The organism is Erwinia sp. (assembly GCF_049696395.1).
GTDB lineage: Bacteria > Pseudomonadota > Gammaproteobacteria > Enterobacterales > Enterobacteriaceae > Erwinia.
The window spans coordinates 1-44,017 of the sequence record NZ_JBAVTT010000110.1 but is presented as its reverse complement, the minus strand read 5'-3'; the positions used below and the strand labels follow the sequence as shown (position 1 = coordinate 44,017).

General features: G+C 54.4%; 42 protein-coding genes, 1 other RNA gene and 1 pseudogene. 13 read left to right on the top strand and 31 right to left on the bottom strand.

Annotated features, from left to right (window positions below; all coding sequences use genetic code 11):
• The 4 genes and pseudogenes from WCC56_RS14430 to WCC56_RS14415 all read right to left on the bottom strand — a co-directional run.
• A pseudogene (locus WCC56_RS14430) lies at positions 1 to 107 on the bottom strand (transcriptional regulator); the annotation flags it as partial.
• Between the two features lie 87 nt (positions 108 to 194).
• Positions 195 to 512, bottom strand: coding sequence for a PTS sugar transporter subunit IIB (locus tag WCC56_RS14425; RefSeq protein ID WP_424693044.1), 318 nt, complete (start codon positions 510 to 512; stop codon positions 195 to 197).
• A gap of 9 nt (positions 513 to 521) precedes the next feature.
• Positions 522 to 1,949, bottom strand: a complete 1,428-nt coding sequence (locus WCC56_RS14420; protein WP_424693043.1) for a glycoside hydrolase family 1 protein — start codon at positions 1,947 to 1,949, stop codon at positions 522 to 524.
• A gap of 9 nt (positions 1,950 to 1,958) precedes the next feature.
• Positions 1,959 to 3,293 (bottom strand): PTS sugar transporter subunit IIC, encoded by a 1,335-nt coding sequence (locus WCC56_RS14415; protein WP_424693042.1) that lies wholly within the window; start codon positions 3,291 to 3,293, stop codon positions 1,959 to 1,961.
• A 186-nt stretch (positions 3,294 to 3,479) separates the two neighbouring features.
• On the opposite strand from WCC56_RS14415, the gene WCC56_RS14410 reads away from it, so the two are divergent.
• Positions 3,480 to 3,809: a PTS lactose/cellobiose transporter subunit IIA gene (locus WCC56_RS14410; RefSeq protein WP_424693041.1), complete on the top strand. Its 330-nt coding sequence runs from the start codon at positions 3,480 to 3,482 to the stop codon at positions 3,807 to 3,809.
• A 63-nt stretch (positions 3,810 to 3,872) separates the two neighbouring features.
• Here WCC56_RS14410 and lysA read toward each other — a convergent pair whose 3' ends face one another.
• A complete protein-coding gene (gene lysA / locus WCC56_RS14405) occupies positions 3,873 to 5,126 on the bottom strand; it encodes a diaminopimelate decarboxylase (RefSeq protein WP_424693040.1) in 1,254 nt (417 codons plus the stop codon).
• A gap of 120 nt (positions 5,127 to 5,246) precedes the next feature.
• On the opposite strand from lysA, the gene WCC56_RS14400 reads away from it, so the two are divergent.
• A complete protein-coding gene (locus WCC56_RS14400; RefSeq protein ID WP_424693039.1) occupies positions 5,247 to 6,167 on the top strand; it encodes a LysR family transcriptional regulator in 921 nt (306 codons plus the stop codon).
• On the opposite strand, the gene WCC56_RS14395 is transcribed toward WCC56_RS14400, so the two are convergent.
• Positions 6,164 to 7,327 carry an MFS transporter gene (locus WCC56_RS14395; protein WP_424693038.1) on the bottom strand — a complete coding sequence of 388 codons (1,164 nt, stop codon included), beginning with the start codon at positions 7,325 to 7,327 and terminating at the stop codon, positions 6,164 to 6,166. The genes WCC56_RS14400 and WCC56_RS14395 overlap by 4 nt on opposite strands.
• A 479-nt stretch (positions 7,328 to 7,806) precedes the next feature.
• Between WCC56_RS14395 and WCC56_RS14390 the strand changes: the two genes are divergently transcribed.
• Positions 7,807 to 8,430, top strand: coding sequence for a serine protease (locus WCC56_RS14390; RefSeq protein ID WP_424693037.1), 624 nt, complete (start codon positions 7,807 to 7,809; stop codon positions 8,428 to 8,430).
• Between the two features lie 34 nt (positions 8,431 to 8,464).
• Here the strand turns inward: WCC56_RS14390 and WCC56_RS14385 are convergent, their stop codons facing one another.
• The 7 genes from WCC56_RS14385 to xerD form a co-directional block, all read right to left on the bottom strand.
• Positions 8,465 to 9,163 (bottom strand): amino acid racemase, encoded by a 699-nt coding sequence (locus tag WCC56_RS14385; RefSeq protein ID WP_424693046.1) that lies wholly within the window; start codon positions 9,161 to 9,163, stop codon positions 8,465 to 8,467.
• A 44-nt stretch (positions 9,164 to 9,207) separates the two neighbouring features.
• Positions 9,208 to 9,720, bottom strand: coding sequence for a cupin domain-containing protein (locus WCC56_RS14380; protein ID WP_424693036.1), 513 nt, complete (start codon positions 9,718 to 9,720; stop codon positions 9,208 to 9,210).
• Positions 9,721 to 9,869: 149 nt separating this feature from the next.
• Positions 9,870 to 11,390, bottom strand: a complete 1,521-nt coding sequence (lysS, locus tag WCC56_RS14375) for a lysine--tRNA ligase (protein WP_424693035.1) — start codon at positions 11,388 to 11,390, stop codon at positions 9,870 to 9,872.
• 9 nt (positions 11,391 to 11,399) lie between these two features.
• Positions 11,400 to 12,498, bottom strand: a protein-coding gene (gene prfB / locus WCC56_RS14370; RefSeq protein WP_424693034.1) for a peptide chain release factor 2 whose coding sequence is annotated in 2 segments (ribosomal slippage) — positions 11,400 to 12,422 and positions 12,424 to 12,498 — 1,098 coding nt in all. Because the reading frame shifts where the segments join, the coding sequence is not laid out codon by codon here.
• Between the two features lie 130 nt (positions 12,499 to 12,628).
• The gene (recJ, locus tag WCC56_RS14365) at positions 12,629 to 14,347 is read right to left on the bottom strand and encodes a single-stranded-DNA-specific exonuclease RecJ (protein ID WP_424693033.1); all 1,719 of its coding nucleotides are present in this window, start codon (positions 14,345 to 14,347) and stop codon (positions 12,629 to 12,631) included.
• A 5-nt stretch (positions 14,348 to 14,352) separates the two neighbouring features.
• Positions 14,353 to 15,057, bottom strand: a complete 705-nt coding sequence (gene dsbC / locus WCC56_RS14360) for a bifunctional protein-disulfide isomerase/oxidoreductase DsbC (RefSeq protein ID WP_424693032.1) — start codon at positions 15,055 to 15,057, stop codon at positions 14,353 to 14,355.
• Positions 15,058 to 15,109: 52 nt separating this feature from the next.
• Positions 15,110 to 16,003, bottom strand: coding sequence for a site-specific tyrosine recombinase XerD (gene xerD / locus WCC56_RS14355; protein WP_424693031.1), 894 nt, complete (start codon positions 16,001 to 16,003; stop codon positions 15,110 to 15,112).
• 111 nt (positions 16,004 to 16,114) lie between these two features.
• On the opposite strand from xerD, the gene fldB reads away from it, so the two are divergent.
• Positions 16,115 to 16,633 carry a flavodoxin FldB gene (gene fldB, locus WCC56_RS14350; protein WP_424693030.1) on the top strand — a complete coding sequence of 173 codons (519 nt, stop codon included), beginning with the start codon at positions 16,115 to 16,117 and terminating at the stop codon, positions 16,631 to 16,633.
• A gap of 182 nt (positions 16,634 to 16,815) precedes the next feature.
• Here the strand turns inward: fldB and WCC56_RS14345 are convergent, their stop codons facing one another.
• Positions 16,816 to 17,214, bottom strand: a complete 399-nt coding sequence (locus WCC56_RS14345) for a protein YgfX (RefSeq protein WP_424693029.1) — start codon at positions 17,212 to 17,214, stop codon at positions 16,816 to 16,818.
• The gene (gene sdhE, locus WCC56_RS14340; protein ID WP_424693028.1) at positions 17,195 to 17,461 is read right to left on the bottom strand and encodes an FAD assembly factor SdhE; all 267 of its coding nucleotides are present in this window, start codon (positions 17,459 to 17,461) and stop codon (positions 17,195 to 17,197) included. Before sdhE ends, WCC56_RS14345 begins: the two co-directional genes overlap by 20 nt.
• A gap of 217 nt (positions 17,462 to 17,678) precedes the next feature.
• Here sdhE and ygfZ point away from each other — a divergent pair, with 217 nt between their 5' ends.
• Complete coding sequence (gene ygfZ, locus WCC56_RS14335; protein WP_424693027.1) at positions 17,679 to 18,662, top strand: tRNA-modifying protein YgfZ; 984 nt, start codon at positions 17,679 to 17,681, stop codon at positions 18,660 to 18,662.
• A 42-nt stretch (positions 18,663 to 18,704) separates the two neighbouring features.
• Here the strand turns inward: ygfZ and trhA are convergent, their stop codons facing one another.
• Positions 18,705 to 19,358, bottom strand: a complete 654-nt coding sequence (gene trhA, locus WCC56_RS14330) for a PAQR family membrane homeostasis protein TrhA (protein WP_424693045.1) — start codon at positions 19,356 to 19,358, stop codon at positions 18,705 to 18,707.
• A gap of 258 nt (positions 19,359 to 19,616) precedes the next feature.
• On the opposite strand from trhA, the gene WCC56_RS14325 reads away from it, so the two are divergent.
• The 4 genes from WCC56_RS14325 (at position 19,617) to WCC56_RS14310 (ending at position 24,109) form a co-directional block, all read left to right on the top strand.
• Positions 19,617 to 20,225, top strand: a complete 609-nt coding sequence (locus tag WCC56_RS14325) for an HD domain-containing protein (RefSeq protein WP_424693026.1) — start codon at positions 19,617 to 19,619, stop codon at positions 20,223 to 20,225.
• Complete coding sequence (locus tag WCC56_RS14320) at positions 20,225 to 20,953, top strand: MurR/RpiR family transcriptional regulator (RefSeq protein ID WP_424693025.1); 729 nt, start codon at positions 20,225 to 20,227, stop codon at positions 20,951 to 20,953. The genes WCC56_RS14325 and WCC56_RS14320 overlap by 1 nt, the downstream gene beginning before the upstream one ends.
• Positions 20,954 to 21,101: 148 nt before the next feature.
• Positions 21,102 to 22,610, top strand: coding sequence for a PTS transporter subunit EIIC (locus WCC56_RS14315; RefSeq protein ID WP_424693024.1), 1,509 nt, complete (start codon positions 21,102 to 21,104; stop codon positions 22,608 to 22,610).
• A gap of 56 nt (positions 22,611 to 22,666) precedes the next feature.
• Positions 22,667 to 24,109 (top strand): 6-phospho-beta-glucosidase, encoded by a 1,443-nt coding sequence (locus WCC56_RS14310; RefSeq protein WP_424693023.1) that lies wholly within the window; start codon positions 22,667 to 22,669, stop codon positions 24,107 to 24,109.
• Positions 24,110 to 24,161: 52 nt separating this feature from the next.
• Here the strand turns inward: WCC56_RS14310 and WCC56_RS14305 are convergent, their stop codons facing one another.
• The 8 genes from WCC56_RS14305 to WCC56_RS14270 form a co-directional block, all read right to left on the bottom strand.
• Positions 24,162 to 24,905, bottom strand: coding sequence for an SDR family oxidoreductase (locus tag WCC56_RS14305; protein ID WP_424693022.1), 744 nt, complete (start codon positions 24,903 to 24,905; stop codon positions 24,162 to 24,164).
• A 68-nt stretch (positions 24,906 to 24,973) separates the two neighbouring features.
• Complete coding sequence (gcvP, locus tag WCC56_RS14300; RefSeq protein ID WP_424693021.1) at positions 24,974 to 27,847, bottom strand: aminomethyl-transferring glycine dehydrogenase; 2,874 nt, start codon at positions 27,845 to 27,847, stop codon at positions 24,974 to 24,976.
• A gap of 71 nt (positions 27,848 to 27,918) precedes the next feature.
• Complete coding sequence (gene gcvH / locus WCC56_RS14295) at positions 27,919 to 28,305, bottom strand: glycine cleavage system protein GcvH (RefSeq protein WP_424693020.1); 387 nt, start codon at positions 28,303 to 28,305, stop codon at positions 27,919 to 27,921.
• Between the two features lie 26 nt (positions 28,306 to 28,331).
• A complete protein-coding gene (gene gcvT, locus WCC56_RS14290; protein WP_424693019.1) occupies positions 28,332 to 29,426 on the bottom strand; it encodes a glycine cleavage system aminomethyltransferase GcvT in 1,095 nt (364 codons plus the stop codon).
• A 502-nt stretch (positions 29,427 to 29,928) separates the two neighbouring features.
• Positions 29,929 to 31,131 (bottom strand): FAD-dependent 2-octaprenylphenol hydroxylase, encoded by a 1,203-nt coding sequence (gene ubiI / locus WCC56_RS14285; RefSeq protein WP_424693018.1) that lies wholly within the window; start codon positions 31,129 to 31,131, stop codon positions 29,929 to 29,931.
• 13 nt (positions 31,132 to 31,144) lie between these two features.
• A complete protein-coding gene (gene ubiH, locus WCC56_RS14280) occupies positions 31,145 to 32,323 on the bottom strand; it encodes a 2-octaprenyl-6-methoxyphenyl hydroxylase (RefSeq protein WP_424693017.1) in 1,179 nt (392 codons plus the stop codon).
• Entirely contained in the window at positions 32,323 to 33,636 is a 1,314-nt protein-coding gene (gene pepP, locus WCC56_RS14275) for a Xaa-Pro aminopeptidase (protein WP_424693016.1), read from the bottom strand. Before pepP ends, ubiH begins: the two co-directional genes overlap by 1 nt.
• 25 nt (positions 33,637 to 33,661) lie before the next feature.
• Positions 33,662 to 34,240 (bottom strand): YecA family protein, encoded by a 579-nt coding sequence (locus WCC56_RS14270; protein WP_424693015.1) that lies wholly within the window; start codon positions 34,238 to 34,240, stop codon positions 33,662 to 33,664.
• A gap of 171 nt (positions 34,241 to 34,411) precedes the next feature.
• On the opposite strand from WCC56_RS14270, the gene zapA reads away from it, so the two are divergent.
• From zapA to WCC56_RS14255, 3 genes are all read left to right on the top strand, one after another.
• The gene (gene zapA / locus WCC56_RS14265) at positions 34,412 to 34,741 is read left to right on the top strand and encodes a cell division protein ZapA (RefSeq protein ID WP_424693014.1); all 330 of its coding nucleotides are present in this window, start codon (positions 34,412 to 34,414) and stop codon (positions 34,739 to 34,741) included.
• A gap of 42 nt (positions 34,742 to 34,783) precedes the next feature.
• A non-coding RNA gene (gene ssrS, locus WCC56_RS14260) (6S RNA) lies at positions 34,784 to 34,967 on the top strand.
• Between the two features lie 98 nt (positions 34,968 to 35,065).
• Complete coding sequence (locus tag WCC56_RS14255) at positions 35,066 to 35,653, top strand: 5-formyltetrahydrofolate cyclo-ligase (protein ID WP_424693013.1); 588 nt, start codon at positions 35,066 to 35,068, stop codon at positions 35,651 to 35,653.
• 98 nt (positions 35,654 to 35,751) lie between these two features.
• Here WCC56_RS14255 and serA read toward each other — a convergent pair whose 3' ends face one another.
• Together serA and rpiA are read right to left on the bottom strand one after the other, a co-directional pair.
• On the bottom strand, positions 35,752 to 36,987 hold the full coding sequence (serA, locus tag WCC56_RS14250) for a phosphoglycerate dehydrogenase (RefSeq protein WP_424693012.1): 1,236 nt from the start codon (positions 36,985 to 36,987) through the stop codon (positions 35,752 to 35,754).
• Between the two features lie 303 nt (positions 36,988 to 37,290).
• The gene (gene rpiA, locus WCC56_RS14245) at positions 37,291 to 37,950 is read right to left on the bottom strand and encodes a ribose-5-phosphate isomerase RpiA (protein ID WP_424693011.1); all 660 of its coding nucleotides are present in this window, start codon (positions 37,948 to 37,950) and stop codon (positions 37,291 to 37,293) included.
• Positions 37,951 to 38,154: 204 nt separating this feature from the next.
• Between rpiA and WCC56_RS14240 the strand changes: the two genes are divergently transcribed.
• A complete protein-coding gene (locus WCC56_RS14240; protein ID WP_424693010.1) occupies positions 38,155 to 39,057 on the top strand; it encodes a LysR family transcriptional regulator ArgP in 903 nt (300 codons plus the stop codon).
• A 72-nt stretch (positions 39,058 to 39,129) separates the two neighbouring features.
• Here the strand turns inward: WCC56_RS14240 and WCC56_RS14235 are convergent, their stop codons facing one another.
• The 5 genes from WCC56_RS14235 to WCC56_RS14215 all read right to left on the bottom strand — a co-directional run.
• Positions 39,130 to 39,855 (bottom strand): oxidative stress defense protein, encoded by a 726-nt coding sequence (locus WCC56_RS14235; RefSeq protein WP_424693009.1) that lies wholly within the window; start codon positions 39,853 to 39,855, stop codon positions 39,130 to 39,132.
• 187 nt (positions 39,856 to 40,042) lie between these two features.
• A complete protein-coding gene (gene argO, locus WCC56_RS14230; RefSeq protein ID WP_424693008.1) occupies positions 40,043 to 40,663 on the bottom strand; it encodes an arginine exporter ArgO in 621 nt (206 codons plus the stop codon).
• A gap of 144 nt (positions 40,664 to 40,807) precedes the next feature.
• Positions 40,808 to 41,722 carry a small-conductance mechanosensitive channel MscS gene (gene mscS / locus WCC56_RS14225; protein WP_424693007.1) on the bottom strand — a complete coding sequence of 305 codons (915 nt, stop codon included), beginning with the start codon at positions 41,720 to 41,722 and terminating at the stop codon, positions 40,808 to 40,810.
• Positions 41,723 to 41,924: 202 nt separating this feature from the next.
• Positions 41,925 to 43,004 carry a class II fructose-bisphosphate aldolase gene (gene fbaA / locus WCC56_RS14220; RefSeq protein ID WP_424693006.1) on the bottom strand — a complete coding sequence of 360 codons (1,080 nt, stop codon included), beginning with the start codon at positions 43,002 to 43,004 and terminating at the stop codon, positions 41,925 to 41,927.
• A 95-nt stretch (positions 43,005 to 43,099) separates the two neighbouring features.
• On the bottom strand, positions 43,100 to 44,017 hold a 918-nt coding region (locus WCC56_RS14215), incomplete at its 5' end, for a phosphoglycerate kinase (RefSeq protein WP_424693005.1).

The following is a 44,017-nucleotide window of genomic DNA, read 5'->3' as shown; positions in this document are numbered from 1 at the left end:
GGAAGTCGTGAACCAACGGGATAATGACCGTCGAGAATTTGCTGGCGCAGATGCTGTCCGATTTCCTGATACTGCTTCTTCTCTTGCCCAGCCGCGCCCTTTTCCACGTATTCACCCTTAGCTTATTAAACATCTTGCCGACCGTTATTTCCCTTTCGGAGCCGTATTCTGCTCAGGTCGGCAAGGTAATCTGCCTAGTTTACCAAAGCCAACGCCTGATCGAGTACTTTTGCTCCATTTAGCGTGCCATAAGCCAGCGTATCAATCACCGCGATAGGAATTTGATAGTTATCCGTTAGCTTGCGGTTCTCATCCAGCTTAAAGCGAACCTGCGGCCCCAACAGCACGACCGCCACATCAGAGCCATAACTTTCCAGCTCATCCCGTAGATTCTGCTCAGGAATGGCATAAATTTTATATTCCAGCCCGCGAGCTACCGCCTCTTTTTCCATACGGGTCACGACCATCGAGGTCGACATTCCTGCTGCGCAGGCTAATACGATACGTTTCATAGAGGATCCTTATTTCATTTCATCATCAAGGCAAAGGGTGAGCTGTCTTGTCTCACGGCGCTGGCGATACCACAGCGCCGATTTTTTAAGGCGTCGCTGACGGTTGTTCTCCAGCTCGATCTCCACCAGTCCGTAGCGGTTCTTGAAGGCGTTCATTGGCGAGACATTGTCGGTAAAGGCCCACAGCATGTAGCCCTGACAGTTGGCGCCGTCTTCACGCGCCCTTAGCGTCTGGTAGAGATGTTCCGCAATAAACTCAATGCGGTAGTCATCCTGGATCTGCCCTTCCGCGTTTTTGAACTGCGCTTCGTTTTCAATGCCCATCCCGCTTTCCGCGACAAACCACGAAATATTGCCGTAGTCGTTTTTGATACGCATCGCCATGTCGTAGATGATGGCTGGCTGAATTTCCCACCCACGGGATTTGTTCATCCGTCGGCCCGGCAAGTCAAACTGCTCATAGTAGTAAGCTGGATGGAAAGGCGTCTCAGGATGCCAGGCGCGGGAAGGTGCTTTCACCCGATGCGGGTAATAAAGATTAATGCCTACCTCATCCACCCGGTGCTGCGCAATCAGCTGCAGCTCTTCAGCGGTGTAATCCCAACTGACCTGATGCTTCGCCAGCAACGCCACCAGTTCAGCCGGGTACTCGCCTTTTATCGCCGGATCGAGGAAAACGCGGTTGTAGAAGAGATCGTACATCTCCGCGGCCTTCACATCATGGGGCGCTGAAGAACGGGGATAGGTGACTTCAGGGTTAAGGATTGTTCCCACAGTCCCCGGATAGCCTTTGTCGCGAAAGAGTTTGACCACTTTGGCTGTCGCCAGATTTTTGTGGTGATTCCACTGCATCCACTTCGAGGTATTTTGTTCATACGGCCAGCGCAGAGCGTCCAGATAGACGCGCGTTTGCACCACAATCGGTTCATTAAAGGTAAACCAACGGGTGACTTTAGCGGCATAACGCTCGAAGACTTTTTCTGCATAAAGCAGATAAAGTTCAACGACTTTCTTCGACCCCCAGCCACCGTATTGCTCAAGTAATACCGCCGGGAGTTCGTAATGCTCCAGGCAGAGCATCAGCTCAATCCCCTGCGCCTGCATCTCCTCAATCAGCGAGTCGTAATAGCGGGCATACTCCTCATCCACTACCCCGTTTTCATAATCGGTCAGAAAGCGTGACCAATTGATGGAAGTGCGGTAATGCGTTAATCCCGCCGCCTTCATCAGCGCCACGTCTTCCTTGTAGCGGTTGATAAAGTCAGTGGCAACCGCCGGACCATACCCGTTATGCCAGACGTGCCGGTCATTCTTGTACCAGGCATCCAGCCAGGAGTCCTGCCCTGCCTTTTTCCCGCTCCAGCCTTCGGTCTGCCAGGCAGATGCAGCAGCCCCCAGCATAAAATCGTCAGGGATGTTAATGGTGACCTTACTCATTCCTTCTCCTTAGTTTTGCGCTAATTCAGGTTGCAAAGCTTTGGCTTCGGCCGCTTCGGCACGGCGCGCGGCAATTTTCACAAAAGGCACATAGATCACTATCGACACCAGGATGCAGATGATTTGCGTGACCACTGCGCCCATCGATCCAGCGGTGGAAAGCCAGGCATTGATGATCGGTGGCGTGGTCCAGGGCACCATCACTACCGCTTTGCCCGCAAAGCCCATTACCGTAGCGAAGTACCCAATCGATCCGGTGATCAATGGCGTGATAATGAACGGGATCGCCAGGATCGGATTAAGCATGATCGGCATGCCGAAGATCACCGGCTCATTGATATTGAACAGACCAGGACCGAAAGAGAGTTTGGCAATTTCGCGCATTTCTTTGCGTTTGGTCGCCAGCATTACGGCGCTGAGCAGGCCAATCGTCAGCCCGGACCCGCCGATGCTCATATACACATCCCAGAACGGCATAGTGATGATGTTTGGCGCTTCTTTACCTTGCTCAAAGGCATTCATATTGACCAGGATTGCCCCCAGCAGAAGCGGCTCACGGATGGGTTTCACCATCTGGTTGCCGTGAATGCCAATCACCCAGAAAAGCTGCGCGACAAACATCAGCAGCAGAATGCCCCACAGACTCTGTACGACAGATTCCAGCGGTTCCTGCACCACTTTGTAGACCGCATCGTAAAGATACATGCCGGTAAAACGGTGGAAGATAAAGCCGAAAGTAGCGATGGCAGAGACGGTAATGATCGCTGGGATAAGTGCCGAGAAAGAAGCGGCCACGTTGGGCGGAACGGTATCCGGCATTTTGATTTTTAGCCGCTCAACGTTCTCCAGGCGGCAGTAAATTTCTACCGAGAGGATGGCAATGAACATGCCCAGGAACAGGCTTTTAGTGTCGGAGAACTGTTTCGCCAGTACGTCGGTGACCAGGTGCATCTGCCCGTCGACCAGCATGGTGAGCGTTGTAGGCGTGACCGCGATAAAACAGATGATCGCCAGCAGACCTGGAAACAGCGTTTTAATGCCGTTAATTTTGCCCAGCTCAATGCCTATCAGGAACACGGCCCCGATATTCAGAAAGCTTAACGTGGCGTAGTTGATGCTGGTGGTGATCGGTTTCAGCTCCGCGAGGAACCCCAGCGCGTGAATACTGGCGAGACCATTTTTCCCGTCCAGCACCATGTTCGAGATCAGCACTGAAAAAGCCCCAACGATGATCACCGGCATCAGCGTGATGAACGAAGACTTGATCGCCATGATGTAACGGTAGCTGTTGAATTTGGTAGCGAAGCTGCCTAAAGAGTCGATAAGCCGATCCTGTAGAGACATGCGTAATACCCTCAGAAGTAAGTGGTGAAGCATCCAGTATTTTTTGCCCTGCGGAATTCCATTCTTGTGGCATACCAAAAGTAGCGAAACCGAACTTATTTTCTGTGATAAGCCTCGCAGAAGTGCATATTGGCATTCCGATAGGATGTATTTTCATTATTTGGCATACCAATACCGGAGGCAGTAATGGATTTTGAGCAAACTATGATGGAGCTGTTGATTAATGCAGGCGAGGCGCGCTCCCACGCGATGAGCGCCATTCAGTTCGCCAGAAAGAAACAGTGGCAGCAGGCTGATGAGGCGTTAGCCGCCTCGCTTGAGGCATCAAAAGGCGCGCATCATATTCAGACGCAGCTGATTGGTGCTGACGAAGGGTGCGGGAAAGTCCCGGTAACACTGATTCTGGTCCATGCGCAGGACCATCTGATGAATGCGATGTTATGCCGCGATCTGGCCGAAGAGATTGTCTTGTTGCGGAAGGAATTACTGGGAGGAGAGAGCCTGAAAGAGGCCTGATTCAGGCCTCAGATCAGCGACCGTGCCACCGTAATGAACAGGCGGCAGGTCAGTATTTAAGGCTTACAGCTCCAGCGCCAGCAGTTCCTGAATGGTCTGCGGGCGACGGATTTCGCGCGGCTGGCCATCTTCAAACAGCACTTCTGGCAGCAGCGGGCGGCTGTTGTAGTTGGAAGACATTGATGCGCCATAAGCCCCCGTGTCGTGGAACACCAGATAATCTCCTGGCTTCACCTGCGGCAGCGCGCGGGTTTCCACTTTGCCGCCTTCCAGCTGGGTAAAGACATCGCCTGATTCGCACAGCGGTCCGGCCACGACGCTCTCAACGGTGTTCTGCTCATCCAGCTCGCGGTCATCACCGGCAATAGCTGAAATATGGTGATAGCTGCCGTACATCGCAGGACGCATCAGATCGTTGAATCCGGCATCGACCAGCACAAAGTGACGGCTGCCCATCTGCTTCACCGCTCGTACCTTGCTGACCAGCACGCCGGACTCGGCAACCAGGAAACGGCCCGGCTCAATTTCCAGCTTCACTGGATGGCCCAGATGGTTGGCAACACGCTGACGAGCGGCATCCCACAGGCCGAAATAGTGTTCGGTGTTAATCGCTTCTTCACCGAAGTGGTAAGGGATTGATAAACCGCCACCGGCCGAGATCGCTTCCAGATCCTGACCGAAGCCAATGACCTGATTCACCATCGCATCACAAACCTGCTCAAGGTGACCATAATCCACGCCAGAACCAATATGCATATGAATGCCCACCAGCTTCAGCTTGTAGCGTTGGATGGCTTCCAGCGCCAGCGGTAAATCGGTATACCAGATGCCATGCTTGCTGTTCTCACCGCCGGTATTGGTTTTCTGGCTGTGGCCGTGACCAAAACCCGGGTTAACACGCAGCCAGACCGGATGCCCTTCAGACACTTCACCCAGTTGATGCAGCATATCTACGGAGCCTGCATTCACCGGGATTTTCAGCTCGGCCAGACGCGCCAGCGTTGGCTCGTCCAGCACATCGGCAGTAAAGACAATCTCATCGCCGCCCGGTTTGAAACCGGCCACCAGCGCACGCTCAATTTCACCCAGCGAAACCGAATCTACCTTCACGCCCGCTGCCCGCATCAGGCGCAGGATATGAATGTTGGAGCAGGCTTTTTGTGCAAAGCGCACCACATCAAACTGCTGCAACTGCGAGATACGCTCGGCAATGATGCTGGCGTCATACGCCCAGACCGGCCCACCATACTGGCGCACCAGAGGCAGAAGGTTAGTGCGGGTTAAAGCCGTTTCGGTGTTGTTAAGTAAGCGTGGCATCGGGACTCTCCTGAAGATAATGAGGCTATTACGCCACAGCCTGAACAGGATGAAAAATATCTGTTTTAACAGAGTCTATTCATCCATGATATGGCCTCCACTCCGCCCAGGATAAAAAGTATGGCTGGCATTACGCTGCGACATATCGAAATTTTTCACGCTGTGGTCACCGCAGGCAACTTAACGGAAGCCGCTGCGCTGCTGCATACCTCCCAGCCTACGGTGAGTCGTGAGCTGGCTCGCTTTGAAAAACTGGTCGGATTGAAGCTGTTCGATCGTGTGCGGGGCCGCCTTCAGCCAACGGTGCAGGGGCTGCGGCTTTTTGAAGAGGTTCAGCGCTCCTGGTATGGGCTGGACAGAATTATCAGTGCCGCTGAAGGCCTGCGCCAGTTTCGTCAGGGCGAACTGTCGATTGCCTGTCTGCCGGTCTTTTCACAGTCACTGCTGCCCCTCTTTTGTCAGCCTTTTCTGCAACGCTATCCGGATGTCAGCCTGAACATCATTCCTCAGGAATCGCCCTTGCTGGAAGAGTGGCTCTCCGCTCAGCGCTACGATTTGGGCCTGACAGAAACACGCCAGACGCCAGCGGGAACGGAACGTACTGAGCTGTTTACCGGCAATGAAGTGTGCGTGCTGCCAGCCGGTCATGTGCTGGCGGCTAAGGATTGCCTGAGTCCGGAAGATTTTGCCGGGCAGGATTACATCAGCCTGTCGCGGACCGACAGCTATCGCCAGCTGCTGGATAACCTGTTTCATGAGCAAGGGGTGCAGAGAAGGATGGTGCTGGAGACGCACAGCGCGGCCTCAGTTTGTTCGATGGTACGGGCGGGAGTGGGCGTGTCGATAGTCAACCCGCTGACCGCTCTGGATTATGCTGGCAGCGGTGTCATTATCAGGCGTTTTAGCGTTGAAGTGCCGTTTACCGTCAGCCTGGTCAGGCCGCGTCACCGCCCTTCTTCGGCGCTGGTTGAGGCTTTCTGTGCCCACTTGCTGGAGCACATCAGCCTGGTTAACCAGCGCCTTGCCGCGCTATTGCATTAAGCGTTAACGGTCTGTGCCTGCCCACGTGAAGGACGGAAGGTAATCAGACAGATGATCAGCCCACCCACCGCCAGCACGGCGGCAGCCACTGGCACCGCTGTCAGACCATACCCGCTGCCAATGACCGCGCCACCGGCCCAGGCACCGAAGGCATTACCGACGTTGAAAGCAGAAATATTCAACGTAGAGACCAGGTTCGGGGCATCCTTACCGTGACGTACCACGTTGATCTGCAAGCCTGGCACGGTAGCGAAGGTGGCCATCGCCCACAGGAACAGCGTCAGCTCTGCCAGCCACAGCGCGTGGCTGGTCCAGCTGAAGATCAGCGAGAACACCGCTATCAGCGAGAAACTCAGGATCAGGCTAAGAGACAGTTTTCTGTCCGCCAGCTTACCGCCAAGAATATTGCCTACCGTCAGCCCACCGCCAATCAGGAACAGCGTCCAGCTGACGCCTTTGTCGCTGATCCCGGTAACCTGCAGCAGGAGCGGCGCAATATAGCTGAACAGAGCAAACATTGCGGCGGAAAAGAACACCGTCATCAGCAGGGACAGCCACAGCTTGCCGTTAGCCAGCGCGCCAATCTCGCTGGCAAGATGTACCGGCTTTTCATCACGTTGCGTTGGCAGGCTGACAATCAACCCGATAAACGCCAGGATGCCGATCACGGAAACACCCCAGAAAGTGGCACGCCAGCCATACATCTGACCGAACCAGGTGCCCAGTGGGACACCGAGCACGTTAGCCAGCGTCAGGCCAGTAAACATCAGCGCAACCGCAGAGGCTTGCTTGCCAGGCGCCACCAGACTGGCGGCAACCACGGCACCAATACCAAAGAATGCACCGTGGCAAAGTGCGGTAATGACGCGCGCCGCCATCAGCAGGTTGTAGTTATAAGCCAGCGCACACAGTCCGTTGCCAATAATGAAAATCACCATCAGCAGCATCAACGTCTGCTTGCGAGGCAGTTTTGCCGTCAACAGCGCCATGATCGGCGCACCAATCGCTACGCCCAGCGCATAACCGCTGATCAGCCAGCCTGCAGAAGGAATGGAAACCCCGAGGTCTCCCGCCACTTCCGGCAGCAAGCCCATGATGACAAATTCCGTGGTGCCGATAGCAAACGCACTCAGCGCCAGCGCCAGTAAGGAAATGGGCATGTCACACTCTCCAAAAAAATACTATTCGGGCCAGAGGCCGGATGGGCTCTCGCCATGACAGGGATAAAAAGTTTGATTCAGATCACAGAAGTCATTAAAGCATAGCTTACCGGCGGCTTATACCTCGGGACTGTCAAAGGTCTGTTGCTGATAACGCAATAATCAGAAACACCGGGTAAAAACTGCGCTATCTTGTTGATTGATTCGCTTATAAAAACGCCATACTTGCCATCTTTACGAAATCTTTATCGTCTATAATTTGCTTCATCAGGCGATGACATAATACTTTCTGAACAGTAACGCCTAAAATTGATCTTAGTTTCTTAGCATCAGACCACGGCAGATTGCCCTCTGAGCCAAAAATCCCAGGCTTTGAGCTAAGGACAAATGATTAAAGTTATGCGATGTAGAGCCGATACCTCGACTGGATTCACGGGCTCCCGAGCTGTGCTTGATCGATTCATTACCGAGGATAAGAGATGCGACGAGCTATTTGCCTGCTGGCCCTGTTAGTTAACGGCTGCTCAGTAGGAAAATATGAGTACAGCAAAGAAGCTGAAAAACGGGTAGATATGACCGTTACCGGCATTCCTACCGTGCTGGGCGTCGGGACGCTGGGAACCACCATCCCACTGACGTCTGACTACAGCCTCACCGCTGCCCATGTGGCTAAATTCTCCCTGTATCGCGTCAAATCCTACCATCCAGAATGTGACCTTGCGGTGGTTTACCACAAGAACAGCAACGTCACGCCGCCGCATTTCCGTAATGGTCACATCGGTGACAAGATCAATCTCTACGGCTACAGCTTTATCTCCGCGATGCCGGTGGCCTCCAGCGGCACCAACCTGGTCAATACCGGGCTGAAGAACGACTGGAACAAAGTCAGCTGCGTGGTGGTGGCGTCAGATGCTGGCGTGGTGAAAGGCATGTCCGGAGGCGCGGTGTATAACGCTTCAGATGATTCTATCGGCGGGGTGATTGTCGGTTACTCACGCCATATCAATGACCTGAAGTCAGGCAAAGAGCTGTACAAAGACGTCTCTTTATATGTGCCCTACGCCCGTTTCAAAGACTGGCTGAATGACGCGATAAAATCATAGCGACAGGCTGGCTGTCGCTGGAAATCGGCCTGCATCAGGCATCCTTCAACATGAACTCTACCGCTGCCGCAGCATGAATAGCGGTGGTATCAAACACCGGGATTGGGCAATCTTCTGCCTTCAGCAGTAATCCAATTTCGGTGCAGCCAAAGATAACTCCTTCCGCGCCCTGAGCCACTAAACCGGCAATTACCTGTTGGTAGTAGTCTTTCGCTGCCGGGCTAAACTCACCCATGCACAACTCTTCGAAAATGATGCGGTTCACTTCCTGACGCTCTGCGGCTTCCGGCACCAGCGTTTCGATGCCGAACTCACTGGCGAGCGGTCCACGATAGAATTCCTGCTCCATGGTGTAACGCGTCCCCAGCAACGCCACGCGGGACATTTTTTGCTGTTGAATGGCCTTCGCCGTCCCCTCTGCAATGTGCAGGAAAGGCAACCCGCTTTGCTCGACGATCGGCGCCGCGACTTTGTGCATCGTGTTAGTACAAAGCACGATGCCTTCAGCTCCGGCTTTTTTCAGTGCCAGTGCCGCATCAGCCAGGATCTGGCCCGCTTGCTCCCAGTCACCGCTCGCCTGGCAGGCTTCAATCTCATGAAAGTCCACGCTGTAGAGCACCAACTTCGCCGAGTGCAGTCCACCCAGTTGCTGTTTGATCCCTTCATTAATCAGGCGGTAATACGGCACGGTAGATTCCCAACTCATGCCGCCAATCAGCCCCAGGGTTTTCATCATCGGTTCCTTGCGAGGAATAAAAATCAGTCCTGCACTATTACTTAATCTTCGCTGGGGATCAATTTATCCGGCAGCCCCTGATGTTCGCCAAATTGCTGTTTAGGGGGCGTCTGCCAACGGTCTTCACGGGTCGCTTCGTAGACCGGATTGGTAGGATAGTAGATCTTATTTTCGGCTTTATTCACTTCACCAACCACAATAAATCGAGCTTCGTTCTCACTGTTGTTGATGAACGTGTGGCAAACGCCAGTTCCAGCCGGAAAGGCTACGGCATCACCAGCATTCAGAGAGTACAGCTCGCCATTGATCCACGCCTGTGGTGTCCCTTCAAGCACATAGATAAATTCTTCTTCCGCGCTTTCGGCATGCGGGTAAGACATCCGGCGGCCTGGCAATAAACGTTCATGATGAATGCCCAAACGGGTGAGCCCCATTTTGCGGGCCAGCGGAGCGCCAATTGACATCAGTTCTTCGCTGTCTGGGTAGTGTTCGTTGTCGGGTCCTTCAAGTTCCTGCCAGTGGCGGATACAGTCTGGACGATGCGTTGATTTCATTATGGGCCTCAGAGCGTCAGATACAGTCAAGACTCATCTTGAACATTCGCGGCTAAAAGTCCAGGTCAGGAGGCTGAATGTGTGTCGCTGTTAACCATAAAAAAAAGGGGCGAATCGCTTCCCCCCTTCTGGTGGTTATCTTGCTGAAGTTACTTGCCGCTTGGACGCATTGCCGGGAACAGGATCACGTCACGGATCGTGTGGCTGTTGGTAAACAGCATCACCATACGGTCAATCCCGATGCCCAGGCCAGCCGTTGGTGGCAGGCCGTGCTCCAGTGCAGTGACGTAGTCTTCGTCGTAAAACATCGCTTCGTCATCGCCCGCATCCTTCGCATTCACCTGCTGCAGGAAACGCTCGGCCTGATCCTGAGCATCGTTCAGCTCGGAGAAGCCGTTACCGATTTCACGACCACCGATAAAGAACTCGAAACGATCAGTGATTTCTGGGTTCTGATCATTACGACGCGCCAGTGGAGACACTTCAGCCGGGTATTCAGTGATGAAGGTCGGCTGGATCAGATGGCTTTCTGCGGTTTCTTCGAAGATCTCAGTGACCAGACGGCCCAGACCCCAGCTCTTCTCAATTTTGATGCCCAGTGACTGCGCAATGGCCGCCGCTTTATCAAAATCGTCGAGGTCGGCAAGGTTGGTTTCCGGACGGTATTTCAGGATCGCTTCTTTCATCGTCAGCTTGTCGAACGGCTTACCGAAGTCGAATTCCTGCTCGCCGTAAGGCACTACGGTGTTGCCAAGAATGTCCTGTGCCAGGGTGCGGAACAGGCTTTCGGTCAGTTCGATCAGATCTTTGTAATCCGCATACGCCATATAGAGTTCCATCATAGTGAACTCTGGGTTATGGCGTGGTGAAATACCTTCGTTACGGAAGTTACGGTTGATCTCGAACACGCGATCAAAGCCGCCCACAACCAGACGCTTCAGATACAGTTCCGGCGCAATACGCAGGTACATATCGATATCCAGCGCATTGTGATGGGTGGTAAACGGACGGGCAGAAGCGCCGCCTGGGATCACCTGCATCATTGGCGTTTCAACTTCCATAAACTCGCGGCCAACCATGAAGCTGCGGATACCCGCCATGATTTGTGAGCGAATTTTGAAGGTCTTACGCGACTCTTCGTTGGCGATCAGATCCAGATAACGCTGACGGTAACGAGTTTCCTGATCCGCCAGGCCGTGGAACTTGTCCGGCAGCGGGCGCAGGGCTTTAGTCAGCAGACGCAGTTCGCTACAGTGGATAGACAGCTCACCGGTCTTGGTTTTGAACAGCTTACCGCGAGCCCCGACGATATCGCCAAGATCCCACTTTTTAAACTGCTCGTTGTAGATGCCTTCCGCCAGATCGTCACGGGAAACGTACAGCTGGATGCGGCCACCCACGTCCTGCAGCGTCACGAACGAGGCTTTACCCATGATGCGGCGGGTCATCATACGACCGGCCACGCTCACTTCCACGCCCAGCGCTTCCAGCTCTTCGTTCTCTTTTGCATCGTACTCAGCGTGCAGCTGGTCGGAGATGCGGTCACGGCGGAAATCGTTCGGGAATGCCACGCCGTTTTCACGCAGCGCGCTGAGTTTTTCGCGACGCGCTTTCAGTTCGTTATTCAGCTCAAGTGCGACGTCAGCGCCCTGCGGTTGTTGTTCAGACATGTCAGTTCCTTATAGCCCTGCTTTCAAGCTTGCTTCAATAAAACGGTCCAGATCGCCATCCAGCACCGCCTGAGTATTTCGGGTCTCTACGCCGGTGCGCAGATCTTTGATACGCGAGTCATCAAGCACGTATGAACGGATCTGGCTCCCCCAGCCGATGTCAGACTTGTTGTCTTCTAACGACTGTTTCTCAGCATTTTTCTTCTGCATTTCCAGCTCGTACAGCTTCGCCTTCATCTGCTTCATCGCCTGGTCTTTGTTCTTGTGCTGAGAACGGTCATTCTGACACTGGGTCACGGTGTTAGTCGGAAGGTGGGTAATACGCACCGCCGACTCAGTCCGGTTAACGTGCTGACCGCCCGCGCCTGAAGCACGGTAAACGTCAATACGCAGATCTGCCGGATTGATTTCGATATCAATATCGTCATCCACTTCCGGGTAAACGAACGCGGAGCTGAAAGAGGTGTGACGGCGGCCACCGGAGTCAAACGGACTCTTACGAACCAGGCGGTGAACGCCGGTTTCGGTGCGCAGCCAGCCGAAAGCATAATCGCCGATAATGCGCAGCGTGGCGGATTTGGTGCCCGCAACTTCGCCTTCAGACTCTTCAATGATTTCAGTCTTGAAGCCTTTGGCTTCTGCCCAGCGCAGGTACATACGCACCAGCATGCCAGCCCAGTCCTGAGCTTCTGTGCCGCCGGAGCCTGCCTGAATATCGATGTAGCAGTTCGCGCTATCGTACTCGCCGGAGAACATACGACGGAACTCCAGCTCGCCGAGTTTCTTCTCGAGCACGTCGAGTTCGGCAATTGTTTCGTTGAAGGTGTCTTCATCGTCGGCTTCTACCGCCAGTTCCAGCAGACCAGTGACATCTTCCAGTCCCTGCTCCATCTGATCCAGCGTATCGACGATGGCTTCAAGCGAGGAACGTTCTTTCCCCAGCGCCTGAGCGCGTTCGGGGTCGTTCCAGACGTCCGGCTGTTCCAGCTCGGCGTTAACTTCTTCTAAGCGTTCTTTCTTGGCATCGTAGTCAAAGATACCCCCTGAGAACGCCACTGCGCTCAGAGAGATCCTGAATTCGGTTCTTTACCGGATTAATTTCAAACATGATTTTAGAATCTTTTAAGGACATGAATGTAACTGAGCAGTTTAACCGAATTTGCCTGCGGATTGTAGCGCTGAAGAGGGGGCAATTGCGGCCAGCGGGAGGAAATTTGCCGCTGGCCGGGATCCGTATTTTACAGCGGCCAGAGATGATCGATGATCAGCTGAACGCTGCGGTTGCCGCGGAACTCATTGATGTCCAGTTTGTAGGCCAGTTCAACCTGCTTCACGCTGGGGTCCGGCCACAGCGCGGTATCAATGTTAAACGCGATACCGTCCAGTAACGGGCCGCCGCCCAACGGTTCAATCATCACTTTAAGATGCCGCTCGCCAACCAGACGCTGTTGGATCAGCTTAAACTTGCCATCAAACTGCGGCTCAGGGAACGCCTGCCCCCACGGACCGGCTTCACGCAACAGTTCCGCGGTGGTCAGCGTCAGCTCTTGCGCCATCAGTTCACCATCGGACCAGACCACGCCCTGCAGCGCTTCAGCATCCAGCCACTCACCAACCAGATCGCCAAACTTTTGCCGGAATTCGTCAAATTTAGCCTCCTCCAGCGACAAGCCTGCCGCCATCGCATGGCCGCCAAACTTGATGATTAACCCCGGATGCAGTGTGTCCAGCCGCTCCAGCGCATCACGCATATGCAGCCCGGCGATGGAACGCCCGGAGCCTTTAAGCGTGCCATCACCGGAAGGGGCAAAAGCAATCACCGGGCGATGAAAACGCTCCTTCAGCCGCGAAGCCAGAATGCCGACCACGCCCTGATGCCACTCCGGGTGATACATCGCGATGCCCAAAGGCAGCGCTTCATCCTTGCTTTCAAGCGCATCGCACAGCGCCAGCGCTTCGCTCTGCATTCCCTGCTCAATCTCTTTACGCGTCTGGTTCAGCGCATCCAGTTCATTGGCAAGCATACGTGCCTGAGCAATGTCTTCACTCAGCAACAGCGCAACGCCAACGGACATATCGTCTAACCGGCCTGCGGCGTTAAGACGGGGTCCCAGCGCAAAACCTAAATCGCTGGCGGCCAACTGACGAGCATCGCGGTTAGCAATTTCCAGCAGCGCCTTGATGCCAGCCCGGCATTTCCCGGCACGGATGCGGCTTAAGCCCTGCCAGACCAGAATACGGTTATTGGCATCCAGCGGCACCACATCGGCCACCGTGCCCAGCGCCACCAAATCCAGCAGTTCGGCCAGGTTTGGCAGGACTTCAGCTCCGCTGTCGCGCAGACGGGCACGTAAGGCCAGCATCAGGTAGAACGCTACGCCCACGCCAGCCAACGATCGGGAAGGGAAAGCACAGTCTTCCAGGTTCGGGTTCACGATAGCTTCGGCTGCGGGCAGCGTATCACCAGGCAGATGGTGATCGGTGATCACTACCGAAATCCCCTTTTCGTGCGCCAGATCTACGCCAGCATGGGAGGAGATGCCGTTATCTACCGTCACAATCAACTGCGCACCGCGTGCCGCAGCCTGCTCAACTACTTCAGGGCTCAGGCCGTAGCCATCGTCAAACCGGTTTGGCACCAGATATTTGATGTTGCGGCCGCCCATGCTGCGCAGCGCCAGCACCGTCAGCGCGGTGCTGGTGGCGCCATCGGCATCAAAATCGCCCACAATCATGATGCACAGGTTATCGGCAAGGGCTTTTTGCAGTATCTCAGCGGCCAGATCAATGCCTGACAGCGAATGGAACGGGTGCAGATTTTTAGCCCCGCGCTCCAGTTCATCGGCTTGTTGAACACCACGTTGCAGATACAGACGGCGAAGCAGAGGATGGAGGTTTTCAGGGAGCTCAGCCCCTTCCACCGCCTGGCGGCGGCGGAGTTCGGTTTGGCTAGTCAAAACGATCAGCCACCCGCTTTCTGGCTATCAAGCAGCTGTTTCATTTCCTGCGGCCCCTGATAACCAGGGATCATCATGCCGTTCTGCAGCAAAATGGCTGGCGTGCCCTGAATACCGTACAGGATGCCCAGTTTATACTGCTGAGACAGATCAATTTTGCAGTCAATCGGTGACACCTCGCCGCCGTTCATCGCGGTGGTAAAGGCTTTTTTACGATCGGCAGCACACCAGACCGATTCCATATTCTTCGCGACCTGGCCATTCATCCCTTCACGCGGGAAAGCCAGGTAACGAACGGTGATCCCCAACGCGTTATAGTCAGCCATCTGAGAATGGAGTTTGCGGCAATAGCCACAGGTGACATCGGTGAAGACCGTAATCACATGCTGCTCTTTCGGCGCTTTATAAACGATCATCTGATCGCTCAGCGCTTCCACTTTCTTCTCCAGCAACTTGTTGGTGACGTTAACCGGCTGGCCGCCGCTGACGTCGTAAAGCGGCCCCTGAATGAACTGCTTACCGTCTTCTGTCACGTAAAGTACGCCGCTCTCGGTCAGTACCGTTTTCATGCCAGGCAGTGAAGAGGGCTGGATTTCCGTCTGCTGCAAACCCAGTCGCTTCAGCGACTGCTGAATGGCGGCATCGTCTGCGTGCGCCACACCGGTGATTGCGGTCATCAGCAGAGAAAGTAGCAGGTAAGGCTTTTTCATCGTTTGTCCTTTAAGGGCCTCATTCGCGGGCCGTTTGTCTCTATCCGCCCGATCAAGCGCGCGGATGATGCTGTTGATGTAACTGACGCAGCCGCTCGGTGGCGACATGCGTGTAAATTTGGGTAGTGGAGAGATCGCTGTGCCCTAAAAGCATCTGTACGACACGCAGATCCGCCCCGTGGTTCAGCAGATGCGTGGCAAAAGCATGGCGCAATACGTGAGGCGAAAGCTTCGCGCTGTCGATCCCCGCCAGTGTGGCGTAATGTTTAATCCGATGCCAGAAAGTTTGCCTGGTCATCTGCTGCGCGCGGTTACTGGGGAACAGCACATCCAGCGTCTGGCCGTTCAGCAGCCAGGGCCGTCCATACTCCAGATACTGTTCTATCCAGTGCACCGCTTCTTCCCCCAGCGGCACCAGCCGCTCTTTGTCACCTTTACCAATGACCCGAACCACGCCCTGTCGGAGACTGACGTTGTTCAGCGTAAGGCTGACAAGTTCGGTAACGCGCAGCCCTGTTGCATAAAGCAGTTCCAGCATCGCTTTATCACGCAGTTCAATAGGTTGCTCAACGCTGGGAGCCTGCAACAGACGGTCGATTTGCGCTTCGCTTAAATCTTTCGGCAGGCGCTGAGGCAGTTTAGGGGAAGCCAGCAGCGCGCTGGGATCGTCTTCGCGCAGTTTCTCGCGATACAGATACTGAAACAGGCGGCGCATTGCGCTAAGCAGGCGAGCTGAACTGGTAGCTTTGTAACCGCCTTCGACTCTTTCGGCGAGGAAGCCCTGCAGATCGACGGCATCGACCCGCAGCAAATTTGATTCATTGTGCTGTAACCACCCCGCCAGAGACTGCAAATCCAGCCGGTAGGAAGTCACCGTATTCTCAGCCAGATTGCGCTCTATCCACAAGGCATCCAGAAATTGCTCAATCAGATCGCTGTCCTGCACGTCTTCCCCTTTTGCTGGCTACGGTTGCTGGCTACGGTCGCTGACTGCGCCGCTGAGGCTCAATTCTGATATAATCTGCGCCATTGCACCAAGTAAATTGAGTTATCGGATATGAATATCGGACTTTTTTATGGTTCCAGCACCTGCTACACCGAAATGGCAGCTGAGAAGATCCGCGATTTTATCGGCGAAGACCTTGTCACTCTGCACAACCTGAAAGATGACGCTCCGCAGCTGATGGAGCAGTACGATATGCTGATCCTTGGCATCCCAACCTGGGATTTCGGTGAGCTGCAGGAAGACTGGGAAGCGATCTGGACTGAACTGCCTGCCCTGAATCTTCAGGGTAAAGTGGTGGCGCTTTACGGCATGGGCGATCAGGGTGAATACAGCGAATGGTTCCTTGATGCGCTGGGCATGCTGCATGACGTGCTGACGCCGTCAGGGGTGAAGTTTGTGGGTTACTGGCCGAATGTGGGCTATGAGTTCACCAGCAAAAAGCCGCTGACCGCAGACGGCAGCCACTTTGTCGGGCTGGCGCTGGATGACATCAATCAGTTCGAAGCCACCGACGAGCGCATTGCCCAGTGGTGCGAGCAGATCCTGACTGAGATGGCCGATTCACTGTAACCCGCCAGAAGGGCTGAGTCGCTGCCACCTGCCAGTGACGATCATTACCGAGTGTTGAAGATGGCCACCGCCGAACAGTCATCACCGAGTGCTGAAGACGGCCACCGACGAACAGTCATCACCGAGTGCTGAAGACGGCCACCAACGAACAGTCATCACCTTCGGCGGCCTTCATTAAGCGTTCAGCCCGGCGTCAGCAAGTGCTGGCGCAGCTCCCGCCACTGATCTTCATCCATGCTGTCCCGGCATAACCACAGTCTCTCTGTTTCGCCCTTTGTAGAGCGTAATTTCAGAAAAATGGCCTGTCGGGTCATCCACGGACGCCCGCAAATCTGCCAGCGCTTCTGTCGCCAGTGCAACTGCTGGTCTTCAAGCAGCGAAATCCCCCCTTCCCGGCTACGGATCCGCCGCTGGCTGCGCACGCACTCAAACACCACCAGCGTTAACAGCAGCATCCACACCAGGGTAAAACTGGCCGGCCAGGGCGCAAGTAACAACGCGAGGATCACCACGCCGTGCAGCAACAGAGATACCCATTGCGCACGCCATGAGATCCGTAAATCAGAGTGCCACAGGGCCACGTTGCTGATTTCGCTGTTGGATCAAATGCACTATCCGCTTCAGTTCAGCATCATCCGGCTCACCGTGGTTCATCAGCCAGTTAAAGAGGTCAGGATCGGGGCTTTCAAGCAGGCGCACGAACTGCTGCTTGTCATGATCGGTCAAGGTATCGTATTCAAACTTGAAGAACGGCATGATGGCGATATCCAGTTCAAGCATGCCACGGCGGCACGCCCAGTGAACCCGTGCTCTGTTACTAATATCCATTTTATCCATCGTCAGTCAGTCAAACATGGCGGCTAGTGTAGCGCTTTTTTCCGCTGATGTTGATGCCGTCGTGATTGTCATGCGGCCTGGTGCGCAAAGCAGTCGCATCTGTTGCAGGGTTATCACGCGATTTGTGCCTCGTTTCCAGAAAACTGGTTGCAAAGCCAGTGAGCTCTTTTAACATGAACAGCAAAGCTCCCACATTCAGGATGGAATCATGCCGACACTCTCTTTCCCACCCCGTCACCCTACGGCCTCTTCACGCCTGCCGCTCACGCTGATCTCTCTGGAAGAGTGGGCGCTGGTTACGGTAACTGGCGCCGATCGCGTTAGCTACCTGCAAGGCCAGGTGACGCTGGATGTCGCTGCGCTGGCAAGCAATGGCCATCAGCCCGCCGCCCATTGCGATGCGAAAGGGAAAATGTGGAGCAACCTGCGGGTGTTCCATCGCGGGGAAGGTCTGGCTTATCTGGAGCGCCGCAGCCTGCGAGACAACCAGATTGCCGAGCTGAAGAAATATGCGGTGTTCGCTAAAGTCACCATCCAGCCGGACGAGGAAGCCGTCCTGCTTGGCGTGGCCGGATTCCAGGCTCGTTCCGCACTTAGCGGTTTCTTTGCCGCACTTCCAGACGCAGAAAACCCGGTTATTCAACAAGATGACGCCACGCTGCTGTGGTTTGCTACCCCAGCGGAACGTTTTCTGCTGGTCACCAACCGTGAAAAAGCGGACGAGGTACGAAAAGGACTGGAAGGTGAAGCGCAGTTAAATGACAGCACGCAGTGGTTAGCCTTGAATATTGAGGCCGGTTTCCCGGTGATTGATGCCGAAACCAGCGCGCAATTCATTCCTCAGGCCACGAACCTGCAGGCTCTGGACGCCATCAGCTTTAAAAAAGGCTGTTATACCGGGCAGGAGATGGTAGCCCGCGCCAAATTCCGTGGTGCCAATAAGCGTGCGCTTTACTGGCTGGCTGGCGCGGCTGGTCGCGTTCCGGCAGCCAATGACTCGCTGGAGATGAAGCTGGGTGAGAACTGGCGTCGTACCGGAACCATTCTGACGGCTTGCCAGTTAGACAATGGTGAAGTCTGGGTTCAGGCGGTATTGAATAACGATCTGGAACCTGACACCGAGTTGCGCGTGCAGGGTGATGAAGGCGGCAAACTGGCTATTCAGCCATTGCCCTACTCGCTGACCGAGTAACTGCCCGAGCGGCAAAGCAAAAGGGGCCTTTCGGCCCCTTTTTCACATCACGTACAGATAAATCGCCAGGAAGTGGCAGACACTGCCTCCCAACACAAAACCGTGCCAGATGGCCTGGTTGTAAGGGATACGCTTCGAGACGAAGAAAATCACCACCAGCGAATAGATAATCCCCCCCACCGCCAGCAGCCAAATCCCACCAGCAGGGAGTTTCATCGCCAGCTGGTAAACCACCACCAGCGACAGCCAGCCCATCAACAGATAGGTAATCACTGACAGCACCTCAAAACGGTGCACAAAAGCCAGTTTAAACAGCACGCCGATCAGTGCCAGGCTCCAGATCACCACTAACATGCCATGCGCCAGCGGTGAGTTCAGCCCCACCAGCAGGAACGGTGTGTACGTCCCGGCAATCAGAATATAGATGGCACAGTGATCCAGCCGCTTTAGCCAGAATTTGGCGCGCTGATTAGGAATAGCGTGATACAGAGTGGACGCCAGAAACAGCAGGATCATACTGCCGCCGTACAGGCTGTAGCTGGTAATAGCGAGCGGCGTTGCCTGCATCTCAATGGCCTGAGTCAACATCAGCACCAGACCGACAATTCCAAAGATCAATCCAATCCCGTGACTGATGCTGTTCGCCACTTCTTCAGCCAGCGAATAGCCTTCGGCCACTAAATTTTTAGTATTCATCATTGCCTTCTCCCTGCCCGAAACGGGCCTGAATTTCTTACTGAACGGGGCTCTAACCGTCTTTTCTTAACCGGGTTATCGGCCAGTGCGCCCGAAAATTGAGCAGCGCAAGAGTAACTGAGAACATTTTCAGAGTACACATGTAAGCCCAAAATAATCTGTGATGAGGTGTTACACCCATTTTTAGGAAAGACCTGCACGGTGCTTTGCCTTACACTGGTTGCCAACTTTTTCTTCAGGGAAGTGACGAGGCCAGCCATGTCAGAGAGCGTATCTGCAGTAGATTTCGGTGAAATGACAGACGTTTTTCACTTTTTAATGGAACTGGATAAGTTGAAAAGCGTTGAAAGACGTACCCGAGTGATTGCCACGGATCGCTATGAAAACTCGGCTGAACATAGCTGGCATCTGGCCGTAGCGGCGATGAGCCTTGCCCCCTATTCAGGTTTGCAGATAGACGTTCAGCGCGTGGTTCAGATGGCGCTGCTGCATGATGTGGTGGAGATTGATGCCGGTGATGTGCTGGTCTATGACCTGGCCGCACGCGAGGCGATTCATGCCCAGGAAGTGGCCGCCGCTGACCGCATCTTCGCCCTTTTGCCTCCTGCGCTGCGTGATAAATTCCGCGCGCTGTGGGACGAGTATGAAGCCGGTGAAACAGCAGACTCGCGGTTTGCCAATATGCTTGACCGCGCGTTACCTATTATTCAGAACCTGCACAATCAGGGGCAAAGCTGGCAAGAGAACGGCATTCGTCTGGAACAGGTCGTTAGCCGTAATGCCGTTATCGCTAAAGAGTGGCCTGTTCTTTGGGGACACCTGAAACGTCATCTGGATCGTGCTCAGCAACAAGGCTGGTTACTGTAATGTTTACCCACCATAACCTCGCCACCCTGAATAGCCTGGAACTTCAGGTGTATAATTACACCATCAAGAATCGCGACAAAGTCATGTACATGACGATTCGCGAGCTGTCCGATGCTGCGCAGGTTTCCACCACTACGGTGCTGCGCTTTTGCCGCAAAATGAACTGCGACGGCTATTCCGAGTTTCGCATTCGATTTAAGCTCTATCTTGAGCAGGAACAGCAGCAGCCAGGGTATTCCGGCGTCAGTGAAATCGTCAGCTTTTTTAAAAGCATCAACAATGAAGAGTTTGAAAGCTTAATTGATGAAGCGGTGAAGCATCTGGTGCGTGCAGAGCGAATTATCTTTGTCGGTGCCGGAACATCAGGAACACTGGGGAAATACGGCGCACGCTTCTTTTCCAATGTAGGGAAGTTCAGTAATTATATCGACGACCCTTACTACCCGGTAAATAGCGATATGTATAAAGATGCCGTCGCTATTATATTGTCGGTCTCCGGAGAGACGCCGGAAATATTACGTCTGGCCAGTCAGTTTAGTTTGCATCAGTGCCAGGTGATCTCAATCACCAATAATGACAATTCGTCACTGGCGAAGATGGCCGACTTCAATCTTTCCTACCATATGCCGCAGCTGCTGATTTCAGGCGAGTATGATGTTACCACTCAGGTGCCGGTGATCTATATTCTGGAAACGATTGGCCGCAGGCTGGCCAGCAAACTGTCATAAAAAACACCCTGTTTTTTTATTGTGACAAATCACATCGGCGGTGATTTGTTATATCGTGACAATATTCCTTTCCTTGCTAAACTCGCGGTAATAATAATAAACCAATGACTCCCTTCAGGAGCAAAGGTACCCTACCGAGGAACAAGGCATGGCGTTGAATTATGCTCAGTCTGCAGTCGACATTATCGAATTGATTGGTGGCAATGACAATGTGATCAATGTCACACATTGCGCCACCCGACTCCGTTTTATATTAAAAGAGAGCGCTAAGGTTAATAAGGATCAATTAAAACGCGTTAAAGGGGTTATTACCGTTATTGAAGCTGGCGGCCAGCTTCAGGTGGTGATTGGTAATCACGTTGGTGACGCCTATCAGGAAGTGCTGAAGCTGGTCAATGTAGATGAGAACGCGCCCGTTTCTGCCCCCAACGTTGGCATTGTCAGCCGCCTGATGGACATCATCTCCAGCATCTTTGCGCCTTTCCTCTATCCTCTTGCCGCCTGCGGCGTGTTGCAGGGGATCTTATCACTGGTCACCGCGCTGGGCTGGTTGGATCAGGCCAGCGGCGCCTATCGCATCCTCAACTTTGTGTCCTGGACCGGTTTCACCTTTTTACCGGTGATGGTGGCGTTCACCGCTGCGAAAAAATTTAACGTCAACCCTTTTACTGCCGTGATAGCAGCCTGTGCGCTGGTCAGTCCTGACTACATGAACATGCTCACCGCCAATAAAATCCTGCTGGCCAATTCAGCCGATCCTGCCCTGCAACAGCTGATGAAAGAGGCTATCAGTAATCCTGAGATGGCGAAGATCCTGGCTGAGGTGGCCGGTGTACCGGTCAATGCGGCGCCTCTGGATTTCTTCGGCATCCCGGTGAAATACCTGAGCTATACCGCTTCGGTGATTCCGATCATCCTGATGGTGTGGATCATGTCCTATATCCAGCACTTCTTTGAACGCATCCTGCCGCTGGTGATCCGCAATCTGTTCACGCCGATGTTCTGCATCGCAATTATGGTGCCGTTGACGCTGCTGGCCTTTGGCCCAATTGGCAATGCGATAGGTGGCGCCATTGGTGGCGTTTATAACACCCTTTATTCGCTCAGCCCGGTGATTGCTGGCTTTGTCGTCGGTGCGCTCTGGATGCCACTGGTCACACTTGGTGTGCATTGGGGAATTACCCCAGTGACAGTCGGCAACTATGCCACGCTGGGCTATGACACCTTTACTGGCCTTCAGGCTTCTGCGGTGTTCGCCATGGCCGGAGCCACCTTCGGCGTCTGGCTGAAGACCAAAGACAGGGAGATGAAGCGAGTCTCTCTTTCTGCCGGACTTACTGCGCTATTTGGCATTACCGAACCTGCCCTGTATGGCGTGGCGCTCAGGCTGAAACGTCCGATGATTTGCGGCTGCCTTGCTGGCGCGATTGGCGGTTCCGTGGCCGGCTTCTTTAATGCCGTGTCCTGGAGCTATTGCCTGCCGGGCATCGCCGTGTTGCCCGTGTTCTTTAAAGAAGGCCATATGCCGCAGTTTATCGGCTTTTTGATGTCGATCGGCATCGCCTTTGCGCTGGGCGTGATATTCACCTGGTTCGCGGGATTTAACGAGCAGCCAGTCACTTCAGATACAACGCCACTGAAGCCTGCGAAGGCCTGATTCACCGGGCGGCTGTGGCTGCCCGACAGTTTACATTTACCAAAAGGACGGGATTGATGAGCAAACATCAGCAGTTACCAGCAGATTTTCTGTGGGGAGGCGCGGTTGCCGCGCATCAGGTTGAGGGCGGTTGGGATCAAGGCGGCAAAGGCGTCAGTATTGCTGATGTCCTTTCCGGCGGCGCGCATGGCGTGGACCGGGTCATGACGGATGGCGTGCAGGAAGGCTACAGCTACCCAAATCATCAGGCCGTGGAGTTTTACTCACGCTATAAAGAAGATATCGCCCTGTTCGCTGAGATGGGGTTCAAATGTTTCAGAACCTCGATTGCCTGGACCCGTATCTTCCCCAATGGCGACGAACAGCAGCCTAACGAAGCCGGACTGCAATTCTATGACGACCTGTTTGATGAACTGCTGAAGCACAATATCGAACCGGTGATCACCCTCTCCCACTTTGAGATGCCCTATCACCTGGTGAAAGAGTACGGCGGCTGGCTGAACCGCAAAGTGGTGGATTTCTTTGTTCGCTTCAGCGAAGTGGTGCTGGAGCGCTATAAAAACAAAGTGAAGTACTGGATGACCTTTAACGAGATCAACAACCAGCGCAACTGGAAGTACCCGCTGTTTGGTTACTGCTGCTCAGGCGTGGTGTTTACCGATCACCCGCAGCCTGAGCTGGCAATGTATCAGGTGCTGCATCATCAGTTTGTGGCCAGCGCCAAAGTGGTCAGCCTGGGGCACAAAATTAATCCTGACCTGCAGATTGGCTGCATGATCGCCATGGTGCCGCTCTATCCGTTCTCCTGCCATCCGGATGACGTGATGCTGGCGCAGGAAGCGATGCGCGAGCGCTATCTGTTTAGTGATGTGCATATGCGCGGCTATTACCCTTCCTACATCCTCAATGAGTGGGCGCGTAAGGGATATCACATTGAGATGCAGAATGAAGATGAACAAGTGCTGCGTGACGGCTGTGCGGATTACATCGGCTTGAGTTATTACATGAGCAACGCCGTGCAGGCTAATGCAGAAGGAACAGGCAGCGCCGTTTCAGGCTTTGAAGGCAGCGTACCGAATCCGCATGTGAAGGCTTCTGACTGGGGCTGGCAAATCGACCCTGTTGGCCTCCGCTACACGCTGGCCGCGCTGTACGAGCGGTATCAGAAACCGCTGTTTATTGTTGAGAACGGCTTTGGTGCCCTCGACAAGCCAGAAGCCGATGGGCAGATCAATGATGATTACCGCATCGCCTATCTGAAAGCGCACATTCAGCAGATGAAACTGGCGGTGTTTTACGATGGCGTAGAGCTGATGGGTTATACGCCGTGGGGCTGCATCGACTGCGTGTCTTTCACTACCGGGCAATACAGCAAACGCTATGGCTTTATTCATGTCGATAAGAATGACGACGGCAGCGGCACGTTGAAACGCTCGAAGAAGAAGAGCTTCGGCTGGTATCAGCAGGTGATTGCCAGCCAGGGCGAAGACCTCGGCTAAACGTTGAAATCCTCCGACGACGACCGTCATCGGGGGATTTTTTTATCGATGCTTAACGGCCACCCGTGGCATCAATATAGCTGCCGGTAACAAAGGACGCTTCGTCGCTTAACAGCCATAAGATCGCGTTGGCAACCTCTTCCGGCTGCCCTCCACGCTGCATCGGCAGCGTAGGCCCAACACGATCGACTCGCCCCGGCTCGCCGCCATCAGCGTGCATTTCGGTATAAATAACGCCAGGCCGGACGCCATTGACCCGAATTCCCTGCGCCGCCACCTCCAGTGACAATCCTTTGGTCAGCGTATCCATTGCGCCTTTCGACGCGGCATAATCAACATATTCCCCCGGAGACCCTGAACGCGCAGCGCCGGAAGAGACGTTCACAATAGCTCCGCCCTGCCCGCCATGATGATGCCCCATCCGCTTTACCGCTTCGCGACAACAGATAAAGCAGCCTGTGACATTGGTCGCAAAGACCCGATTGATTCGCTCAGCCGTAAGTTGTTCAACCGTTGCCTGCTGGAAAAGGATCCCGGCATTATTGACCAATGCCGCCAGCCTGCCTGGCTGAAGGTCGATCTGCTCAAACATGGCCACCACTTGCTGCTCGTCAGCGATATCAGCCTGAATTGCAAAAGCCTGTCCGCCTTGCTGTTGGATTAACGCCACAACCTCTTCGGCAGCCGCCGCATTCTGGTGGTAATTCACCCCCACCTGATAGCCCTTCTGAGCCAGCAATAAGCTCGTTGCCCGTCCGATCCCGCGGCCACCGCCGGTGACTAATGCTAATTTCATCGCCAAACTCCCATAAAAAAAGGGCACTTCATGTGCCCTTTCTACTGTAGTCAATTTACGGCCTGCTGCTACTCGTATTCGCTCATCGGCACGCACGAACAGAACAAATTACGGTCGCCGTACACGTCATCAAGACGCTTCACGGTTGGCCAGTATTTGTTGTCGCTGCCTGCCGGGAAGACCGCCAGCTCACGCGTGTACGGGTGCGCCCAGTCGCCCACAATTTCCCTCTGCGTATGCGGAGCATTCACCAGCGGGTTGTCATCGGCAGGCCATTCACCGGCGGCAACACGATCGATTTCCATGCGGATTGCCAGCATCGCATCAATAAAGCGGTCCAGCTCAATTTTGCTTTCAGATTCGGTGGGTTCCACCATCAGCGTACCCGCTACCGGGAAGGACATGGTTGGCGCATGGAAACCGTAGTCGATCAGACGCTTGGCGATATCCAGCTCGCTGATGCCGGTCTGCTCTTTCAGCGGACGGATATCCAGAATACATTCGTGCGCTACGCGGCCATCACGTCCGGTGTAGAGGATCGGATAAGCAGACTGCAAACGTGTGGCGATGTAGTTGGCATTGAGGATAGCCACAGAACTGGCCTGCTTCAGCCCTTCTGCGCCCATCATACGGATATACATCCAGCTGATGGGCAGGATCGAGGCGCTACCAAACGGAGCGGCTGAAACCGCGCCATTTTGGGTTAATACACCCTCAATCTGAACCACGCTGTGACCCGGCACAAACGGAGCCAGGTGCGCTTTCACGCCGATCGGTCCCATGCCTGGGCCGCCGCCGCCGTGTGGAATACAGAAGGTTTTGTGCAGGTTAAGGTGAGAAACATCCGCACCAATGTAGCCCGGCGTGGTGATCCCAACCTGCGCATTCATGTTTGCGCCATCCAGGTAAACCTGGCCGCCGAACTGGTGCACAATCTGGCAGACTTCACGGATCGTCTCTTCATAAACGCCGTGAGTCGAAGGATAGGTCACCATGATGCAGGAGAGCGCATCGCCTGTCTGCTCGGCCTTCACACGCAGATCGTGCAGATCGATGTTGCCCTGTTTATCACAAGCCACCACCACTACGGACATGCCAGCCATCTGAGCAGACGCCGGGTTAGTGCCGTGCGCAGAGCTTGGGATCAGGCAGATATTACGGCCGCCTTCGTTACGGCTTTCATGGTAGTGGCGGATCGCCAGCAGGCCCGCGTATTCACCTTGTGCGCCAGAGTTTGGCTGCATGCACAGGGCGTCATAACCGGTTAACTGCACCAGCCACTGGGAAAGCTGGCCAATCATCTGCAGGTAACCCGTAGCCTGGTCTGCCGGGCAGAAGGGGTGCAGTTCAGAGAACTCAGGCCAGGTGATTGGGATCATCTCAGCCGCAGCGTTCAATTTCATGGTGCAGGAACCCAGCGGGATCATCGCCTGATTCAACGCCAGATCTTTACGCTCCAGGCTGTGCATGTAACGCATCATCTCCGTTTCGCTGTGATGACGGTTGAACACCGGATGGGTAAGGATCGGGTCTTTACGCAGCAGCGCAGCAGGAACAGAGGTGCTTTCTGCTGAAACCGAAGCGTCAAGTGCATCGATATCCAGACCGTGGTTTTCGCCCAGCAGAATCGAGAACAGCGCTACCACATCTTCCCGCAGCGTGGTTTCATCCAGCGTAATGCCCACTGCATTGAGGATGTCGGTACGCAGGTTAACGCCGAAGCTTAAAGCCCGATCCAGCACGGCTGCTTTATCACTGACTTCAACAGTCAGCGTATCAAACCAGTTCTGGTGACGCAGCGTCAGGCCACCTTTTTGCAGACCAGCGGCAAGAATGTCGGTCAGACGGTGAATGCGGGAAGCAATACGCTTCAGCCCTGCAGGACCGTGGAAAACGGCATACAGGCTGGCGATGTTGGCCAGCAACACCTGTGAAGTACAGATGTTGGAGTTAGCCTTCTCACGGCGGATATGCTGTTCGCGAGTCTGCATCGCCATACGTAACGCGGTGTTGCCTGCGGCATCGCGCGATACGCCGATGATACGGCCAGGCATGGAACGTTTGTGTTCATCACGGGCGGCGAAGAAGGCCGCGTGTGGACCGCCGTAGCCCATTGGCACGCCGAAGCGCTGTGCGGAGCCAAAGACGATGTCCGCGCCAATGTTACCCGGAGCCTGCAACAGCACCAGCGTCATAAAATCAGCCGCGACGCTGACGATCACTTTGCGACTTTTCAGTTCAGCAATCAGATCGGTGTAGTCATGCGCTTCACCGGTGGTGCCGATCTGCTGCAACAGCACACCGAACACGTCCTGATGATCAAGAACCTTCTCAGCTTTATCGACCAGCACTTCAAAGCCGAAGGTAGCAGCACGAGTGCGAACCACATCAAGGGTTTGCGGATGAATATCGTCGGCCACAAAGAAGCGGTTAGCGTTTTTCAGCTTGCTGACACGCTTCGTCATCGCCATCGCTTCGGCTGCTGCGGTCGCTTCATCCAGCAACGAGGCGGAAGCAATATCCAGCCCGGTCAGATCCAGCGTCAGTTGCTGGAAGTTCAGCAGCGCTTCAAGACGCCCCTGGGACACTTCCGGCTGATAAGGGGTATAAGCGGTGTACCAGCCTGGGTTTTCCAGCATGTTGCGCAAGATAACCGGCGGCGTAAGAACCGGGGTGTAACCCATGCCGATATAGGATTTGTAACGCAGATTCTGACTGGCAATCGCCTTCAGCTCCGCAAGAGCCTGATGTTCAGTCAGGGCATCGCCAACCGCTGGCGGGCTCGGCAGTTGGATGTCTGCTGGCACGATCGAAGCGATCAGGTCATGGAGTGAGCTGGCACCGGTGGCATTGAGCATCGCAGCTTGCTGCTCCTGCGAAGGTCCAATGTGGCGTTCGATAAACGCGCCGGTGTGTTCAAGCTGGCTGAGAGTCTGAGTCATTAGCGGTAAATCCTGAATCGGGCATGGTAAGCAGAAGCGGGACGAGTGAGGTCATCCCGCAGGGCAATAATTTATTCGTCGATGCTGCCTTTGTAAGCATCGGCATCCAGCAGTGAATCCAGTTCAGATTCATCGCTGGCTTTGATTTTGAACAGCCAACCTTCGGCGTAAGGGGCGCTGTTTACCAGTTCCGGCTCGCCGTCCAGCGCGCTGTTCACGTCGATGATCTCGCCGCTGATTGGCGCGTAAATATCTGAAGCTGCTTTTACGGATTCGGCTACAGCGCAGTCGTCGCCCTGGCTGTAGGTGTTCCCCACATCAGGCAGATCTACAAACACCATATCGCCCAGCAGTTCCTGCGCGTGCTCGGTGATCCCTACGGTGTAAGTTCCGTCGGCTTCTTTACGCACCCACTCGTGGCTGTCACGGTATTTCAGTTCATTTGGCACATTGCTCATAGCGCTCTCCTGAGAAGTTGTTGTTATCAGACGACCGGCTTACCGGCGCGTACAAAAATCGGTTTAGTGACGTTAACCGGCATTTCCCGGTTACGAATTTGCACGATAGCCTGCTCGCCAATGCCAGCCGGAACGCGTGCCAGGGCGATACTGCACCCTAAAGTTGGGGAGAAGGATCCGCTGGTGATCACACCTTCACGCAGATTGCCTTCGCTGTCGGTAAAGCGTACCGGCAGTTCATTACGCAGCACGCCTTTCTCCGTCATGATCAGACCAACCAGCTGCTCGGTGCCTTTTTCACGCTGTGATTCCAGCGCTTCACGGCCTATAAAGTGACGGTCTTCAGGTTGCCATGCCACCGTCCAGCCCATATTGGCTGCCAGCGGAGAGACACCCTCGTCCATCTCCTGACCATAAAGATTCATCCCGGCTTCCAGACGCAGCGTGTCACGCGCGCCCAGACCGGCTGGCTTAACGCCTGCCGCGACCAGTTTCTGCCAGAACGCCGCAGCCTGCTCGTTGGGCAGCGCGATTTCGTAGCCAGCTTCGCCGGTGTACCCGGTGGTGGCGATAAACAAGTCACCAGCCTGCACGCCGAAGAACGGCTTCATTCCGGCTACAGCCTGACGCTGAGCTTCATCAAACAGCGTCTGGGCCTTTTCCTGAGCCTGCGGGCCTTGCACGGCAATCAGCGACAGGTCATCACGCAGCGTCAGCTCAACGTTGAAAGGCGCAGCATGTTCGCCAATCCATGCCAGATCCTTCTCGCGGGTGGCAGAGTTAACCACCAGGCGGAAAAAGTCCTCGGTCATAAAGTAAACAATCAGATCGTCAATTACGCCAGCCGACGCGTTAAGCATGCCGGTATAAAGCGCTTTGCCAGGCACGGTCAATTTGGCAACGTCGTTGGCGAGCAGATAGCGCAGGAATTCTCGGGTGCGGGCACCTTTGAGATCGACAATGGTCATGTGCGATACATCAAACATGCCGGCATCAGTACGGACCGCGTGGTGCTCGTCCATCTGGGAGCCGTAATGCAGCGGCATCATCCAGCCATGGAAGTCCACCATGCGTGCACCGCAAGCCTGGTGCTGTTCGAATAAGGGGGTCTGCTGAGTCATATCATTCCTGTGCTTTACAAGTTGTCATGCGCCTGGTCACAGCCTTTGGTGACCGGACGCAAACGATACCCTGGCTCTGAACTTACCACTGAATGCGGCCTTTAACCATAAGTTAAACGGGGGTGAATCTTTTAAGTGCAGGCCGGATCGGCAACAGAGTTTCCAGCATTTTTCACCAGAATACCGCGCTAAACCGCACATAAATGGCAATAAACAGCCGAATAGTCAGTTTAAAAATAGGGTATTCAGGCTAAACAGGTAAAAAATAACCTCAGGTCAGTAAATTATGCATTATTAAAAGTAATGCGAAGAGAGCAGTAAAATTAGAATTTTTCAAACGATGGGCCAAAATGGGGCAGCCTCTGCACCCGCAAAGCAAAGGCGCGTTGGCGACAAAAAGCATGAAGTAAAGATTAGCAGGTGGGGAAGAAAAGCAGAGGACAAACAGAGGAAGGAAAACGTTCAGGGCAAACCAGGATTCACCCTGAACGAAGGGGGGAAATTACCGCAGCCACTCGGGCAGATCGTTCAATCCCATTGCCTGCTTCAGCAGACGCGGCTTCACGCCAGGCAGGTTATCGGCGAGGCTCAGACCAATATCCCGCAGCAGTTTTTTCGCCGGGTTGTTGCCGTTGAACAGCTCACGGAAGCCCTGCATTCCTGCCAGCATCATCGCCGCGCTGTGTTTGCGGCTCCGCTCGTAGCGACGCAGATAGAGATGCTGTCCGATGTCTTTGCCCTGCTGGTGCAGGCGCTTCACTTCACCAATCAGCTCCGCGGCATCCATAAAGCCCAGATTGACGCCCTGCCCAGCCAGAGGATGGATGGTGTGCGCCGCATCGCCAACCAGTGCCAGGCGGTGCGCAGCGAAGTTTCGCGCGTAGCGGCCCATCAGCGGGAAGGTTTTGCGGTCACTCTCAACCTTGCACAGCCCCAGGCGCAGATCAAACGCCACAGAGAGTTGCTGATTGAACAGATCTTCTGGCATCGACTGCAAACGTGTCGCTTCCTGCGGGGAAACAGACCAGACAATCGAGCACAGGTTCGGATCGCTCAGCGGCAGGAAGGCCAGAATACCGTCGCCGTGGAAGACCTGACGGGCAACGGCTTCATGCGGCTGCTCAGTGCGGATATTGGCCACCAACGCATGATGATCGTAATCCCAGAAGGCCAGCGGAATATCCGCTTTATTGCGCAGCCAGGAGTTGGCACCATCGGCCGCCACCAGCAGGCGAGCGCTCATCATGCTGCCATCTTTCAGGGTCACGAAAGCTTCGTTATCCCCAAAAGCGACCTGCTGAAGTTCTGCAGGAGCGATCAGCGTGATATCGCTCAGCTCGCTGGCTTTCTTCCACAGCGCCTGGTGAATAATCGGGTTCTCGATGATGTGCCCCAGATGCGCCAGCCCTTGCTGACCATCGTCAAAGGCAATATGACCAAAGCTGTCGCGATCCCAGACTTCCATACCGTGATAAGCACTGGCGCGTGACGCAAGAATCGAGGTCCAGACATCAAGATGCTGGAGCAAACGCTCGCTGGCCGCGTTGATGGCAGACACGCGCAGCGCGGGCTGCTCAGCCACAGAAGGTTCTGCCGCTGGTTCACGCTCAAGCACCGCGATTTTCATCCCGCTGCCCTGCAGGCCACAAGCTACCGCCAGTCCAACCATACCGCCGCCTGCGACGATAACATCATAGGTTTGCATTACTGCTTTCTCCTTAACGCTCAACCCAGCCTAACGTGCGCTCGGCGAGCAAATTACGCACCAGCGGCAGTGAGTCCATCGCCATCAGGCCAAGACTCCTTCCTGCCACCAGCGGTGTATAGCGGTTAGCAAACAACCTGACCAGCGTGTCGGTAATGCCAATGGTGGCCGCGGCATCTGGCTGGCGGCGCTGCTGATAACGCGTGAGCGTGGCATAGCTGCCCACATCTTCACCCGCACGCCAGCTGGCAGCCACCGTTTCAGCCAGCGACATCACGTCACGCAGCCCTAAATTAAATCCCTGCCCGGCAATGGGATGCAGCGTCTGCGCGGCGTTACCGACCAGCGCTAAACGGTGCGCAGCATGCTGAGATGACGCCTGTAACTGGAGCGGATAACTGTGACGCTGCCCAACCTGAGTGATCCGCCCTAAACGCCAGCCAAAAGCCTGCTGCAACTCGGCAATAAACTGCCGATCGTCCCAGCCATCGACGCGGGCTTTGTCTGCCAGTGGATGACACCACACCAGCGAGCTTCTGCCTGCGGACATGGGCAACAAAGCCAGCGGTCCGTGTTCAGTAAAGCGTTCGTAAGCCCGACCCAGATGCGGCTGCTGGGTCGCCACATTGGCAATAACCGCAACCTGCTGATAATCCTGAGTCTGCCACTGCACGCCGCAAGAGGCTGCGACAGAAGAGCGGGAACCATCGGCTGCCACCAGTAGCTGCGCTGTCAGCGTGTCGCCATTGCTCAACGTCACCTGCACATCTTGCTGATTGCGCACCACGTCCGTCACTTTGGCCGGACAACACAGCTTCACGCCTGGCGCCTTCTTAAGCAAGGTAAACAGCCGCTGGCCAATATCGTGCAGCTCAACAACTTGCCCCAGGGCAGAAACGCCATGGTCGGCGGCATCCAGCGAGACAAAACTGGCATGGCCGCGGTCGCTCACATGCACATGGGTGATTGCAGTGGCGCACTCTTGCAAATAAGGCCAGAGATTGATCGCGGCCAGCTGCTGACAGGTTCCTGCGGCCAGCGCAATCGCGCGGCCATCGAAACCCGGATGGGAACGGCTGGCGGGCTCCGTGGCTTCCACCAGCGTCACCGGCACCTTGCCCTGAGTCAGATGAGAAATCGCCAGCGCCAGCGTCGCCCCAGCCATTCCTCCTCCTGCAATTATGATACTCATCAGGCTTTCGCTGCCGCCATCAATGCTTCGATCTCGTCCGGATCTTTCACTACCGTCGCCGTCAGATTTTCGTTGCCCTCAGCGGTGATAATGATGTCGTCTTCAACGCGGATACCGATGCCACGATATTCGTACGGCACGTCCGCATCAGGCGCAATATACAGACCCGGTTCGATGGTGATCACCATGCCCGGCTCAAGAATACGATCGCGATCGTTGCCGTAAAAACCTACGTCATGCACGTCCAGCCCTAACCAGTGGCTCAGCCCGTGCATAAAGAACTGGCGATGCGCCTGCTCTTCAATCAGCGTCTCGACTTCGCCCTTCATCACGCCAAGCTTCACCAGCCCGGTCACCATGATGCGCACCACTTCCGCATTCACCTCACGGATGCTGGTGCCTGGACGGAACAGCTGGAGTGAAGTGTTTAATGACGCCAGCACAATGTCGTAAATTGCGCGCTGTGGAGCGGTGAATTTCCCGTTTACCGGGAAGGTGCGCGTGATGTCGCCCGCATAACCTTTAAATTCACATCCCGCGTCGATCAGCACCAGCTCGCCATCGCGCATCTGGCACTCGTTTTCGGTGTAATGCAGGATGCAGCCATTCTCGCCCGAGCCAACAATGGTGTTGTAGGACGGGAAACGTGCACCGTGCTGAGTGAATTCGTGCTGGATCTCACCTTCAAGCTGGTATTCAAACATCCCCGGACGGCATTTCTGCATCGCACGGGTATGCGCCAGCGCGCTGATGCGGCCCGCTTCACGCAGGACGGCTTGCTCTTCAGCAGATTTAAACAGACGCATTTCATGCACAATCGGCCGCCAGTCAGTAATGGACGACGGCGCAGTGAGATTTTGACGGGAGCCACGACGCAGCTTGTCCAGCGCAGCAAATAACAGGGTATCCGCTTCCTGATAAAGCCCCTGAGCGTGATAGACCACGTCCAGCCCGTTCAGCAGCAGCGGCAGCTGTTCGCCGATGTGGTCAAAGGGCAGCGCACGATCGACAGCGAGCTTCTCTGGCGCAGCATCCTGCCCCAGACGGCGTCCAAACCAGATTTCTGCAGTCAGGTCACGGACGCGGTTAAACAGCACGCTGTGACTGTGGCTCTCGTCGCTTTTGATGAGCACCAGCACCGCTTCGGGCTCGTTGAACCCGGTGAAATACCAGAAATCGCTGTTCTGCCGATAAGGATATTCACTGTCGTTGCTGCGCGTGGCTTCCGGGGCAGCGAAAATCACCGCTGCGCTGGCCGGCGCCATTTTGCTGAGCAACGCGGCACGACGACGTAAAAACTCTTGCTGGGTCATCAACTTCTCCTGATTGTGCGCCCGCTTAGTGCAGGGTCGGTTTTTGAACTTCCACAGCGGTTGGCAGCACATGGGTGAACGTATCGTGGCAGAGCAACGCGGCTACGCGCACGTACTCGATCACCTCTTCCAGTGACTGCTCAAGCTCTTCCTGATCTTCGTCTTCATCATAGCCAAGCTGGGCGATGGTGCGCAGATCGTCGATAGCCTCGCCGGTCTCGCCCTTCACTTTGTCCAGTTTAGGCTGGGAAACGCCCAGCCCAAGCAGGAAATGGTTCACCCAACCGGCAAGGGCATCAGCGCGATCAAACACGGTGATGTCGTCGTCTTCCGGCAGGTAAAGCTGGAACAGGAATCCCTCTTCCTCCAGCGTATTGCCAATGGCTTCATGCAGTTGCTGCAAAGGCAAAGCCAGCGACTGAGAAAACGCCATGCCTTCGTTGGTCAGCTCATGAACCAGCGTTTGCCAGCTGCTGTCCTGCGTGCCACCACAGATCATCCCGCTGAGTAAACCGTGCATTTCCGCAGGGGTCATCCCTACGCCCTGCTGCGTCAGTGCTGAAGCCAGCGCGTCATAGCCCGGCATTGTGTTTGATAGTGACATACGTTTTGGCCATCGTTGGCTGGATAAGTTCGTGTTATGCTACCACCAGGTGCCTCAACGATTCCAGAAAAGGGGTTGTTTCTTCTATAAGGCGTAGTTATAGTTGCGCCCCTCCCAACCCATTGAGCGGTAAGGGAGATTGGCGGCGAAGTAATCAGTCAGGATGGTGGCATGTCTGCTCAACCCGTAGATATTCAAATTTTTGGCCGTTCGTTAAGAGTAAATTGTCCGCCTGAACAGCAAGATGCGCTGAACATGGCTGCCGAAGACCTTAATCAACGGTTGCAAGATTTAAAAGTTCGCACTAGAGTCACTAACACAGAGCAGCTGGTATTTATCGCTGCACTTAATATCTGCCATGAGCTGGCTGCGGAGAAATTGAAAACCCGTGACTATGCCAGTAACATGGAGCAGCGCATCCGGATGCTGCAACAGACCATTGAACAGGCTTTGCTTGAACAGGGTCGGATTACGGACCGGAGCGGCAGTAAGTTCGAATAACACGTCATCGTTATCTGTGGTAGAGTGACGGTGAAGTACAAAATTTCTCTGAGATGTTTGCAAGCGGGCCAGTCCCCTGAGCCGATATTTAATACCATCAGAGTCTGACGCTCTGTAACCTGTGTGCATGCTCGGTCCGTCCGAGAAGCCTGATGGTTACGACGGCAGTCTCACCTTGAACCAAGGGTTCAAGGGTTACAGCCTGCGGCGGCATCTCGGAGATTCCACTTCTTTTCAGCAGTTCCTTTCTGGTACGATCCTGTCTTACACCCAGCGTGTGATTTCTGTGTTTACCCCTTATCCAGTCTTTCAACATGGTGAGTTATGAACCTGAATCTTCTCGATCGCCAGGCAATCCGCACCCATGTTCGCCACCTCCGTCGGGCTTTAACCCCCGAGCAGCAACAGCTGGCCGCCGTTCAAGCCGCCGAGCGAGCGCTGAATTTCGCTCCCGTGCAGCAAGCCCAAAAAATCGCCCTGTTTCTCTCCGTCGACGGTGAGCTGAATACCCGTCCGCTGATTGCCAAACTCTGGCAGCACAAACAGCAGGTCTTTCTGCCGGTTCTGCATCCCTTCTCTGCGGGTCAGCTGCTGTTTATTCGCTACAATGAGAGCACGGCTCTGACGCCCAATAAACTGGGTATTCCTGAACCGCCGCTGGATATCCGCAACCTGGTGACGCTGAGCGAGCTTGATGTGCTGTTGGTACCGTTAGTGGCCTTTGATAAACAGGGACAACGGCTGGGAATGGGCGGCGGCTTTTACGATCGCACGCTGCAAAACTGGCAAGAACACGGTTTTTTACCCGTTGGTCTGGGGCATGATTGCCAGCTGGTTGATGACCTGCCGGTTGCCGAATGGGATGTGCCGCTGCCGGCGATGATCACCCCGTCTAAAATCTGGCAGTGGTAAGACCGATCAACAGAAACAAAAAGCCCCGGCAGGTTTTCCTGTCGGGGCTTTTTTTATGATGACGGCTGACTACGACGAGCGCTAACTCGTCAGATTAATCAGTAAAGCAGACGAGCACGGATGGTGCCTGGGATGGCTTTCATCAGCTGCAGCGCTTTATCAGCGACATCCTGCGGTGCATCGACATCAATGACCACATAACCCATCTGTGGGGTCGTTTGCAGGTACTGAGCGGCGATGTTAACACCCTGGTCTGCAAAGATGTTGTTGATTGCGGTCAGCACGCCAGGACGGTTCTCGTGAATGTGCAACAAACGACTCTGGTCGCCATGCATAGGCAGAGACACTTCCGGGAAGTTAACCGCAGACAGCGTTGAACCGTTATCAGAGTACTTAGCCAGTTTACCAGCCACTTCGATACCGATATTTTCCTGCGCTTCCTGAGTTGAACCGCCGATGTGTGGCGTCAGGATCACGTTATCAAACTCGCACAGTGGAGAGAGGAAAGGATCGCTGTTGGTCGCAGGCTCTTCCGGGAACACGTCAATTGCTGCGCCGGCCAGATGTTTGTCGGCCAGTACTTTGCACAGTGCCGGAATATCCACTACGGTGCCACGAGAGGCGTTAATCAGCAGTGAGCCCGGCTTCATCATTGCCAGCTCTTCCGCACCCATCATGTTCTGCGTAGAGAGCGTTTCTGGCACATGCAGGCTAACGACATCGCTCATGTTCAGCAGGTCAGACAGATGACGAACCTGAGTGGCGTTACCCAACGGCAGCTTGCTTTCGATATCGTAGAAGAACACGTGCATGCCCAGGCTTTCTGCGAGCACACCCAGCTGCATGCCGATATGGCCGTAACCGACGATGCCCAGCTTTTTACCGCGGGCTTCAAAAGAGCCCACCGCCAGTTTGTTCCAGATGCCACGGTGCGCTTTGGCATTGGCTGCAGGTACGCCACGCAGCATGAGCAGCAGCTCGCCGATAACCAGCTCAGCTACGGATCGGGTATTGGAGAAAGGTGCATTAAATACCGGGATCCCACGGCTGCCAGCAGCCGTCAGATCAACCTGGTTGGTTCCGATACAGAAGCAACCTACCGCCACCAGTTTTTCCGCCGCAGCGAAAATGTCTTCGGTGAGGTTAGTCCGCGAACGGATACCGATAAAGTGCGCGTCGCGGATGGACTCTTTCAGAGCTTCGCTGTCCAGCGCGCCTTTATGAAATTCGATGTTGGTGTACCCTGATGCGCGCAGGTTCTCGACCGCGCTCTGGTGGACGCCTTCCACCAACAGGAACTTAATCTTGTCTTTCTCCAGTGATACTTTTGCCATTTCCCGACCCTATTTTTGCGACTTCAGAAGTGCCAGCTTACCCCTATCTACATCCGGGTATAAGATAGCCTTCTGCCAAAATATCAAAATTTACGGCTGCGGCAATACAAACGATTGCCTGGAGGCCAGCACGGCTACCAGGCAAGGCAGCACAATTTGGCAGATAATCATGGAATGGCGATGAGGATTAGCAGGATAAGCCTGAGCATGAAAGTTATGTGACATAAGTCACCAAATTTCACCATGTTCAGAAAAGAGGTTTTTTATCAGAAAATACCCGACGCCGGGGAGGCGCCGGTAAGATCATTTTACTATGGTCTTCACACCGTTTGCGGTGCCGATCAGCGCAACGTCAGCACAGCGTTGTGCAAACAGCCCCACCGTCACCACGCCAGGCAGCGCATTGATCGCCTTTTCCAGCGCAATCGCATCCATAATTTTCAGATTATGCACGTCGAGAATAATGTTGCCGTTATCGGTAACTACCTGCTGACGGTATTCGGGCAGGCCGCCCAGCTTAACCAGTTCACGCGCGACATAGCTGCGAGCCATCGGGATCACTTCTACCGGCAGCGGGAAACGCCCCAGCACATCAACCTGTTTAGACTCATCGGCAATACAGACAAACTTATCCGCCACGGCAGAGATGATTTTCTCACGCGTCAGCGCTGCGCCACCGCCTTTGATCATCTGCATCATGCCATTGATCTCATCAGCGCCATCCACGTAGACCGACAAAGAGTCAATCTCGTTGAGGTCGAATACCTGAATGCCCAGGCTTTTCAGTTTCGCTGTGGAAGCCTCAGAGCTGGAAACCGCACCGTCAATCTGGTGTTTAATCGAGCCCAATGCATCGATAAAGTGAGCCGCCGTTGACCCTGTCCCCACACCGACAACGGTGCCTGGGGTAACATAGTCCAGCGCAGCCCAACCTACGGCTTTTTTCAGTTCATCCTGTGTCATGGTAAGTTTAGATTCCGTACAGCTACAGTGTGGCGCTAGTATAAAACAACCCGACAGAAATGACTGCCTTCAGGCGGGCTTTGTTGGCACTTTGGAAGATAGCCCACAAACCTGAAGCGGGATATTGTCGCCTTTGCCCAGGGCAAAGTGACAAAAATATGGCATAGTGCAGTTTCCACACCTGAAAGAGAGTTAACACCCACTATGAAACGCCCGGATTATCGAACGCTTCAGGCGCTGGATGCAGTGATTCGTGAGCGCGGTTTTGAACGCGCAGCGCAAAAGCTTTGCATTACTCAGTCGGCAGTCTCACAACGAATCAAACAGTTGGAGAATATGTTCGGCCAGCCCCTGCTGGTTCGCACCGTGCCGCCGCGCCCAACAGAACAAGGGCAAAAGCTGCTGGCGTTACTGCACCAGGTTGAACTGCTGGAAGAGGAGTGGCTGGGCGATGAGAACAGCGGCACCACGCCATTGCTGCTGTCGCTGGCGATAAACGCCGACAGTCTGGCAACCTGGCTGCTGCCAGCGCTGAAAACCGTATTAACGGACTCTCCGGTACGTCTGAACCTTCAGGTAGAAGATGAGAGCCGCACCCAGGAACGCCTGCGTCGCGGTGAAGTGGTGGGTGCGGTGAGTATTCAGCCTCAGCCATTACCAAGCTGCCTTGTTGATCAGCTTGGCGCGCTGGACTATCTGTTTGTCGGCTCGAAAGAGTTTGCGGCCCGCTATTTCCCAAATGGCGTGACCCGCTCTGCCCTGCTGAAAGCGCCAGCGGTAGCGTTTGACCATCTTGATGATATGCATCAGGCGTTTTTACAGCAGAACTTTGACCTGTCGCCGGGCAGCGTTCCCTGCCATATCGTTAACTCTTCAGAAGCGTTCGTGCAACTGGCGCGTCAGGGAACCACCTGCTGTATGATCCCGCACCTGCAAATTGAGCGTGAACTGGCAGAAGGCGAGCTAATCGACTTAACGCCGGGCTTGTTCCAGCGCCGGATGCTTTACTGGCACCGCTTTGCGCCAGAGAGCCGCCTGATGCGCAAGGTCACCGATGCGTTGATTGCTCACGGGCATCGCGTGTTGCGCCAACCTGAACAGGCATAAAAAAGGGCTCCTGCAGGGAGCCCTTAGTTCGGCATAGTAAGGGAGCTGCTGACCACAGCTCCCTTTTTACGCTTACTGGTTACGCTGCAACTCAAACACCACATCAACCTGATCGTCGAAGTGAATGCTCTGTTTTTCATAGGTTGCCGCCGCGGAAGTCATCGGTGCAGCATCAGCCATTTTATACATGCGCGCTACCGGCATTGGCTGGTAGTTGGCTACGTGATAACGAATGCTGTAAACCGGACCCAGCTTAGTATTAAAGCCTTTTGCCAGCTCACCGGCCTGTTGCGTAGCATCCTGAATCGCCGCCTGACGAGCCTTGTTACGGTATTCGTCCGGATGGGCTACGCCCAGCTCCACGGAACGAATTTCGTTCAGACCGGACTTCAGCGCACCGTCCAGCAACTCGTTCAGCTTGTCTAACTGGCGCAGCGTGACCTGTACCTGACGCACAGCACGGTAACCTTTCAGCACCGACTTACCTTCTTTGGTGTAGTCATACTCTGGCTGCGTACGCAGGTTAGCGGCGTCAATATCTTTCTTCTCAATGCCGTTTTTCTGCAGGAAATCGAAGTACTGCGCTACGCGAGTGTCAGCCTGTTTCTTGGCTTCGCCAGCATCTTTAGCCGAAATGCTGACTTCAATCGCCAGCGTGGCGATATCTGGCGTGGCTTCAACACTGGACTGGCCAGATGTCACAACATGGGGGCCATTCGGCAGTTCATCTGCCAGAGCCAAAGCGGGCACGGTTCCAAATCCAATCATTGCGGCCAGGGCCAATTTAGTAAGCTTCACTGGGTTCCTCCGTGGGGGTCTTTCAGTCACATCAGGGTTTACTGACGGTGGAAATAGCCTCACCGCCAGAGAAATGTTCCGTTAAAACGCAACAAGCTGGCACATGTTATTGCGTTTTCGGGTATCAGGCTATGACCTTAATTCCTGGAGTGAGTTCCTTTTGACTGAAATCATGCCCTCAGCGAGTTTACTGCAAACCCAACGCCTGCAGCGCCAGTTTTAACGCGATGCCCCACATCATCACGCCGACCAGCGCATTAATGATGCGCTGGGCTTTCGCGGTGTTCAGCACCGGTGAAAGCCAGGCGGCAAGTGAAGCCAGACCAAAGAACCAGAGGATTGAAGCCGTGACCGATCCCAGCGCAAACCAACTGCGGGCCTCCGCTGGCAACTGCCCGCCCAGACTGCCGAGCACTACAAAGGTATCGATATACACATGTGGATTGAGCCAGGTGACCGCCATCATGGTGGCAATGATCCGCCAGCGGCCCTGCTTCATCGCTTCTGAGGAAGAGAGATCGATGTTGCCACTAAACGCGGTACGTAAGGCACCCCAACCGTACCACAGCAGGAAAATCACGCCGCCCCAGGTGACCAGGCTTAACAGTAATGGCGACTGGGTTAGCAAAGCGCTTCCGCCAAACACCCCGGCGCAAATCAGAACGATATCGCTCAGCGTGCACAATCCGGCAGTCATCAGATGATACTGACGTCGAACGCCCTGGTTTAAGACTAACGCGTTTTGCGGCCCCAAAGGCAGGATTAATGCAGCGCCCAGCGCCATGCCCTGAAAGAAGATTGCTACCACGGTGATCACCTCGTCCTGAATAATTGCAGGCGAGTGTATAGCGGAACAGTCATTAGAGGAAATGGAATAAACTAATGTTATATCAGTTTCTCTAATAACTGTGAGGCAATAAAGGCGAACCGAAGTTCGCCTTTAACTTACTGATTATTCTGGCTTAGGTAAAGACGGCGCCACCTCAGGTGTGGCGGTCTTTTGCTCTGCCTGCTTATCTTCAGCCGATTTCACCTGATGCAGGTGCACATCCATCTGTGGATAAGGAATACCAATCTGATGCGCATCCAGCGTACGTTTAAAGTTCTTCATCAGATCCCAGTAGACGTTCTGCAGATCACCGGCGTTACTCCAGCAGCGCACGACAAAGTTCACCGAAGACGCAGCCAGCTCGTTCAGGCCAATCTGGATACCCATATCGCGCAACACGCGAGGCTCCGCATCTACCACTTCCTGCAGCAATTTAATCACCTGGTCGACATCAGCGTCGTAAGCCACGCCAATGATAAATTCATTACGGCGCACCGGCTCACGCGAGAAGTTAACAATGTTCCCGGCGATGATTTTACCGTTTGGCACCACGACAATTTTGCCATCTGCGGTTTTCAGCGTGGTGGAGAAAATCTGCACGTTCTGCACTGTTCCCATCACACCAATATCGATGAATTCACCGGTACGGAACGGACGGAAGGTCACCAGCAGCACACCCGCAGCCAGGTTAGCCAGCGAACCTTGCAGTGCCAGACCGATGGCTAAGCCTGCGGCACCGAGAACGGCAATCACAGACGCTGTCTGCACGCCGACCCGGCCAAGTGCGGCTATCAGCGTGAAGGCGATGACACCGTAGCGTACCAGCGCGGAGAGGAAGTCTGCTACGGTGGCATCGATATGGCGAGCCAGCAGCACTTTATTCAGGGTGTTGGAGATAATGCGCGCTACGATCATCCCGACGATGATAATCGCTATCGCTGCCACGATATTCACGGCATAACCCAACAGCAGTTCCTGGTTGCGCACCAGCCAACCTCCTGCGTTGTTGATGCCATGTACCACGTTCAAATCTTCCATTTCATTTTTTCCTGTTGTTGATCCCAAACGGGAAATAAGCCGTTTTTGCCAGACAAACTGACATCCCAAACCCAAAGGGTAACCAATAATGCCGAGCTCTGCCAAATAAGCAGAGAAATTAACAATGTGTTACTGGCGAGCCCCAAAAAAAAAAGGCCCCTTTTCAGGGACCTTCTTATTACTGCCGTTTACAGCGGGCAAATTACAGAACGTCGACTGCGTTCAGTTCTTTAAATGCCTGCTCCAGACGAACGATCATTGAAGACTGGGATGCACGCAGCCAGACACGAGGATCGTAGTATTTTTTGTTCGGCTTGTCTGCGCCTTCCGGGTTGCCCAGCTGGGCCTGCAGATAACCTTCGTTCTTTTTGTAGTACTGCAGAATACCGTCCCAGGTTGCCCATTGGGTGTCGGTATCGATGTTCATCTTGATCACGCCGTAGCTGATTGACTCTTCGATTTCTGCTGCAGAAGAACCTGAACCGCCGTGGAAAACGAAATCCAGCGAGTTGTGTGGCAGGTTGTGTTTCTTGCTCACGTAGTCCTGAGAATCACGCAGGATGGTCGGAGTCAGCTTAACGTTACCAGGCTTGTACACGCCGTGCACGTTACCGAAGGAAGCAGCGATGGTGAAACGCGGGCTGATAGCATTCAGTTTTTCGTAAGCGTAATCCACGTCTTCTGGCTGAGTGTACAGCGCAGAAGCGTCCATATGGCTGTTGTCCACGCCGTCTTCTTCGCCACCGGTGCAACCCAGTTCGATTTCCAACGTCATGTTGATTTTGGCCATACGAGTCAGATACTTGCTACAGATCTCGATGTTTTCTTCCAGTGACTCTTCTGACAGGTCGATCATGTGAGAAGAGAACAGTGGCTTGCCGGTTTTCTCGAAGTGAGCTTCACCAGCGTCCAGCAGACCGTCGATCCACGGCAGCAGTTTTTTCGCGCAGTGGTCAGTGTGCAGGATAACCGGCACGCCGTAGAATTCGGCCATCTGATGCACGTGGTGTGCGCCAGAGATTGCGCCCAGGATTGCTGCAGCCTGTGGCTTGTCTGATTTCAGACCTTTACCAGCGATGAAGGCTGCGCCACCGTTAGAGAACTGAATGATGACCGGCGCTTTTACTTTAGCGGCGGTTTCCAGTACGGCGTTGATGGAGTCGGTGCCTACGCAGTTAACGGCTGGCAGAGCGAATTTGTTCTCTTTCGCTACTTTGAAGATCTTCTGCACGTCGTCGCCGGTGACAACGCCTGGTTTTACGAAATCAAAAATTTTAGACATGTTTTTTGTCCTGTTTCGTCGGTCGTATTAAGAGATTCGGAACCCGTCAGACGGGGAAATCATTCTGGCGGGAAAACACTTTCCCGCCCCAGTGGTTACTGTTTCGCACGCTCTTCAAGCATGGCTACTGCTGGCAGTGTTTTGCCTTCCACGAACTCCAGGAAAGCGCCGCCGCCGGTAGAGATATAAGAGATCTTATCTTCGATACCGAACAGGTCGATGGCCGCCAGCGTATCACCGCCACCAGCGATAGAAAATGCGTCGCTGTCTGCAATGGCCTTAGCCACGATTTCAGTTCCTTTACGGAAGTTCGGGAATTCGAACACGCCAACCGGACCGTTCCACAGGATAGTTTTGGCTTCTTTCAGGATCTTAGCCATTGCCAGTGCGGTTTCATCGCCGAAGTCCATGATCTCTTCATCATCTTTCACATCAGAGACTTTCTTCACGGTGGACGGTGCAGTTTCAGAGAATTCTGTGCCTACGCGGGAGTCGGTAGGCACCGGGATTTTAAATTCGTCACGCAGTTTTTTCGCTGCTTCAACAAAATCAGGCTCATACAGAGACTTACCGACGTTGTTATCAATCGCCACGAAGGTATTAGCAATGCCGCCGCCAACAATCACGGTGTCCGCGATTTTTACCAGCGAGTTCAGCACGTCAAATTTGGTCGACACTTTAGAACCACCGACGACAGCCACCATTGGGCGTGCTGGTGATTTCAGTGCTTTACCCAGTGCTTCCAGTTCGTTGGCCAGCAGTGGACCAGCGCAGGCGATTGGCGCAAATTTGCCCACGCCGTGGGTGGAAGCCTGAGCGCGGTGCGCAGTCCCGAAAGCATCCATCACGTAGATGTCGCACAGGGCAGCATATTTTTTTGAGAGGACTTCGTCGTCTTTCTTTTCGCCTTTGTTAAAGCGAACGTTTTCCAGCACGACCAGCTCACCTTCGGCAATGTCCAGACCGTCAAGATAGTCTTTCGCCAGGCGAACAGGAGAAGAGAGTTTGTCTTT

Excerpts from the sequence above, each read along its gene's own strand:
- WCC56_RS14425 (WP_424693044.1), bottom strand. The coding sequence starts at position 512 with ATGAAACGTATCGTATTAGCCTGCGCAGCAGGAATGTCGACCTCGATG.
- WCC56_RS14420 (WP_424693043.1), bottom strand. The coding sequence starts at position 1,949 with ATGAGTAAGGTCACCATTAACATCCCTGACGATTTTATGCTGGGGGCT.
- WCC56_RS14415 (WP_424693042.1), bottom strand. The coding sequence starts at position 3,293 with ATGTCTCTACAGGATCGGCTTATCGACTCTTTAGGCAGCTTCGCTACC.
- WCC56_RS14410 (WP_424693041.1), top strand. The coding sequence starts at position 3,480 with ATGGATTTTGAGCAAACTATGATGGAGCTGTTGATTAATGCAGGCGAG.
- lysA (WP_424693040.1), bottom strand. The coding sequence starts at position 5,126 with ATGCCACGCTTACTTAACAACACCGAAACGGCTTTAACCCGCACTAAC.
- WCC56_RS14400 (WP_424693039.1), top strand. The coding sequence starts at position 5,247 with ATGGCTGGCATTACGCTGCGACATATCGAAATTTTTCACGCTGTGGTC.
- WCC56_RS14395 (WP_424693038.1), bottom strand. The coding sequence starts at position 7,327 with ATGCCCATTTCCTTACTGGCGCTGGCGCTGAGTGCGTTTGCTATCGGC.
- WCC56_RS14390 (WP_424693037.1), top strand. The coding sequence starts at position 7,807 with ATGCGACGAGCTATTTGCCTGCTGGCCCTGTTAGTTAACGGCTGCTCA.
- WCC56_RS14385 (WP_424693046.1), bottom strand. The coding sequence starts at position 9,163 with ATGAAAACCCTGGGGCTGATTGGCGGCATGAGTTGGGAATCTACCGTG.
- WCC56_RS14380 (WP_424693036.1), bottom strand. The coding sequence starts at position 9,720 with ATGAAATCAACGCATCGTCCAGACTGTATCCGCCACTGGCAGGAACTT.
- lysS (WP_424693035.1), bottom strand. The coding sequence starts at position 11,390 with ATGTCTGAACAACAACCGCAGGGCGCTGACGTCGCACTTGAGCTGAAT.
- dsbC (WP_424693032.1), bottom strand. The coding sequence starts at position 15,057 with ATGAAAAAGCCTTACCTGCTACTTTCTCTGCTGATGACCGCAATCACC.
- fldB (WP_424693030.1), top strand. The coding sequence starts at position 16,115 with ATGAATATCGGACTTTTTTATGGTTCCAGCACCTGCTACACCGAAATG.
- sdhE (WP_424693028.1), bottom strand. The coding sequence starts at position 17,461 with ATGGATATTAGTAACAGAGCACGGGTTCACTGGGCGTGCCGCCGTGGC.
- ygfZ (WP_424693027.1), top strand. The coding sequence starts at position 17,679 with ATGCCGACACTCTCTTTCCCACCCCGTCACCCTACGGCCTCTTCACGC.
- trhA (WP_424693045.1), bottom strand. The coding sequence starts at position 19,358 with ATGAATACTAAAAATTTAGTGGCCGAAGGCTATTCGCTGGCTGAAGAA.
- WCC56_RS14325 (WP_424693026.1), top strand. The coding sequence starts at position 19,617 with ATGTCAGAGAGCGTATCTGCAGTAGATTTCGGTGAAATGACAGACGTT.
- WCC56_RS14320 (WP_424693025.1), top strand. The coding sequence starts at position 20,225 with ATGTTTACCCACCATAACCTCGCCACCCTGAATAGCCTGGAACTTCAG.
- WCC56_RS14315 (WP_424693024.1), top strand. The coding sequence starts at position 21,102 with ATGGCGTTGAATTATGCTCAGTCTGCAGTCGACATTATCGAATTGATT.
- WCC56_RS14310 (WP_424693023.1), top strand. The coding sequence starts at position 22,667 with ATGAGCAAACATCAGCAGTTACCAGCAGATTTTCTGTGGGGAGGCGCG.
- WCC56_RS14305 (WP_424693022.1), bottom strand. The coding sequence starts at position 24,905 with ATGAAATTAGCATTAGTCACCGGCGGTGGCCGCGGGATCGGACGGGCA.
- gcvP (WP_424693021.1), bottom strand. The coding sequence starts at position 27,847 with ATGACTCAGACTCTCAGCCAGCTTGAACACACCGGCGCGTTTATCGAA.
- gcvH (WP_424693020.1), bottom strand. The coding sequence starts at position 28,305 with ATGAGCAATGTGCCAAATGAACTGAAATACCGTGACAGCCACGAGTGG.
- gcvT (WP_424693019.1), bottom strand. The coding sequence starts at position 29,426 with ATGACTCAGCAGACCCCCTTATTCGAACAGCACCAGGCTTGCGGTGCA.
- ubiI (WP_424693018.1), bottom strand. The coding sequence starts at position 31,131 with ATGCAAACCTATGATGTTATCGTCGCAGGCGGCGGTATGGTTGGACTG.
- ubiH (WP_424693017.1), bottom strand. The coding sequence starts at position 32,323 with ATGAGTATCATAATTGCAGGAGGAGGAATGGCTGGGGCGACGCTGGCG.
- pepP (WP_424693016.1), bottom strand. The coding sequence starts at position 33,636 with ATGACCCAGCAAGAGTTTTTACGTCGTCGTGCCGCGTTGCTCAGCAAA.
- WCC56_RS14270 (WP_424693015.1), bottom strand. The coding sequence starts at position 34,240 with ATGTCACTATCAAACACAATGCCGGGCTATGACGCGCTGGCTTCAGCA.
- zapA (WP_424693014.1), top strand. The coding sequence starts at position 34,412 with ATGTCTGCTCAACCCGTAGATATTCAAATTTTTGGCCGTTCGTTAAGA.
- WCC56_RS14255 (WP_424693013.1), top strand. The coding sequence starts at position 35,066 with ATGAACCTGAATCTTCTCGATCGCCAGGCAATCCGCACCCATGTTCGC.
- serA (WP_424693012.1), bottom strand. The coding sequence starts at position 36,987 with ATGGCAAAAGTATCACTGGAGAAAGACAAGATTAAGTTCCTGTTGGTG.
- rpiA (WP_424693011.1), bottom strand. The coding sequence starts at position 37,950 with ATGACACAGGATGAACTGAAAAAAGCCGTAGGTTGGGCTGCGCTGGAC.
- WCC56_RS14240 (WP_424693010.1), top strand. The coding sequence starts at position 38,155 with ATGAAACGCCCGGATTATCGAACGCTTCAGGCGCTGGATGCAGTGATT.
- mscS (WP_424693007.1), bottom strand. The coding sequence starts at position 41,722 with ATGGAAGATTTGAACGTGGTACATGGCATCAACAACGCAGGAGGTTGG.
- fbaA (WP_424693006.1), bottom strand. The coding sequence starts at position 43,004 with ATGTCTAAAATTTTTGATTTCGTAAAACCAGGCGTTGTCACCGGCGAC.